The sequence below is a fragment of the Chryseobacterium sp. UF-290 genome (genome assembly GCF_058245615.1).
The window spans coordinates 1-57,671 of sequence record NZ_JBSICB010000017.1 but is presented as its reverse complement, the minus strand read 5'-3'; the positions used below and the strand labels follow the sequence as shown (position 1 = coordinate 57,671).

Annotated in this window: 53 protein-coding genes (1 of these 53 running past the window's edge); 17 read left to right on the top strand and 36 right to left on the bottom strand. The window is 37.4% G+C overall.

Annotation, left to right across the window (positions count from 1 at the left end):
• The 9 genes from AC4IF5_RS17120 to AC4IF5_RS17080 all read left to right on the top strand — a co-directional run.
• Nucleotides 1–360, top strand: the final stretch of a protein-coding gene (locus AC4IF5_RS17120) for a sensor histidine kinase (protein ID WP_490736621.1). Its footprint begins 1,041 nt before the window's first position; the window shows 360 of its 1,401 coding nt (coding positions 1,042–1,401); its start codon lies off the left edge, out of view; the stop codon is at nt 358–360.
• A gap of 220 nt (nt 361–580) precedes the next feature.
• Entirely contained in the window at nt 581–1,075 is a 495-nt protein-coding gene (locus AC4IF5_RS17115) for a hypothetical protein (protein WP_490736619.1), read from the top strand.
• 31 nt (nt 1,076–1,106) lie between these two features.
• Complete coding sequence (locus AC4IF5_RS17110; protein ID WP_490736617.1) at nt 1,107–1,934, top strand: YoaK family protein; 828 nt, start codon at nt 1,107–1,109, stop codon at nt 1,932–1,934.
• 324 nt (nt 1,935–2,258) lie between these two features.
• Nucleotides 2,259–4,049 (top strand): DNA mismatch repair endonuclease MutL, encoded by a 1,791-nt coding sequence (mutL, locus tag AC4IF5_RS17105; protein ID WP_490736615.1) that lies wholly within the window; start codon nt 2,259–2,261, stop codon nt 4,047–4,049.
• A 5-nt stretch (nt 4,050–4,054) separates the two neighbouring features.
• Nucleotides 4,055–4,810, top strand: coding sequence for a rhomboid family intramembrane serine protease (locus AC4IF5_RS17100; RefSeq protein WP_490736613.1), 756 nt, complete (start codon nt 4,055–4,057; stop codon nt 4,808–4,810).
• Nucleotides 4,811–4,819: 9 nt separating this feature from the next.
• Nucleotides 4,820–5,812 (top strand): endonuclease/exonuclease/phosphatase family protein, encoded by a 993-nt coding sequence (locus tag AC4IF5_RS17095; RefSeq protein ID WP_490736611.1) that lies wholly within the window; start codon nt 4,820–4,822, stop codon nt 5,810–5,812.
• A 73-nt stretch (nt 5,813–5,885) separates the two neighbouring features.
• Nucleotides 5,886–6,857, top strand: a complete 972-nt coding sequence (locus AC4IF5_RS17090; RefSeq protein WP_490736609.1) for an endonuclease/exonuclease/phosphatase family protein — start codon at nt 5,886–5,888, stop codon at nt 6,855–6,857.
• 4 nt (nt 6,858–6,861) lie between these two features.
• Nucleotides 6,862–7,224 carry a hypothetical protein gene (locus AC4IF5_RS17085; RefSeq protein WP_490736607.1) on the top strand — a complete coding sequence of 121 codons (363 nt, stop codon included), beginning with the start codon at nt 6,862–6,864 and terminating at the stop codon, nt 7,222–7,224.
• A 31-nt stretch (nt 7,225–7,255) separates the two neighbouring features.
• Nucleotides 7,256–7,702 (top strand): hypothetical protein, encoded by a 447-nt coding sequence (locus AC4IF5_RS17080; protein WP_490736605.1) that lies wholly within the window; start codon nt 7,256–7,258, stop codon nt 7,700–7,702.
• A gap of 123 nt (nt 7,703–7,825) precedes the next feature.
• Here AC4IF5_RS17080 and AC4IF5_RS17075 read toward each other — a convergent pair whose 3' ends face one another.
• The 17 genes from AC4IF5_RS17075 to mraZ all read right to left on the bottom strand — a co-directional run bounded on the left by AC4IF5_RS17075 (nt 7,826) and on the right by mraZ (nt 27,663).
• The gene (locus tag AC4IF5_RS17075; RefSeq protein WP_490736603.1) at nt 7,826–9,340 is read right to left on the bottom strand and encodes a GH3 auxin-responsive promoter family protein; all 1,515 of its coding nucleotides are present in this window, start codon (nt 9,338–9,340) and stop codon (nt 7,826–7,828) included.
• A gap of 105 nt (nt 9,341–9,445) precedes the next feature.
• Nucleotides 9,446–9,856, bottom strand: a complete 411-nt coding sequence (locus tag AC4IF5_RS17070; RefSeq protein WP_490736601.1) for a BrxA/BrxB family bacilliredoxin — start codon at nt 9,854–9,856, stop codon at nt 9,446–9,448.
• A 452-nt stretch (nt 9,857–10,308) separates the two neighbouring features.
• Nucleotides 10,309–10,755, bottom strand: a complete 447-nt coding sequence (locus AC4IF5_RS17065; protein WP_490736599.1) for a GatB/YqeY domain-containing protein — start codon at nt 10,753–10,755, stop codon at nt 10,309–10,311.
• Nucleotides 10,756–10,836: 81 nt separating this feature from the next.
• Complete coding sequence (gene ftsZ / locus AC4IF5_RS17060) at nt 10,837–12,747, bottom strand: cell division protein FtsZ (RefSeq protein ID WP_490736597.1); 1,911 nt, start codon at nt 12,745–12,747, stop codon at nt 10,837–10,839.
• 91 nt (nt 12,748–12,838) lie between these two features.
• A complete protein-coding gene (ftsA, locus tag AC4IF5_RS17055) occupies nt 12,839–14,221 on the bottom strand; it encodes a cell division protein FtsA (protein WP_490736595.1) in 1,383 nt (460 codons plus the stop codon).
• Between the two features lie 81 nt (nt 14,222–14,302).
• The gene (locus AC4IF5_RS17050; protein WP_490736594.1) at nt 14,303–15,283 is read right to left on the bottom strand and encodes a cell division protein FtsQ/DivIB; all 981 of its coding nucleotides are present in this window, start codon (nt 15,281–15,283) and stop codon (nt 14,303–14,305) included.
• A gap of 65 nt (nt 15,284–15,348) precedes the next feature.
• A complete protein-coding gene (gene murC / locus AC4IF5_RS17045; RefSeq protein ID WP_490736592.1) occupies nt 15,349–16,707 on the bottom strand; it encodes a UDP-N-acetylmuramate--L-alanine ligase in 1,359 nt (452 codons plus the stop codon).
• Nucleotides 16,708–16,784: 77 nt separating this feature from the next.
• Nucleotides 16,785–17,882, bottom strand: a complete 1,098-nt coding sequence (murG, locus tag AC4IF5_RS17040) for an undecaprenyldiphospho-muramoylpentapeptide beta-N-acetylglucosaminyltransferase (protein WP_490736590.1) — start codon at nt 17,880–17,882, stop codon at nt 16,785–16,787.
• A 51-nt stretch (nt 17,883–17,933) separates the two neighbouring features.
• A complete protein-coding gene (locus tag AC4IF5_RS17035) occupies nt 17,934–19,172 on the bottom strand; it encodes an FtsW/RodA/SpoVE family cell cycle protein (protein ID WP_490736588.1) in 1,239 nt (412 codons plus the stop codon).
• 85 nt (nt 19,173–19,257) lie between these two features.
• The gene (murD, locus tag AC4IF5_RS17030) at nt 19,258–20,583 is read right to left on the bottom strand and encodes a UDP-N-acetylmuramoyl-L-alanine--D-glutamate ligase (RefSeq protein ID WP_490736586.1); all 1,326 of its coding nucleotides are present in this window, start codon (nt 20,581–20,583) and stop codon (nt 19,258–19,260) included.
• Nucleotides 20,584–20,663: 80 nt separating this feature from the next.
• A complete protein-coding gene (mraY, locus tag AC4IF5_RS17025) occupies nt 20,664–21,905 on the bottom strand; it encodes a phospho-N-acetylmuramoyl-pentapeptide-transferase (protein ID WP_490736584.1) in 1,242 nt (413 codons plus the stop codon).
• A 40-nt stretch (nt 21,906–21,945) separates the two neighbouring features.
• Nucleotides 21,946–22,323, bottom strand: a complete 378-nt coding sequence (locus tag AC4IF5_RS17020) for a four helix bundle protein (protein WP_490736582.1) — start codon at nt 22,321–22,323, stop codon at nt 21,946–21,948.
• A gap of 41 nt (nt 22,324–22,364) precedes the next feature.
• Nucleotides 22,365–23,825 carry a UDP-N-acetylmuramoyl-L-alanyl-D-glutamate--2,6-diaminopimelate ligase gene (locus tag AC4IF5_RS17015; RefSeq protein WP_490736580.1) on the bottom strand — a complete coding sequence of 487 codons (1,461 nt, stop codon included), beginning with the start codon at nt 23,823–23,825 and terminating at the stop codon, nt 22,365–22,367.
• A gap of 59 nt (nt 23,826–23,884) precedes the next feature.
• The gene (locus AC4IF5_RS17010) at nt 23,885–25,876 is read right to left on the bottom strand and encodes a penicillin-binding transpeptidase domain-containing protein (RefSeq protein WP_490736578.1); all 1,992 of its coding nucleotides are present in this window, start codon (nt 25,874–25,876) and stop codon (nt 23,885–23,887) included.
• Nucleotides 25,860–26,225, bottom strand: coding sequence for an FtsL-like putative cell division protein (locus tag AC4IF5_RS17005; RefSeq protein WP_053327577.1), 366 nt, complete (start codon nt 26,223–26,225; stop codon nt 25,860–25,862). The genes AC4IF5_RS17010 and AC4IF5_RS17005 overlap by 17 nt, the downstream gene beginning before the upstream one ends.
• A 37-nt stretch (nt 26,226–26,262) precedes the next feature.
• Nucleotides 26,263–27,156, bottom strand: coding sequence for a 16S rRNA (cytosine(1402)-N(4))-methyltransferase RsmH (rsmH, locus tag AC4IF5_RS17000; protein WP_490736576.1), 894 nt, complete (start codon nt 27,154–27,156; stop codon nt 26,263–26,265).
• A gap of 48 nt (nt 27,157–27,204) precedes the next feature.
• On the bottom strand, nt 27,205–27,663 hold the full coding sequence (gene mraZ / locus AC4IF5_RS16995; protein ID WP_490736574.1) for a division/cell wall cluster transcriptional repressor MraZ: 459 nt from the start codon (nt 27,661–27,663) through the stop codon (nt 27,205–27,207).
• Nucleotides 27,664–27,935: 272 nt separating this feature from the next.
• On the opposite strand from mraZ, the gene AC4IF5_RS16990 reads away from it, so the two are divergent.
• The 3 genes from AC4IF5_RS16990 to AC4IF5_RS16980 all read left to right on the top strand — a co-directional run bounded on the left by AC4IF5_RS16990 (nt 27,936) and on the right by AC4IF5_RS16980 (nt 29,826).
• Complete coding sequence (locus AC4IF5_RS16990) at nt 27,936–28,697, top strand: alpha/beta fold hydrolase (protein ID WP_490736572.1); 762 nt, start codon at nt 27,936–27,938, stop codon at nt 28,695–28,697.
• A gap of 63 nt (nt 28,698–28,760) precedes the next feature.
• Nucleotides 28,761–29,384 carry a ribosome biogenesis GTP-binding protein YihA/YsxC gene (gene yihA, locus AC4IF5_RS16985; RefSeq protein ID WP_490736571.1) on the top strand — a complete coding sequence of 208 codons (624 nt, stop codon included), beginning with the start codon at nt 28,761–28,763 and terminating at the stop codon, nt 29,382–29,384.
• A gap of 1 nt (nt 29,385) precedes the next feature.
• Entirely contained in the window at nt 29,386–29,826 is a 441-nt protein-coding gene (locus tag AC4IF5_RS16980) for a GNAT family N-acetyltransferase (protein WP_490736569.1), read from the top strand.
• A 275-nt stretch (nt 29,827–30,101) separates the two neighbouring features.
• On the opposite strand, the gene AC4IF5_RS16975 is transcribed toward AC4IF5_RS16980, so the two are convergent.
• The 9 genes from AC4IF5_RS16975 to AC4IF5_RS16935 all read right to left on the bottom strand — a co-directional run bounded on the left by AC4IF5_RS16975 (nt 30,102) and on the right by AC4IF5_RS16935 (nt 36,621).
• A complete protein-coding gene (locus AC4IF5_RS16975; RefSeq protein WP_490736567.1) occupies nt 30,102–30,995 on the bottom strand; it encodes a hypothetical protein in 894 nt (297 codons plus the stop codon).
• A gap of 9 nt (nt 30,996–31,004) precedes the next feature.
• Nucleotides 31,005–32,345 carry an ABC-2 transporter permease gene (locus AC4IF5_RS16970; protein ID WP_490736565.1) on the bottom strand — a complete coding sequence of 447 codons (1,341 nt, stop codon included), beginning with the start codon at nt 32,343–32,345 and terminating at the stop codon, nt 31,005–31,007.
• Nucleotides 32,346–32,351: 6 nt separating this feature from the next.
• Nucleotides 32,352–32,759, bottom strand: a complete 408-nt coding sequence (locus AC4IF5_RS16965; RefSeq protein ID WP_490736563.1) for a hypothetical protein — start codon at nt 32,757–32,759, stop codon at nt 32,352–32,354.
• A 5-nt stretch (nt 32,760–32,764) separates the two neighbouring features.
• Nucleotides 32,765–33,166 (bottom strand): DUF6804 family protein, encoded by a 402-nt coding sequence (locus tag AC4IF5_RS16960; protein WP_490736561.1) that lies wholly within the window; start codon nt 33,164–33,166, stop codon nt 32,765–32,767.
• An 8-nt stretch (nt 33,167–33,174) separates the two neighbouring features.
• The gene (locus tag AC4IF5_RS16955) at nt 33,175–33,702 is read right to left on the bottom strand and encodes an SH3 domain-containing protein (RefSeq protein WP_490736559.1); all 528 of its coding nucleotides are present in this window, start codon (nt 33,700–33,702) and stop codon (nt 33,175–33,177) included.
• 86 nt (nt 33,703–33,788) lie between these two features.
• Complete coding sequence (locus tag AC4IF5_RS16950) at nt 33,789–33,959, bottom strand: hypothetical protein (RefSeq protein ID WP_490736557.1); 171 nt, start codon at nt 33,957–33,959, stop codon at nt 33,789–33,791.
• Nucleotides 33,960–34,101: 142 nt separating this feature from the next.
• Complete coding sequence (locus tag AC4IF5_RS16945) at nt 34,102–34,767, bottom strand: response regulator (RefSeq protein WP_490736555.1); 666 nt, start codon at nt 34,765–34,767, stop codon at nt 34,102–34,104.
• 11 nt (nt 34,768–34,778) lie between these two features.
• The gene (locus AC4IF5_RS16940) at nt 34,779–36,416 is read right to left on the bottom strand and encodes a tetratricopeptide repeat-containing sensor histidine kinase (RefSeq protein ID WP_490736553.1); all 1,638 of its coding nucleotides are present in this window, start codon (nt 36,414–36,416) and stop codon (nt 34,779–34,781) included.
• Nucleotides 36,417–36,438: 22 nt separating this feature from the next.
• Entirely contained in the window at nt 36,439–36,621 is a 183-nt protein-coding gene (locus AC4IF5_RS16935) for a hypothetical protein (protein WP_490736551.1), read from the bottom strand.
• A gap of 371 nt (nt 36,622–36,992) precedes the next feature.
• Here AC4IF5_RS16935 and AC4IF5_RS16930 point away from each other — a divergent pair, with 371 nt between their 5' ends.
• Complete coding sequence (locus tag AC4IF5_RS16930; RefSeq protein WP_490736549.1) at nt 36,993–37,796, top strand: hypothetical protein; 804 nt, start codon at nt 36,993–36,995, stop codon at nt 37,794–37,796.
• Between the two features lie 74 nt (nt 37,797–37,870).
• On the opposite strand, the gene msrA is transcribed toward AC4IF5_RS16930, so the two are convergent.
• The 9 genes from msrA to AC4IF5_RS16885 all read right to left on the bottom strand — a co-directional run bounded on the left by msrA (nt 37,871) and on the right by AC4IF5_RS16885 (nt 51,432).
• The gene (msrA, locus tag AC4IF5_RS16925) at nt 37,871–38,512 is read right to left on the bottom strand and encodes a peptide-methionine (S)-S-oxide reductase MsrA (protein WP_490736548.1); all 642 of its coding nucleotides are present in this window, start codon (nt 38,510–38,512) and stop codon (nt 37,871–37,873) included.
• Between the two features lie 359 nt (nt 38,513–38,871).
• Nucleotides 38,872–39,840: an ROK family protein gene (locus AC4IF5_RS16920; RefSeq protein ID WP_490736546.1), complete on the bottom strand. Its 969-nt coding sequence runs from the start codon at nt 39,838–39,840 to the stop codon at nt 38,872–38,874.
• 78 nt (nt 39,841–39,918) lie between these two features.
• Complete coding sequence (locus AC4IF5_RS16915) at nt 39,919–41,130, bottom strand: PepSY-associated TM helix domain-containing protein (protein ID WP_490736544.1); 1,212 nt, start codon at nt 41,128–41,130, stop codon at nt 39,919–39,921.
• A gap of 51 nt (nt 41,131–41,181) precedes the next feature.
• Nucleotides 41,182–43,293, bottom strand: coding sequence for a TonB-dependent receptor (locus tag AC4IF5_RS16910; protein ID WP_490736542.1), 2,112 nt, complete (start codon nt 43,291–43,293; stop codon nt 41,182–41,184).
• On the bottom strand, nt 43,293–44,495 hold the full coding sequence (locus AC4IF5_RS16905; RefSeq protein WP_490736540.1) for a PepSY-associated TM helix domain-containing protein: 1,203 nt from the start codon (nt 44,493–44,495) through the stop codon (nt 43,293–43,295). Before AC4IF5_RS16905 ends, AC4IF5_RS16910 begins: the two co-directional genes overlap by 1 nt.
• 43 nt (nt 44,496–44,538) lie before the next feature.
• The gene (locus AC4IF5_RS16900) at nt 44,539–46,695 is read right to left on the bottom strand and encodes a TonB-dependent siderophore receptor (RefSeq protein ID WP_490736538.1); all 2,157 of its coding nucleotides are present in this window, start codon (nt 46,693–46,695) and stop codon (nt 44,539–44,541) included.
• A gap of 150 nt (nt 46,696–46,845) precedes the next feature.
• The gene (gene secA / locus AC4IF5_RS16895) at nt 46,846–49,920 is read right to left on the bottom strand and encodes a preprotein translocase subunit SecA (RefSeq protein ID WP_490736536.1); all 3,075 of its coding nucleotides are present in this window, start codon (nt 49,918–49,920) and stop codon (nt 46,846–46,848) included.
• Nucleotides 49,921–50,045: 125 nt separating this feature from the next.
• On the bottom strand, nt 50,046–50,267 hold the full coding sequence (locus AC4IF5_RS16890) for a DUF2795 domain-containing protein (RefSeq protein WP_002662059.1): 222 nt from the start codon (nt 50,265–50,267) through the stop codon (nt 50,046–50,048).
• Between the two features lie 136 nt (nt 50,268–50,403).
• Nucleotides 50,404–51,432, bottom strand: coding sequence for a GDP-mannose 4,6-dehydratase (locus AC4IF5_RS16885; protein ID WP_490736526.1), 1,029 nt, complete (start codon nt 51,430–51,432; stop codon nt 50,404–50,406).
• 90 nt (nt 51,433–51,522) lie between these two features.
• On the opposite strand from AC4IF5_RS16885, the gene AC4IF5_RS16880 reads away from it, so the two are divergent.
• On the top strand, nt 51,523–52,320 hold the full coding sequence (locus AC4IF5_RS16880) for a DUF2797 domain-containing protein (RefSeq protein ID WP_490736524.1): 798 nt from the start codon (nt 51,523–51,525) through the stop codon (nt 52,318–52,320).
• Nucleotides 52,321–52,357: 37 nt separating this feature from the next.
• Entirely contained in the window at nt 52,358–55,006 is a 2,649-nt protein-coding gene (locus tag AC4IF5_RS16875) for an AsmA family protein (RefSeq protein WP_490736522.1), read from the top strand.
• Between the two features lie 120 nt (nt 55,007–55,126).
• Here AC4IF5_RS16875 and AC4IF5_RS16870 read toward each other — a convergent pair whose 3' ends face one another.
• Nucleotides 55,127–55,477 (bottom strand): hypothetical protein, encoded by a 351-nt coding sequence (locus AC4IF5_RS16870; protein WP_490736520.1) that lies wholly within the window; start codon nt 55,475–55,477, stop codon nt 55,127–55,129.
• 174 nt (nt 55,478–55,651) lie between these two features.
• Between AC4IF5_RS16870 and AC4IF5_RS16865 the strand changes: the two genes are divergently transcribed.
• The gene (locus AC4IF5_RS16865; RefSeq protein WP_047379954.1) at nt 55,652–55,846 is read left to right on the top strand and encodes a hypothetical protein; all 195 of its coding nucleotides are present in this window, start codon (nt 55,652–55,654) and stop codon (nt 55,844–55,846) included.
• Between the two features lie 120 nt (nt 55,847–55,966).
• Nucleotides 55,967–57,013: a PA0069 family radical SAM protein gene (locus tag AC4IF5_RS16860; RefSeq protein WP_490736518.1), complete on the top strand. Its 1,047-nt coding sequence runs from the start codon at nt 55,967–55,969 to the stop codon at nt 57,011–57,013.
• The last annotated feature ends 658 nt before the right edge of the window (nt 57,014–57,671 follow it).

Sequence of the window (57,671 nt, the reverse complement as noted above, 5' to 3'; positions counted from 1 at the left end):
AAAGTACAGGGTAATGAGCAGCTGCTGCATCTTGCGGTAGCCAATATCATCAGCAATGGCTGTAAATATTCCAATTTCCAGCAGGTAAAAGTTTCTCTCGGAGCTACAGATACAGATGTCTATATTATTGTAAAAGATACGGGCATCGGAATTCCGGAAGTGGAAATGAATAAAATCTACGATCCGTTCTTCAGAGCTTCCAATACCAACAATTATGAAGGCTATGGAATAGGACTTCCGCTGGCAAGAAACATCGTAAGAATGCATCATGGCGAATTGATCGTAAGCTCACATGAGAACCAGGGAACGACAGTACAGATGCGGTTCCCGAACTTTTATAGTATGCAGAAGGAAGGGTAATCAGATTTTCTCATTTACATCTTTATTTTCTTCGCTTTCTTTGCCTTTTTACCCTATTACAATTTCACTTTTTCACCAATATTAATTCCCCTTAACAATTTTCTAATCTCATTTTAATCTCTTTAATCACATTTTAATTCCGTTCCAAAGATCTTCTAATCTGGTCGTTCTAGTTTTGTATCATCAAAAAAGATAAACAAAATACAAAATAATAAAGAACATGGCTAAAACAATTTTAATTGCTACAGATTATTCTCTTGAGTCATTGAACATATTGAAAAAAGTACTTAAGGAGAAAGATGCATCAGAAGATCAGAACCAGTATAATATTCTTCTTACTTCAGGATATGATTCCGGAGATTCTATCAGAGATCTTTTATTCAACACCAAAACAACTGTTTTCAACAAGATCAGGCCGAAGGAGTTCTGCGACGCCTATGGAATCATTAAGAATAAATATCCTCATCTGATTAATAAAATCGTCTGTGACATTTTTACAGGAAGTTTTCAGAGAACATTCAATCAGTATGTGAAAGCGGAAAATATTGAAGAGGCTTATTATTCTTCATCCATCAAAAGTAATGGAAAAGGGAAGTTTGATCTTATTCCTTACATCAAAAAATGCAAAGAGCTTCAGTCCCGTGAAATTGCCCTTGAGGCGAGAGAATGGCTTCCTGAAAGAGGAAGACTGGCGGAGATCTTTGTAGAGGTCTGAAAAAGAAACACAATTTAAAAAAAGATAAAGAATGTTAAGAAATTATAGTAACAGCAGGACACTGGGGGACAATATCAGATTGGGGACGCTGACTGCATTTACAGCAGGTACTATAAATATTGCATCCCTATTGATATTCCTCTCTTTTACATCGAATGTAACCGGGCATTACGCTATTCTGGCGGCAGAAATCAGTAAAGGAAACTGGACACAGGTGGCAGTGGTAGGAGGATGGATCTTTTTATTCTTCTTCGGAAGCTTTCTATCCAACTTTATTGTGATCAATTTTAATAAAAAAAGTAAATATTTTGCCCATTCAATGCCTATTGTGCTGGAGATCATATGTCTCCTGTTCGTAGGGGTATACGGTCAGCTTTATTATCAGAAAACCCTTGAAGAAACAGAATATCTGGTGGCCCTTATGCTTTTTGCGACAGGACTGCAGAACGGATTGACAGCGAGTATCTCTAATTTTTCCGTAAAGACGACCCACCTTACCGGAACAACGACCGACCTGGGAATCCTGGTCTCTATGTTTACCCAAAAGAAATACAGAAGAAATGGAGAGCTGATCGGGAGGGCAAAACTGCTTATGAGCATTATGATCGCGTATGTTTTAGGGGCGGTATTCTCCGGACTGACGTACTATTATCTGGAATTCAGAGTGTTTTATATCATCAGTGTATGTCTTTTGATCGTCATCGGATATGATGCGTATAAAATTCATGTACGACATTTTAACACAAAATACAGATATAGCAGAATTTATAAAAAGCCTAATCTCTTTGCTTATTTGTATGAGAAGATCCATGGGATCCCTAAAAGAGAGAAAAAAGGCAAACTTGTTTTTGAAGAGTAATTGGAAAAGTGTAAATATCACTATTAATTTTTTGTATAAACTAGCTGTAAACACCCTTATTTTATGATGAAATAAGGGTGTTTTTTTGAAAAATCAATCTCCGGATCTATAAACCGGGCTGTTATTCTGCCTTATTTTTTATGGGACGAAAATGATAACTTTCAAATTAATTACAGAGGGTTGCTAAAGCCCATTATTACAAACATTAAAAAAAACGGCTGGGGATAAATAGGGCAAAAATGTTGATAATTAAATATTAAATCCCGTTTTTAGTATTTTAATTCCCGTTTTCATTGACTATTTTTGTAAGTTGATTTACGTTTTATGTCAGATATTATTCAGCTTTTACCGGATCATGTAGCCAACCAAATTGCAGCGGGAGAGGTGGTGCAGAGACCTGCGTCCATCGTGAAGGAACTTTTGGAAAACGCTATAGATGCAGAGGCAACGAAAATTGAATTGATCGTCAGGGATGCCGGGAAAAACCTCATACAGGTGGTGGATGACGGAAAGGGAATGTCCGAAACAGATGCCCGGATGGCATTTGAAAGACATGCCACATCCAAGATCAGAGGAACGGAAGATATCTTTAGGATCTCTACAAAAGGCTTCCGGGGTGAGGCATTGGCATCTATTGCTGCTGTTTCCCAGGTTGAGCTGAGAACCAAACAGAAAGATTCCTCCATCGGTACCAGTATTTATATCGAAGGCGGGGTATTTCAGTTTCAGGAACCGGCTCAGACAGCCGAAGGATCAAATTTTTTGGTGAAGAATCTTTTCTATAATGTTCCTGCCAGAAGAAAATTCCTGAAAAATAATAATATCGAATTCAGACATGTAATCGATGAATTCCAGCGTGTTGCACTGGCGCATGAAGGATTGGAGTTTTCTTTGTTCCACGATGATGAAGCTGTTTTCAGATTAAGGAAAGGAAGCCAGATGCAGCGCATCGTCGATGTTTTCGGACGAAAATTGCAGCCGCTTTTGATTCCTATCAAAGAAGATATTATCTGGTGTAAGCTTCATGGATTTGTTGCAAAGCCTGAAGGAGCTAAAAAATCCAGGGGTGAGCAGTTCCTTTTCGTCAACGGAAGGTATTTCAAAAGTCCGTATTTCAATAAAGCGGTACAGGAAGCGTTTGAAGGATTGCTTCAGCCGGGATATGTGCCTTCCTTTTTCCTTTTCCTGGAACTTGATCCGGAGAAAATAGATGTGAATATCCATCCGCAGAAAACGGAAATAAAGTTTGAGGATGAGCATCTTATTTTTGCTTTGCTTCGTTCAACGATCAAAAGATCTTTAGGCATTTATAACGTGTCTCCAAGCCTTGATTTTGACAGGGACCCGGAGCTGGATGAAATGATGAACAAACCGATTCCGAGCAAAAGCAACAGTGGTGGTGGAACCGGTGTCATCAAAATGCCTGAAATCATTGTAGATAAAGATTACAATCCGTTTTTGGAAGAAAGAAATGTACACCCTGAAGAGATCCAGAACCTTACGGAAATGTACCACCAGAACATAACGGCGGAACCTTCAAAGATCAATTTATTTGAAGATGAAGATTTCGATGAAGATCTGATGAGGCTCCCTAACGGATACTGGCTTTTCAATAAAGGTGATGTGACATTGATGCTGGATCTTGGAAGAATGCACAGACTATTGGTGTCAGAAAACAATAAATCTACAAGAAAATCAAGTACCAACAGCCATGCGCTCCTTTTTTCTCTGGAGTATCATATGAACGAGATCGAAAAAAATAAATACAATTCGATCAAAAAATATCTTCCGGAATTAGGATTTGACATGAAAATTGCTCATGAAAGCGTACTTCGTATAGATTCCCTTCCTGAAGGCCTGAAAGAAACACAGGCAATGAAGTTCCTGGAAAACCTTTTTGAGATCCTGGATTATAAAACAGAAGAAGAGTTTTTGCAGTATTATCATAACCAGTGGAATAAAATGCAGTCGAAGTCAAGATTCGACTTTATCTATAAAAAAGATGCTGAACAGCTTATCAAAGACTTTACAGCACTAGGTTTCCCGGAATTTTTACCGGATGGGAAAAGATGCTTCTATGAAGTTCCCTTTAATGACTTTAAAAATAAATTTTAAAAAACATGTTTAACAATATACCGCCGATTACAAAGAACATCATTATTATAAATATTATAGTGTACCTGGTGTCCAATTTCCTTTTTGAGGGATTATATGGTTCTTTGGTAGGTTATTATCCTTTTTCACCCAACTTTAAATCTTGGCAGGTTATTACACATATGTTTATGCATGCTCCACTTAAGGAACCTGGAGGATTAATGCATATTTTATTCAATATGTTTACATTATTTAGCTTTGGACCAATTTTAGAACAGTCAGTGGGAGAAAAAAGATATTTATTATTGTATTTTGCAAGTGGATTAGGCTCGTTTTTTTTATTCAACCTTTGGAATTTTGTTGAGGCTCAACAAATTATTTCTGGTTTGCAAAGTTTAGGATTAAGTGCTTCTGAAATCTATCCTAAAGCAGCGATAGATTATGTGGGAGATATGAAGATCAGTGCTACAACACCCGAAGGACTAAAACTATCAAGTCAATATTATGCATTGTTAAAATCTCCTATGCTGGGAGCTTCCGGAGCTATTTTTGGTGTTGTAGCTGCATTTGCAACACTCTATCCAGATTCAAAAATAGGAATCATGTTTATTCCGGTTCCTATAAAAGTAAAATACCTTCTTCCAATCGTTATTGTGGTGTCCGTATATCTGGGAATTTCCGGAAACGGAGGAGGAATTGCTCACCTTGCCCACGTTGGAGGAGCTCTGGTGGGGTGGCTGTTGGCACGAAATTGGAAAAAGCATTTGTACAGATTCAATTAAAATAATTTTGTGAAGGTTATTCGACTCATACTCCTGATTCTCCATCTTGGAATTTTATTTCTGCTGCTGGGCACCTTGTTGAATGCCTATATTCCGCCTAAGATTTTCCCTTGGTTCAATTTGCTTTCTTTAGGGTTCCCGATACTGATTACGTTATATATTATACTGACGGTATTTTGGGTTTTCAGCTGGAAAAAGAGAGCTTTTATATTCATGTTTGCGGGTTTGGCATTTATCAATCCTATAAAACGATGGGTAAATTATTCTTCCACTAAAGAAGAAGGCTCTGAGATAAAAGTGGTTTCTTTTAATACGAGAGCAGGAGGTAGAGGAAGGGAGGAGATTGGAACCTATCTTGAATCTCAGAATGCAGATGTTATCCTTTTACAGGAAGACGCAGGTATAGTATATAAATTTGAAGGATATCAAAAAGTAAATTCACATGGTGTTTTTACGGTTCTGACCAAGCACAAAATTATCAGTGAGAAGATTATAAGGCCCAATGATGAAGACCAGAGAGTACCAGGCGTACAGGTCGATATCGAAATAAAAGGGAAAGTTTACAGATTCATTGATGTATATCTTCACCCGTTCCGGTTTGAAAAGGAGATGGTGAAACCCGGCACAGATGCTGATACTAATGAGAGGAAAGTAATAGATGTGGTAAAAAAACTTATTCCTACCTTCAAAAAACATCAGGAACAGGTGGCGCTGATCCGTGAAGCAATTGACAGCTCGCCTTATCCGGTAATATTAGCTGGCGACTTCAATTCTGTTCCTAATTCTTATGAATATTACCACCTGGCAGAAGGGCTTGAAGATGTATTTTTAAAGGCAGGAAAGGGAAGCGCGACCAGCTTTCATGATTATAAATTTCCGATCAGGATTGATTATGTTTTTTCTTCGAAATCATTGAAGCCGGTTTCCTATGAAGTCGATCGTTCTGTCAGAATTTCAGACCATTATCCTGTGATTGTAAAATTTTCAATTGAGAATAAATAATCATAAAAAAGTTAACATTTAATAATTTGGTAAGATTTTTGCTAAATAATATAAGTACCAAGACCGTTTTTTCATGAAGTCAAACCAGATATTACTATTTATACATATCGCTATTGCCGTTTTGCTGTTGTGCACATTGGGAAATGCGTGGATTTCGCCTAATCTTCTGGGCAATCTTAACCTGCTTTCTCTGTTGTTCCCCTATCTTATAGCGGCGCATGTACTTCTTACTCTGGTCTGGATCTTCAAAAAAAAAAAAATCGCTGTTGCTTTCGCCTTGGGTACTCTTATTTTTTACAATCCAATCAGAAGATGGGTCAATTACTCTCCCAAAACAGAAAATATAAAAACAATCCGTGATATAAAAGTTTTAACCTTTAATGTAAAATATGGGGAATATGGATGGGATAAGGTGAAAAATTACATTAAAGAGCAGAATGCGGATATCATTCTGGTTCAGGAAAAAGATACGAACCGTGCCCTGAAACAGGATCTGGTAAAATACCCTTCCGTTATCCTCAAAACAAAACATAAAATTGTAAGACAGGCCGAGCTGATCGATGAGAATGCCCGCGGAAATTCTTTCTATGCGGATGTAGACATCAATGGAAAGATTATCAGAATCGTGAATGTATATCTGGAACCTTTCAGGCTTAATAAAACAATGTTTACGAAACTGGATGCTTTGGGAATAGGAAACGTATCTAATCTTCTTTCTCATATGATTCCTACTTTTCAGGCCCATGAAAATCAGGTGAAAAGGATCAGAAAAATAGTGGATATGTCCCCTTATCCTGTAATTTTAGCCGGAGACTTCAATTCTGTACCCAATTCTTATGAATACTACAATCTTGGAAAAGACCTTCAGGATGCTTTTTTAGTTGCCGGAAAGGGGAGCGCGAGCAGTTTTCACGATTATAAAGTACCGTTGAGGATTGATTACATCTTCACTTCAAAATCGATTATCCCTTTAAGCTATAAAGTAGATCAGTCTATAAAATTATCGGATCATTATCCTGTAATTGCAGAATTTCTGCTAAATTAGTTCCATGAAAAATTTACTGTCTGCGGGTTTTGTTCTTACAATTCTGCTTACTGCCTGCTCCAAGAAGGAGTCGTCAGGCTTTGGTGCTGAGCAGGAGCTTAAGATCCACTATGATACAACAGCTGTTGACTCATTCTCGACAGGAGCTGTTTCAGTAGATATTGCCCGCAAGATAAGAATGTCATCACCACAATACCAGGACTCTGTAAAAAAAGCTAAAAAGCTTGAAGAAGAAGAGAGAAAGCTTAAAGCGGAGCTTGAAAAAGAGAACAAGGCCAAACTGGAGGAAGAAAAGAAAAAAGCTGAAGCTGAAAAGAAGCAAAAAATTTCAGATACGCCAGCCACAAAAGAACCCAAAACAGAATAGATCAAACAAAATATACCTAAAGATATAAAATATGAAAAAGCAAATCCTGGCAGCGCTGGTGATCTCAGTATTCACTGTTGCCTGCACAAAATCGACTACAAAAACAGAACAGGTAGAAAATGCGGATGGTTCAGTAACCACGACCACAACTACGGAGACAGAAACCCCTTCTGATGTTGTTGATACTTCCAAAATTAATAAAGCGAAAGAAGATGTTGAGGCAAAAGTAGATGCGGCCGGAAACAAAATTGACGATGCTGCTCAGAAAGCGAAAGATAAAATTGATGCAACGGCGGATAAGACAAAAGAAGACCTTAACAAAGCCGGAAAGGATATCAAAACAGAGGCCGCCAAAGTGGGAAAAGATATTAAAAGCGGAGCTCAGGAAGTTGGTAAAGATGCAAAAGATGCAGCCAGAAAAGGCGCTTCAAAAGTAGAGGAAGCTGCTAAAAAAGTAAAAGAAGACTTAAGTAAATAAAAAAATAAACCGCAGTTAATCTGCGGTTTATTTTTTCTAGGCTTATAATGTAAAAGATTGAAAGTCGGAATTTGTTTTCCTGAAGAATCCTTTCATTTTTTAGGATATAGGCTTGTCTCCTTTTTATTTATTGAGCTCCAGCAGGGGATCTATGTACTCTCTGTCATTGCTCAGTCTGGGAACCTTATTCTGGCCACCAAGCTTTCCTTTAGATTCCATCCAGTGATAGAACAGATTATGTTTGGCAATGTGTACAATAGGCCTTTTAAGGGTCATATTGTTGTATCTTTTTGCTTCGTAATCGGAATTGATGGTTTTTAAATGCTGATCAAAACAATCAATAAAAGTTTCCAGATCATTCGGATACTGGCTGAATTCAAAGATCCACTCGTGGGCGCCGCCTTCGTTTTCTTTCATAAAGACCGGAGCCCCGGTAAAATCCGTAATTTGAGCGCCAGTTGCTTCGCACGCCTTCGAAAGGGCAGATTCTACATTCGTGATCATCAATTCTTCTCCGAAAGCATTGATATAATGTTTTGTTCTTCCCGTTATTTTTATTCTGAACGGATTGGTTGATGTAAATACAACCGTATCGCCAATAAGGTATCTCCATAAGCCGCCATTGGTAGTGATGACCATGGCGTAATTTTTTCCGGTCTCAACGTCCTCCAGGCTTACCACCTTCGGATTGGAAAAGTGGAACTGATCCATTGGAATAAACTCATAGAAGATCCCGTAATCCAGCATCAGAAGCATCTCATCACTGTTGGATCTGTCCTGTATCCCGAAGAACCCTTCGGATGCGTTGTAAATTTCGTAGTAATTGATGTTTTTTCCGATGATCTGCTTGTATTGCTCCCTGTAGGGTTTAAAACTGATTCCACCGTGGAAAAACACCTCCAGATTAGGCCATAGCTCAGAAATGCTGTTTACATGGGTTTCCTTTAAAACCCTTTGTAAAAGAACCATCATCCAGCTTGGAACTCCAAGGATGCTTCCCACATCCTCATTTTTTACTTCGGAAGTGATCGCTTTCAGCTTACTTTCCCATTCAGACATCAGAGAAACCTTTTTGCTTGGGGTAGTGGTAATTTCTACCCAGAAAGGAAGGTTATCGATTAAAATGGCAGAAAGATCTCCAAATTTAGTGTTAAAATCTGCATAAAGTTCAGAACTTCCTCCCAGGCGAAGGTTCTTATTGGTAAAAAGCTGGTTTTCGGGATGATTGTTGGCATAAATGGAGACCATATCCTTTCCTGCTTTCATATGGCAGTACTCAAGACTTTCAGTTGAGATAGGGATGAACTTGCTTTTTGCGTTGGTAGTCCCCGAAGATTTGGCAAAATGCTTAATAAGTCCCGGCCAGCTTACATCCTTATGTCCCTGTCTTGCCTTTTCGATATAAGGCTCAAAATCCTCATAGGTTACGATCGGAACCTTATTTTTAAAATCCTGATAGCTTGAAATGGAATTGAATCCGTACAGTTTACCATATTCCGTATCTTCTGCATGAAACAGCTGGGAAAATAAAATGCCTTTCTGTGTTTCAATGGGATGGTCCATGAAATTCTGAATCTGGTCTATCCTTTGGCGGATGAACCAGTTGACTACGGTATTGAAAAGTGCTTTGGTTGCCATTCCAACAAATATAATGATATTTGAATTTTCTGAGAATTTTTTCTGTGATTAAATAAAAAAACCGTTACAAAATATGTAACGGTTTGGTATTTAGAATATTATTTCTTAGCAGTACTCGTCGTAGGCAGCCTGAAGGTTAGCTGCAATGGCACCTGCAGGGTTTCCTTCGATGTGATGTCTTTCCAGCATGTGAACCAATTCACCATCTTTGAAAAGGGCTACACATGGAGAGCTTGGTGGGAATGGAGCAAGGTGTTTTCTTGCTTCAACCACTGCTTCAGTATCAAATCCTGCAAAAACAGTTGTTAAATGGTCAGGCTTCTTATCTCCTGTCAGAGAATATACTACTCCCGGTCTTGCAGCTCCTGCAGCACATCCACATACTGAGTTGATGACCAATAATGTAGTACCAGGCTGTTTTAGAGCTTCTTCTACCTGAGAAGGTGTCGTTAAATCCTGGAAACCTTTATCTGTAAGCTCAGCCTTCATAGGCATTACTAAATCTGTTGGATACATATATTTTGTTTTTTTATCAGTACAAAGTTAAACAATTCTTTACGTTTGATCAATATATAATAACTATCAATGGATTAGTCATATAAAATTAACTAAATATTAATATTGTAATAATATATGCAAAAACATGAATTGAAATTAGGAATAATTAATTTTTTTTATTAAATTTGAAATGATTCTGAAAAACAGATGACCATGAAAAAAACATTTACAGCTTTCCCTCAAGCAATCAACCTCTTCAATACTATCTGCTTATGATAGTAGCTCAACTCTTTTTTCAGCTTTTCATTAAGTTGAATAACAAACTTTAATATCCAAAAAACGAAGTCCGGGACTGAACAGTCCCGGACTTCTAATCAAATCGATATGCAAAGGTTGTATATCCTTAGTTATGGTTGAGATCCGTGTTGACAGGCTTTGGGAATCAACCTGAACACGCATTACGTACCTCTTTATGAAAGGAGCTTTTTAGCCATTTCAGAGATACTTTTCCCATCTGATTTTCCGGCTAATGCTTTTGAGGCTGCTCCCATTACCTTCCCTAAATCTTTGATAGATTCAGCTCCGGTTTCGGAAATAATATTTTTAATTTCAGTCTCTAATTCTTCTGCAGAAAGCTGCTTTGGTAAAAACTGTTCAATTACTTTCATCTGAGCCTCCTCCACTTCTGCAAGGTCCTGTCTCCCCTGTGCGGCAAACTGTTCAAAAGAGTCTTTACGTTGTTTGATCATTCTCTGCAGAATAGCAATTTCCTGCTCCGCAGAAACTTCAGCCCCTTTGGCTTCAGTTTTTAAAAGAAGGATTTGAGATTTTACAGCACGAAGAGAATCCAAAGCAACTCTGTCTTTTTCTCTCATCGCCGTTTTTATAGCTTCACTTATAGTATTTTCTAAACTCATATTTTTATGCTTTTGGCTTCTTGCGGCTGGCTGCTAGCTTGGCTAAGAAAGCCATTAGCCAATAGCCAGCTGCCAGAAGCATTAGTCTACATCTTTATTTAAAAATCTGTTTTCTTTGATCTGCATAGAACCATTGTTGTCAGACAGATAGGTATTGATATTCTGGTCTGAGGCATTGGTTCCGTCGATCGAAATATTTTTTCTTTTGAAAGCAGGAATAGATTCGAATTCACTTGTGCTGTCAAAGCTTTGATAGCGGGAATTGAACTCTTTTAATTTATTTCTTCTTTCAATAACTCTTTCCTGATCGATCGTTTTATTCACGAAGGTGAATTCTGACTCTTCAGTTTTTGGAGCGTCAATTTCTGTTTTAGCTTCAAAAGTTGATTGGGTCTCAGCTTTTGGCTCCTCTTGCTTCTGGATGAACGTTTCGATCTTTTGCGCAGGCTCTACTACAGCACTTGGCGGCGCATTGAATTCTGCCTTAGGCTGTCCGAAATCTGTTTTAGGCTCATTTTTAGCCGGCTCGTTTACAAAGAAGCTGAATTCAATAGGTTTTTCCTCTGAAAAAGAATTATTGAATGTGTTTCCGGACTGAGGCTCATCTTTCTTGTTCTCAAAATCAAATGAGAAAGACTGGATCTCCAGGTCGTTCGGGTCTTCACTTTCTTCGTCAATAGCAAATAAACTGTATTCCTGCTCGCCCTCTTCTTCATTTCTCCAGCCCTGTTCAGGAGTGTTTACCGTATCTTCCTCTTTATCAAAGAATTTTATTTCTGTTCGGGGCTGCTCTTCCTCAATAATCATTTTTTTTTCAGAAGATGTTACATTGAACGGGGTATCATGATCTTCGTCATCAAGTCTGAAAAGGTTTTTCCCTCCGAAATCATGTGTCGTTTCAGGAGCTGACTCTCTTTCCTCTCTTGTTTTAAAAGGAGAGTTTTTTGGAGCTTCAAAGCTGTCGTTAAGACTGATTCTGATCTTCTCTGTAGGTCCTGCAAATTTCTTATTGTCATTGGAGAAACCTGTAGCGATCACAAGAACGCTTACTGCATCCCCAAGTTCTTCATCTGCACCCACCCCGAAAATGATATCCGCGGTATTTCCTGCTTCTTTCTGGATGTGGTCCATGATCACACCGATCTCATCCATAGTCACTTCTTCAGCACCACTTCTGATCAACAGAAGAACGTTTTTCGCTCCGGTGATCTTATTGTCATTCAATAACGGAGAATCCAATGCCTTTCTTACCGCTTCTTCCGCCTTGTTTTCCCCTGAAGCGATACCTGTAGACATCAGGGCTGTACCAGAGTTCTGAAGTACAGATTTAGCATCTCTAAAGTCAATGTTTACATCAAAGTAACCTGTAATCACCTCTGCCATACCTTTTGCGGCATTGGTCAAAACTTCATCGGCTTTTGAAAACCCCTGCTTGAATCCAAGGTTTCCGAACTGCTGTCTTAGTTTATCATTGTTGATGACAATAAGTGAGTCAACATTGTTTCTTAATTTGTCCAGACCGTTTTCAGCCTGCTCCAATCTTCTTTTTCCTTCGAAGCTGAAAGGAACAGTAACGATACCTACTGTTAAGATACCCATATCCTTTGCTACTTTAGCAATGACAGGAGCAGCTCCGGTACCTGTACCACCACCCATTCCGGCAGTGATGAACACCATTTTGGTATTCTGGCCCATTGCAGCCTTGATATCTTCAATGCTTTCGATCGCTGATTTTTCTCCAACCTCAGGATCAGCACCGGCTCCCAGACCTTCCGTAATGGAAGTTCCCAACTGAACTTTATTGGCAACAGGGTTATTATCTAAAGTCTGAGCATCTGTATTACAGATCACGAAATCTACCCCGTGAATCCCTTTTTCGTACATGTGCTTCAAAGCGTTGTTTCCACCGCCTCCTACACCGATTACTTTTATAATGGATGAATTTCCTTTTGGCAAATCAAATGAAAATCCTTGTGTACCTATATTTTCCATAACTATACTTTTAATAATTATAATTGATCATTGATTAATGATAATTGATAAGGAAAAAACCATTTATCGCTTATCATTCATCATTTATAATTTACTCTACTTCTTCAAAGAATTTTTTTACTTTTTCCATAAGCGACTGCCCGAAAGTCAGCTTCGCCTTTCTGTTCTCCTGCTGCACATTCTCTACAGGCTGTTCCTGAACAGGAGCTGTCTGCTGAGCCTGTTGAGACGTTTCTGCCTGCATAGCAGCTACTTCTGGTTTCGATTGTTCAGCGACCGTTTCGACTGCTTCGTCAGCATTCTGTTTTTTGTCTCTGATCTTCAAGCTTTCCATCAGCAACCCAATAGACGTAGCAAATTCAGGGCCTTTCAGGTACTGATTTTTATCGTTGGCGATATATTCATTCGCAAAACCGATTCTGCTGTCAAAACCTGTAGTATAATTGGCCAGCTGACGAAGGTGCTTCAGGTTTGAACCACCACCTGTCAGAACGATTCCGGCAATCAGCTTTTTCTTTTGTTCAAAAGCGCCGTATGCTTTCAGCTCTGTATTGACCATTTCCAGCACTTCTTCTACTCTTGCATTAATGATCTGTGCCAGAGTTTTCAAAGAAATTTCTTTGTCCGGTCTTCCATGAAGCCCCGGAATAGTGACAAAAGTACTGTCTTTTTCCAATTCGGGAACAGCCGAACCGAATTTTACTTTCAATTGTTCTGCATGTTTCTCAATAATGGAGCAGCCTTCTTTGATATCTTCCGTAATAATACCGCCTCCGTATGGAATGACACAAGTGTGACGGATGATATTATCTTTAAAGATCGCAATATCCGTTGTACCGCCACCGATATCAACAATAGCTACGCCTGCTTCTTTTTCTTCTTTGGTAAGAACAGCTTCTGAAGACGCTAAAGGTTCCAAAGTAAGGGCTTCCATCTCTAATCCTGCTTCACGGACGCATCTTGCAATATTCCGGATGCTTCCCATCTGCCCCACTACAACATGGAAGTTGGCTTCTAAACGTTTTCCGTGCATTCCGACAGGTTCCTGAATTTCCCCTTCGGAATCCACTTTATATTCTTGAGGAAGTACGTGGATAATTTCTTCTCCAGGAAGCATGACCAGCTTTTTTACCTGATCCTTTAATGCCTCAATGTCATCGTCTGTAATAAATTTATCAGGATGTTCACGCATAATATAATCGGAATGCTGCAGAGAACGGATGTGTTTTCCTGCAATACCTACCGTTACCTTGCGGATAGGAACTCCGGCACTGGATTGTGCTTCGGTTACTGCAGCCTTGATTGAATTAATAGTCTGTGAAATATTATTCACAATACCTTTATGAACACCAAGACTTTTAGCTTTTCCTACACCGAGAACTTCTATTTTCCCGTGTGCATTCCTTCTTCCGACAATCGCGACTATCTTTGTTGTCCCGATGTCCAGACCTACTGAATACTCTTGATTTTCCATTTTTATATCGATTTGATTTTTTCTGCTTTTTCTTTGATCAGGACCGTGTCCTTCTTTGTGTTATATTCTCTTTGGGATTTTTTATTCTATTTTCACCTTGGGTTTCGGCTTTGGCTTGGATTGTACCGGGGCCGTTGTTTTTTTCTCTGGTTTTTTTGTTTCCTTTTGCTGTGTTTTTGGTTTTGTATTCTCTTTCGGTTTTACTGGTTTTGGGTTAGTTTTTTTAACTTCTGCAGCCTTGGGTTTTGTGTCCGTCTTCTTAAGAGTAGCAGTAGCTGGTGAGGGAACTTTTGCCAGCTCCAGCTTTCCGGCCTTTAAAATACTGTCATTTTCTTTAAAGTAAGGGTTCAGAGTGGTTACAATCTGGTTCTGGTATTTTACAGAGACCATGTTGTATTTTTGAGGATCCTGATATACCAGGTATTTCTCCACAAAAGTTTTGAATCCTTTTACCTTAAAATCAATATTTTCAAGATCTCCAATCTCCACCTTGTAATTTCCTTCACTTGTAAGAAGACTGTAGCTGTCTTTATTTTTTGAGATTCCAATAAAGAATTTTTTACTGAAATCATCTTTATCGATCTTTTCAACCAGCTCTGCCAGCTTTTGATATTCTTCTGGCTTCACATTTCCTGTTACCAGCATGCATGGGTGAGAATAGGTCCTTGAAATCGGAAATTCAATTCCTTTTTCATCCACATAAAAGTCTTTCCCTTCTTTGTTGAGCCTGAAAACGGGAACTCTCTGCCTGATATCCAGATTGAGCTTTCCGTTTAAGTTCAGATAGACATTGGCGCTGTCAACTGCCGGAAGAGCGTTGATCTTTTTTTCTAAAGAAGGGATATTTAGGTTACCTACCTTCCCAGAAGGGTTTTCTTTTTTTACGATCTCCCGGATATCTTTTTCATCTACAAAATAAACCGGAGTCTTCTCATTCATTTTTACAGAAATCTTATTGTCAGTAATCTGCTGGCTGCTGAATTTCTTCAATGAGAAACTCAGTAACAATCCCAGGATGATTACCGTAACAACAATTTTTAATATTCTGTATTTATTTTTCATATTTTTTTGTATTCATGTATTGATGTAAAATGTATTCATGAATACGTTAATACATTACTACATTTTTACAATTTGCTTATCCATTCACAGATAGGGTCGTACAGGGTGTCTATATTTCCTGCGCCTACTGTAAGAAGGATATCAAAATCTTTTTCTTTTATTTTTTCAAAAGCATCGGATAAAGCCGATACCTCTTTTTTATCTAATGTTACTTTTTCCAGCAGCCAGCTTGAGGTGATTCCTTCAAAATTTTCCTGAAGCTCTCTTGCAGGGTAGATGTCTAGCAGAATCAGTTGATCTGCTTTGCTCAGGCTTTCTGCAAATCCATCGGCAAAATCTCTTGTTCTGCTGAACAGGTGAGGCTGGAAGGCTACCAGTAGCTTTTTATCAGGGTAAAATGTTTTGATTGAGCCCATTACAGCGTTGATTTCTGTAGGGTGGTGGGCATAATCGTCGATATAAATTTTACCGTTTGGATAAATGTGTTTGGTATATCTTCTTTTAATTCCTTTAAAATTGGCAATCGCTTTTTTCAGCGTATCAAAATCTGCGCCCAAATTGTGTAAAATAGCCAATGCTACCGTAGCATTTTCCACATTATGGATTCCCGGGATCTCCCAGACAAAATCTTTTATCGTTTCTGTTGGGGTATGGAAGTCAAAATAAATTTTATCATGATCCATACGCAGGTTATCCGAATAATAGTCCGCAGGTTCATTTACCGCATAGGTCTGATGTTCTCTTCCGATTTCAACGCCTTTTCTTACAAATAGCTGCTTATCTTCAGGAACCAGAGAAGCGAACTGTCTGAAACCTTCTTCAATATGGCTTTTATCACCATAAATATCCAGGTGATCAGCATCTGTAGAGGTCACTACCGCCCAGTCAGGCGAAAGGTTTAGGAAGCTTCTGTCATATTCATCAGCTTCTACTACAGAGTAAGTGGAACCATTATAGAGAAAGTTGGATTTAAAATTTTCAGAAATACCACCCAAAAAACATGAGAAAGGAAGATCTGCTTCTTTGCATAAGTGGGCCACCAGGGTAGAGGTAGTTGTCTTTCCATGGGTTCCTGCTATGGCGATACAGTCTGTATTTTCTGTGATCAATCCTAAAACCTTGGCACGCTTCAGCACTTCAAACCGGTTTTGATTGAAATAATCTAAAATTCCAAGCGTTTTGATTGCAGGGGTATAGATCACCAGCGTATCTTCTTTCTGAAGGGATGTGATCCTTTCATCAATATGGTCTTCAAAAACAATATCAATACCTTCATTCATCAGATTCTGAGTAAGCTTAGTATTGGTTTTGTCATAGCCCAATACTTTTTTGCCGGATGCATGAAAGTAGCGTGCTAATGCGCTCATTCCGATGCCTCCGATTCCAACGAAGTAAAAAGTCTGATATGTTTGTAACTTGTTCATTTCTTTCTTGTATTGCTGCATGTATGTAAAATGTACTGATGAATATTTCTGTTATTCATACTTTCTACATTGTACTTTTACAGTTTATTAAATATTTCGTCTACAATCTCTTTTGCCGCGTTTGGCTTGGCAAAGTATTTCAGATTGTCAGACATTTCTTTTCTTACGCCTTCATTTTCGCAGATTTCTGATAATGTATTCCAGAATTTTTCCTGCATTTCAGAGTCTTTCACCATTCTGGCTGCATTTTTTTCAACCAGATTCATGGCATTTTTGGTCTGATGGTCTTCCGCTGCAAAAGGGAAAGGGACCAATAATACCGGCTTCTGTGCTACGGCCAGCTCTGAAATGGCAATAGCTCCGGCTCTCGAAACAATGATATCTGCTGCAGAATAAGCCAGCTCCATATCTTTGATAAATTCAAGGATCTGAATATTTCTGGTATCCATATCTTTTGTTTCTTCCAAAATATCTTTATAATCAAGCTTTCCTGTCTGCCAGATCAGCTGATAATCTTTGTCTGTTATTTCTTTTAAATGAGATTTCCAGGCATTGTTCAATGTTCTGGAACCTAAAGAGCCCCCTACTGATAAAATGGTAAGTTTGTCTTTATTCAATCCCATTTTTTCTTTTGCCTGAGCGGTTTCCTGCATTCCTGAAATAATGTTTTCGCGAATCGGATTGCCTAGGAACTTTATTTTTTCTGCCGGAAAGCCTTCTACCTTTGGATATGCAGTAAATACAGCTTTTGCTTTCTTGCTAAGGATCTTATTGGTTACTCCGGCATGAGCATTCTGTTCCTGGATGAAGATTGGTATACCCAATTTGCTGGCTTCATACAGTGCAGGGCCGCTTGCAAAGCCTCCTGTTCCCACAGCAAAATCCGGAGCGAAGTTTTTGATGATCTTCTTTGACCTGGCTAAGCTTTTCAGAATCTTGAAAGGTAATCCTAAGTTGGATAATAAGTTCCCTCTGTCGATCCCGGCGATATCAATTCCCTCTATTTTGTAGCCCGCCTGAGGAACTTTTTCCATTTCCATTTTTCCATTGGCTCCAATGAACAAAAATTCTGCATCAGGAAATCTTTTCCTGATCTCATCAGCAATGGCGATGGCAGGGAAGATGTGTCCTCCTGTTCCTCCGCCTGATAGTATTATTTTTAGTTTTTTGTTCATTTTAATAGACTGCGTCCGATTTTTTGTTAAAACGTCCTTTCGGGACTTGGTTTATGCGATATCGTTTATTTCTGCTATGCTTTGTTTCTTGCCCATTCCTTCTTCATCGTAAATCTGGATTCTTGAGCTTATATTTAAAATAATTCCCAGCTGTAAATAGGTGACCAACATGGAGGTTCCTCCGTAACTGATTAATGGCAGCGGCTGTCCTGTTACCGGAATCAGATTGATTGCTACAGCAATATTGACCGAAAGCTGGATAAAAATCATCACTCCGAGGCTGAGCACCAGTAAGGATCCGAAGAATGCCGGCATTTTACTGGCGATCATGACAATCCGTATCATCATAATCAGATAGAGACTAATCAGAAATGCGGCACCGATGACTCCGTATTCTTCTACAATGACAGCGAAGATAAAGTCGGAAGCAGACTGTGGAAGCATTTGTTTCAATGCGCTTTTTCCCGGTCCCATTCCCGTAATTCCGCCGTGTACGATGGCTGCCTTGGCCTGCATTACCTGGTAATTTTTGGCTTTCACGCTTTCATCATCTACGTCAGCTGATTTGGCTTTACTTGAGGTAAATGTCTCTACACGGCTCATCCATGTGTGAACACGATTTCCGCCGATCATATTCGTATTCAGGGCTATTAATAAAAATAATACAATGGCCACAAATGAAGCGGAAATGAATCCTGCAATATATTTCCAGTGAAGTTGCCCTATAATCAGAACAATCACGGAAACCATTAAAATCATCAATGCTGTAGAACCGTTATCTTTTGCTACCAATACAAAAACAAGAAGGATCGGCCCGAAAATATACATGATATTTTCTATCGGAAGCCTTTCTCTTGTAATCTTTTTGGTCAGATACCTGCACAAATAAATGATCAGCATCAGGAATGCAAATGATGACGGCTGGAATGAGATCGGGGTTCCCGGAATTTTCAGCCATCTGGAAGCACTGGCCCCGTCAATGGTCTGTCCGGTAAACATGGTCACTACCAGTAAGACAATCATTAGTCCCAGCAATATGCTGCTGAGCTTTCCAATGTATTCGTACTTTACGGTTCCTGCGAGTCTCATGATTCCTAAGCCTAAGACCACAAAGAACATATGTTTGATAACGTGACCTGTAGTGGTTCCGTTATTAACAATATATTCCAGATTTGAACTTGCAGAGTAAACAGGGAAAATAGAGAAAATGGAGATCACAAGAATGACCATCCAAAGTACTTTATCGCCCTTTAGAAACTCAAATCTGCTTTCTGTGTTCTGTTCGTCCATATTTATTGTATTCATGTACTGATGTAAAATGTATTCATGAATGTTTTAGTCATTAATACGTTAATACATTAATACTTTTTACATTTTATTTTAATACCTGCTCTTTAAACTGACGTCCTCTGTCTTCATAGCTTTTGAATAAATCAAAGCTTGCACAACAAGGGGAGAGCAGAACAGTATCACCTTTTTTAGCCAGTGATTTTGAAATTCTCACCGCTTCTTCCATGCTTGAAGTATCATAAATAAATTCTTTCTTGTCTTTAAAGAAATCTATGATCTTCTTGTTGTCGATTCCCAGGCAAACAATTGCCTTTACTTTTCTTTTGACTAAATCTTCGATTTCGGTATAGTCGTTTCCTTTATCCAGTCCTCCAACGATCCATACGGTTGGAGTTTTCATACTTTCTAAGGCATAATATGTTGCGTTGACATTGGTTGCTTTACTGTCATTGATGTATTTTACATTGTCAATTTCAGTGACAAACTCAAGCCTGTGCTCCACTGCCTGGAAGGTCATCAATGAATGTCTGATGCTTTCATTATTGATCTTTAATATCTTACCGGCTATAGAAGCTGCCAGGCTGTTGGCAACATTATGGTTTCCGAGAAGAGATAATTCATCAACTTTCATCGTGAACTCATCTTTCATTTTTACCACAATCTGGTCATCATTCACAAATCCCCCTTCAGATAACTTTTCTTTTGTGGAGAAAGGAATCATTTTAGCCTTTATTTCCAGTTTTTCAAGAAGGTTTTTGCTCATTTCATCATCTTTGTTGTAGATGAAGAAATTGTCATTTTCCTGATTTTCAGCTATTCTGAACTTTGCCAGCGCATATTCCTCATAATTATAGTTGTACTGATCCAGGTGATCCTGAGATAAGTTCAGCAGTAAAGAAATATAAGGTCTGAAATTCTGAATATCATCCAGCTGGAAAGAGCTTACCTCCAGTACATAATATTCATGGCTTTCATCTGCAACCTGCTTTGCAAAGCTGTATCCGATATTTCCTCCCAGACCTACGTTTAATCCGTCATTTTTAAGGATGTAGTAGATCAGTGATGTTGTTGTTGTTTTTCCGTTGCTTCCGGTGATCGCAATAATCTTTGCATCTGTAAATTCAGAAGCAAATTCAATTTCAGAGGAAAGTCTGATGCCTTTCTCATGAATTTTGTGGATGATCTCCGCCTTTTTGGGAATTCCCGGGCTTTTTACGATCCAGTCAGCATTTAAAATTCTTTCTTCATCATGGTTTCCTTCTTCAAATTCAATTTCATTATCGGTAAGAAACTGCTTATAGTTATCCTTAATGGCTCCTTTATCTGAAAGAAATACTTCCAGACCCTTCTTTTTAGCCAAATAAGCAGCTCCGCATCCGCTTTCTCCTCCTCCTAAAACAACTATTTTCATATTATTTTGATTTAATGATTAAAAGATTTAATGATTAAAAAATTATTCAATGTTTAAATCTTTCAATTTTTAAATTGACGTTACCTCATCTTTAAGGTGATCAGACATACAATAGCCAGTATTACACCGATAATGATCATTCGGTTCACGATTTTGCTTTCGTGGAAGCCTTCTTTCTGATAATGATGGTGTAATGGTGACATCTTGAATAGTCTATTGTTCTGAGCGTATTCCAGCCCGTATTTTCTTTTTCTGTATTTGAAAACGATGACCTGAAGCATTACAGACAGGTTTTCGATCAAAAAGATTCCGCATAATACGGGAATCAGCAATTCTTTTCTTAAGATAATGGCCAGAACGGCAATCACTCCTCCCAGCATTAAGCTCCCTGTATCTCCCATGAAGACCTGTGCAGGGTAGGTATTATACCAGAAGAATCCGATTACTGCACCTACCATGGCTACTGCAAAAATGGTAGTTTCCCCCATATTCGGAAGGAACATGATATTGAGATAATCTGCAAAGATGATGTTCCCGGACAGGTAGGCGAAAAGAGCCAGTGTAAGCAGTATTATGGCGCTTGTTCCTGCTGCGAGACCATCAATTCCGTCGGTGATATTCGCTCCGTTTGAAACGGCGGTCACAATGAAGATTACAATAGGAATAAAGACAATCCATGCCCACTCATGGGCATCTTTATCATTCATCCAAAACAAAATTCCGCTGTAGTCGAACTCATTGTTCTTTGCAAATGGAACGGTGGAAACGGTAATTTTTTCCGTAGGCATAAAGTTCTGCTCTACATTATTTCTGTTCACGACCTTGGCATCTGCGTATTTTCTTTTAACAGTGATGTCGGGGTGGAAATACATTGTAATTCCGACAATTAGCCCTAATCCAACCTGACCTACGATCTTAAATTTACCGCTTAGTCCGTCTTTGTTTTTCTTAATCTTCTTTAAGTAATCATCAAGGAAACCGATTGCTCCCATCCAAAACATTGAAACCAGCAAGAGAACAATATATACATTGGTAATTCTTGTAAACAGCAATACCGGGATGATGGTTGCCAGAATGATGATCAGCCCTCCCATAGTAGGAGTTCCTTCTTTCTGCTTTTGACCATCCAGTCCAAGATCACGCACCAATTCTCCCATTTGTTTTGTTCTCAGGTAATTGATCACTCTTTTTCCGTAGATAAGAGCAATGATAAGAGAGAACAGTACAGCCATTCCGGCACGGAAGGAGATGTATTTCAACATTCCTAATCCCGGAACATGGATTCCATGGTTGGTTAGATATTCGTATAGATAGTATAGCATGTTTCTTTTTTTAATTTAAAAATTTAATTTATTTAAAGATTTAAAGATTGGGTCTCTCAATATTTTCACTTAAATACTTAATAAAGTTGGAGATATTAGAAGAAATTTCTCTTGAAAGATTAATTACTTCTTCTGCGATATTTTCGTAACCAAGCTCTAATCTTTTACTTACAATCATCATACTTCTTACTTCAGCACAACTCCCTTTAGCAATTTTTAAATATTTAATAAATTGTCTGTTATTATTATACTCTGAGCCTTCTGCAATATTGTTACTAATTGAAAAACTGGCTCTTTTTATCTGGTTATTAAATTCAAATTCTTTTTCAAAACTTTGACTTTGAAGGAATTGATAGACCTTTTCAATCAGATCCAAGCTTTTGATATATACAGGAAAGTTTTCAAAATTCTTTGTCATTATCAAATTTTTAAATTTTTAAATGAATTCAATCTTTCAATCTATTTTGACATTAATTTCCAAAGCTCATTAATTACTTCTTTGTCATCAAAATGATGTTTTACACCATTGATCTCCTGATAGGTTTCGTGGCCTTTTCCGGCTACGAGAACAATATCTTTGGGTTCTGCAAATTTTATCGCCATTTTGATGGCTTCTTTTCTGTCCGGAATTGAAGTGTATTTGCTGAAGTTCTGAGGTTCAACGCCTGCTTCAATTTCTTTTATAATCTGTCCCGGATCTTCTGTCCTCGGGTTATCTGAAGTGATGATTGCCAATGTTGATTTTTTGGTGGCAATATTTCCCATTTCAGGTCTTTTAGAGTGATCTCTGTCACCTCCGCAACCGAAAACCGTGATCAGTCTTTCATTCTTTGTTCTGATATCGTTAATGCTGTCCAGGATGTTTTCCAGTGCATCCGGAGTGTGTGCATAATCTACGATGAAGAAAATTCCGCCATCTGACCTGAAGGTTTCAAACCTTCCGGAAACTCTTTTCAGCTTGCTGATGGCCTGAAGGATTTCATCCTGCTCAAAGCCAAGTTCTGTAGCAATTCCAAATACAAGCAATAAGTTGTACACATTGAATTTTCCTGTCAGTGTAGTCCAGAATTCTTTTCCGTTGAAGTTCAGCAGCATTCCGTTGAAATCAACTTCTAAAAGCTTTCCATGGAAGTCTGCCATTGTTTTCAGAGCGTAAGACTTCTTTTGAGCCCGGGTGTTCTGAAGCATGACATTGCCGTTCCTGTCGTCAATATTAGTGATGGCAACAGCAGTGTCTTCAAGTTCATCAAAGAATCTTTTTTTGGTTTTTAAATATTCTTCGAATGTTTTATGATAATCCAGATGATCGTGGGTAAGATTGGTGAAACCTGCTACTTTGAAGTGCAGACCTTCAATTCTGTTCTGAGCGATTCCGTGGGAGCTCACTTCCATGAAAGCAAATTCACATCCTTTTTCCACAGCTTCGGCTAAAATTCTGTTGATGGTAATCACATCCGGAGTTGTATGAGTGGCTGGGATAATTTCTTCTCCAATTCTGATCTCAACAGTTGACAGTAAAGCAGATTCGTACCCCAGGTTTTTGAAAACATCAAAAAGCAGTGTAGAAACAGAGGTTTTGCCGTTAGTTCCCGTCACTCCTATCAGTTTCAGCTTCTGAGAAGGATTTCCATAGAAGTTGGAAGCAAGATGGCCCAGAGCCTTGGCAGAATCTTTAACCTTTACATAGGTTACGTTTTCTGACAACGTTTCAGGAAGCTCTTCACAAACGATTGCTGCTGCTCCTTTTTCAATAGCTGATACAATGAATGAATGTCCATCCGCAACTGTACCTCTTATGGCTATATAAAGAGAGCCTTCCGTAACTTTTCTGCTGTCGATCACCAATTCGGTAACTTCACGGCTGCTGTCACCGTGAACTTCTACTACTGGGATTCTGTTTACTAATTCTGTTATTATCATCTTTATCAACAGGACTTTGTCCTATTCTGGTTTAAATTGCCCCTTCGGGACTTTGTTTCTTAATTTTGCAGAGATAAATATATTCTCTGGTTCTTACTGATCGTTGTGCCTTCCAGCGGGAATTGCTCTTTGATCCTTCCCACTCCTTTGTAATCGACACGATAGCCTAGGTTTTCCAGCTGCGGGATTACATTTTTCCCGATTAATCCTACTACGTTAGGCATTTGTTTATCATTTACCGCTACCTTTACGTTAGGTTCAACCATTTTACTGAGGTTGACCTTTTTGTCTACAAGCATTTCCTTTTCAATATTCTGAGGGGTTTTCAGGAATGTTTTTCCTGCAATCTCTTTGAACACCGGTGCCGCTACAGGTCCTCCATAAAATCCGATTGCCGTATTCGGCTCGCTCACCATGACATAACATGTATATTTGGGAGCATCTGCGGGATAGAAGCCTGCGAATGACGCTCTGTACTTCATAGGGCCGGGAAGCCAGTATTCAAACCTCGCGGTTCCGGTTTTTCCTGCCATTTTCAGGTTAGGAGTGAAGATGCTTCGTCCTGTACCTTTTTCCACGGCTTTGGTCAAGGCGCTGGTCATCATTTTAATCGCTTTTTCTGAAGCCATTTTATTAACCATTACTTCAGGTTTTGCCTTATACATTACCTGTCCGTCTTTCATGATCTTATCAATGAAAAGAGGTTTGAGCATTTTACCGCCATTGGCAACCCCGTTATAGAATGTTGTCAGTTGCAGCAGGTTAATATTTGAAGAGTATCCATAGGAGATGGAAGCAAGTGTTGCGGCATTCCATCTTTTATTTTGTGGGGTTAAGATCTTTGGTTTTGTGATTCCCGGAAGCTCGATATCCATTTTGTCGAACAGTTTCCAACGCTTTAAATGATCAAGGAAGATCTGGGGTTTTTCCGCATAATATTTTGTGATCAGCTTAGCTGTTCCCACGTTACTGGATTTAGCCAAAACATCACTGATATCATAGGTTCCGCCACCATGGCCGTCTGAAATTCTCTGTTTTGCGTAGGTCCAGACACCATTTCCTACATTTACCGTAGTGTTTTCGTCAATAAATCCATCATCCATTGCTGCTAAGAGTGAAATGGTCTTAAAAGTAGAGCCTGGTTCGATATTGTCTTTTAACGCATAGTTATAAGAATCTTCGTATTCTCCTGATTCTGTTCTTCTTAAGTTGACCAGAGCACGTACCTTTCCGGTTTCAACCTCCATGACAATTACGGTTCCGTGTTTTGCTTCATAATTGATCAGCTGCTTTTCCAGTGCGGAGTGTGCAATGTCTTGAATTCTAAGATCTAAGGTGGTGTAAACATCTTCTCCATCCACGGGTTCCTGAACCTTCCAGAAGTCAATTGGTTTCCATTGGGAAGAATTGATCCTTTGTTCAAGTCTTTTACCGTCAGTTCCTGTTAAATATTTTGAGAAGGCCCCTTCAAGTCCGGATTTAAGCTCTCCGTTATCCATACCGATGGTACCGGCTCCGATCTCTGAAGTCGCTAATTCTCTTTTATAATTTCTGTCAACGATGAAACCTCCTTTATTTTTCCCTCTTGTGAAGATCGGGAATTTTCTGATCCTGTCATACTGGTCAAAGTCTAGACCTTTTACCAAAGTATAATATTGGTTTTTCTTTTTCCTCTGCTCGTCGAATTTCTGTCTGAATTCACTTCTTGGCTTTCCGAACATTTTGCTTAAAGAATCCGTCAGCGCTCCGATATTATTGGTATACACCGTATCTTTCATTGTTTTAAAATCCAGATAGATGTCATACCGCATCACCGTTGTTGCGAGAATAGAGCCGTCAGAAGCAAACAGGTTACCCCGGGCGGCCTTTAACGTGGCTTCCCGGTAATTTTTATTAATGTAATCATCTTTTATTTCCTGAACATTGGTATTCTGAAGGATTACGATCCTTGCCAAGAACATTACAAACACGCACAAAGCTACCACTGCAAAGAGGTAGCCCCATCGTAACGTTTTTTTACGTTTATTGTCGTATTCATTTTGCTTTTGCATCTGTACTGTCCAGTTTTATTAGCAATTTATGAGGATGGTTTTCCAGGGTCATCAATGAGTCCCGGGCGACCTCTTTCCCCAACTCTGATTCCATCTTTACTTTGATCAGCTTACTTTGGGCGTAAGCATTTCTCGATTTATATTCTTCTGTTTCTTCTTTTAAAGCGTTTACAATTTTAATTTTTTTGTTGACGAGATGATTGCTGTAAATCATGGCCATCATCAACACGAACAACAGAAGAAAATACTTGTAATGTATTTTGATCTCATCACGGTTCAGAAAGTTCCCTTTTATAATGTCTATAAAAGTGAGTCTTTTCTGGGGGCGATTTGTCGTTCTTTTTGCCAATTTATAATGTCAATTTGCTTTGCAGTGAATATTACTTTTATACTTTTATTCCTGTTCTCATTTTGGCGCTTCTCGCTCTTGAGTTTTCTTCAATCTCCTTATCATCAGGAATGATCGCTTTGCTCTTCAGCAATTCAAATGCCTTTTTATAGTTTCCGTAGATATCTCTTTCCGGTTCTCCTTCGAACATTCCGTTTTTCAGGAATCTTTTTACCAGTCTGTCTTCTAAAGAATGGTAAGAAATAACTACTAATCTTCCTTCCGGTTTTAAAACATTGTAAGCCTGAACCAGCATTTCTTTTAATACTTCAAGTTCCTGGTTTACTTCAATTCTTATTGCCTGAAAAAGCTGCGCATAGAATTTATTGACCTTATGAGGAGGGATATAGCTGAAAAGCTTTTTCAGATCCTCGGTAGTCTCTATACTTTTTGTTTTTCTGTGATGTACAATCTCTCTAGCCAGCTTTCTTGCTTCTCTCAATTCTCCGTAATGGTAGAAAAGATCAGCAAGTTCTTCTTCTCCGTATTCATTGATCACTCTTTTGGCATCCAGATTCTGCATGACATTCATCCTCATATCCAAAGGAGCGTTGCTTCTTGTAGAAAAACCTCTGTCTGCTTCATCAAACTGATGAGAAGAAACTCCTAAATCGGCCAAAACACCATCAATCTGAGAAATCCCATACATCAGTAATGAATTTTCCAGAAATCTGAAATTCTGATTGACCAATGTAAACTGGGGGTCATCAATTGTATTTTTAAGCGCATCCAGATCCTGGTCAAAGCTGAACAGTTTTCCTTTGTCAGAAAGTCTGCTCAAAATCTCCCTCGAGTGGCCACCTCCTCCAAAGGTACAGTCCACGTATATTCCGTCAGGATTTGTCACCAAATCATCAACACTCTGCTTCAACAAAACGGGGTTATGATACATGCTTAATTGTGTTTTTTATTTAATATAATCTATTAATAACCGATGCAGTTATTCTTCATCGAAAGAGCCCATTACATCTTCGGCAAGGCTGGCAAAATCAGTTTCGTTGGTAGAAATCACCTTTTCATAGGCGTCTTTATCCCAGATTTCGAAGAGTTCTCCTGCGCTAGTGATCACAATATCTTTCTGAAGACTTGCGAAATTCGTAAGGTCTTTGGAAATTTGTAATCTTCCCGCGTTATCCAACTCTACTGTTTTTACTCCTGCCGTAAACATTCGTATGAAATCAGCATTCTTTTTTATGAACCTGTTCAGTTTATTAATTTTGCCCATCAGCTTATCCCATGCATTCATAGGGTAGACTTCCAGACAAGGCTGGAACACAGATCTTTTGACTACAAACGCCTTATCGTCGAAGTTTTCCATCTGTTTGATCAAAGATGAAGGAACTTTTAAGCGGCCTTTGTCGTCAATTTTACACTCATATGTCCCAATGAAACTTTTCATTTGGGACAAATTTATATAATAATTTCCAAAATTTCCCACTTTTTCCCACTTTTTGACTCAATGTTAATAAGTTTTATTAAAGATTGAGTTTCAGGAATGTAATTTATTGATATGGAGACACTTGTTAAAACTGTTATTTAAGCCATAATAAAGCTGTTTTTAAAAAAAAAGTTAAAAAGGGGAATATTGTATTATTTTTATCTTAAATTAGGATAATCAAAATATTTTTGAGGTTTAATTTGTATTTTTGCAGGGCTTTATTAAGGCGTTTTATGATATTTAGTACAAAAAAAGAAAAGAAATATTCCTATATAGAGGCGGGGGAAGGACATCCATTGGTGCTGTTGCACGGGTTAATGGGTGGTTTAAGCAATTTCGATAAAATGGTAGATTTTTTTTCGGACAGAGGCTTCAAAGTATATGTTCCTCAGCTGCCCATTTATGATCTGCCGGTACTCAATACGAATCTTACCACTCTTGCAAAATATATTATCAAGTTTATAGAGAGTCATATTTCAGAGCCTGTCACGATCGTAGGGAACTCTATGGGGGGGCATGTGGGGCTGATTCTGACGTTGGCGAGACCGGACCTGGTAAAAAATCTTGTTCTGACAGGTAGTTCCGGATTGTATGAAAGAACTTTCGGTGACAGCTTCCCAAGAAAGAATGACAGGTCTTATATCAGAAAGAAAACTGAAGAGGTCTTTTATGATCCTAAAGTGGCGACTGAAGATCTTGTAGATGAAGTTTTTGCCGTGGTGAACGACAGAATGAAAGGAATAAAAACAGTAATGCTGGCAAGAAGTGCCATTAAACATAATATGTTGAATGACCTTCCCAAGATTCTGACACCTACGTGTCTGATCTGGGGAAAGCAGGATAATGTGACTCCTCCGGAAGTAGCGGAAGATATGCACAAGTTTATCCCCAATTCAGATCTGTTCTGGATAGAACACTGCGGACATGCTGCCATGATGGAAAAGCCGGATGAGTTCAACGAAATTCTGTACAACTGGATAAAAGATAAAGTTTAAATACATAACAAATAACCATTAAGAGCTTTTCTTAATGGTTTATTTTTCTAAAATATATTCAAAATGATTATTAAGACAGCAACGTTTGTAAAAAGTAGTGGAAAATGGCAGGAATGTCCTGAGCCCAATATTCCTGAATATGCTTTTATCGGAAGGTCTAATGTAGGAAAGTCTTCGTTGATCAATGCCATGATGAATCATAAGGATTTGGCCAAAACGTCACAGACTCCGGGAAAGACTCAGCTGATCAATCATTTTCTGGTGAATGAAAACTGGTACCTTACGGATTTACCGGGATACGGTTATGCCAAAGTATCGAAAGTTCAGCGAAAAGATTTTGAAAAGCTGATCACGAATTATATTCTGAACAGAAGAAATCTGGTGAATCTTTTTGTGCTGGTGGATGTGAGGCATAGTCCTCAGAAGATTGACCTGGAATTCATCCAGTGGTGCGGGGAAAGCGGTGTTCCGTTTTCAATTGTTTTTACCAAAGCAGATAAGTTAAAGCCGAATGCTGTCATTAAAAATGTTGAAGATTATAAAGCGGAACTTCATAAAACATGGGAAGATCTTCCTGAGCTGTATGTTACTTCTGCAGAAAAGAAAATGGGAGGTGATGAAATTTTGAATTTTATAGAAAAGACGAATGATTTTTTAACGCTTAATAATGTAAGCTTTGAGGAATAATATGATCTGGAAGATTAAAACTTTTGATGAATTTACCGTTCCGGAACTGTATGCGGTATTGAAAGCCCGTATTGACGTTTTTATTATCGAACAGAACTGCCCTTACCCTGATCTTGATAATTATGATCAGAAAGCGGTACATATCTGGGCTGAAGAAAACGGAGAGGTTCTGGCTTATTGCCGTGTTTTTGATAAAGGGATAAAGTATGATGAAACTTCTATCGGAAGGGTTCTGACCACAGAGCAGGCAAGGGGAAAGAGCTTGGGAAAATTGCTGATACAATATGCTGTGGAGACGATCGAAAACCGTTTTCATACTTCTGAAATCAGAATCTCTGCGCAGGATTATCTGTTGAAATTTTATAGAGGCTTCGGTTTTGAGGATACCGGTAAGAAATATCTGGAAGATGATATTCCGCATACGGAAATGATAAGAAAATAAAAGCGAGGAAAGTTATTCTTCGCTTTTTTGATAATTAAGACACTGTTTAAAATTCTTAGGTTATTTTTCTTATGCTGCTTATTCGGCAGATATGTTTCACGCAGATTTTTCAGATGGCGCAGATAAGTAAAATCTGAAAAATCTCCCGGATCTGCGAGAGAAAAACATAAGAAATATGTTTCAAAATACTAAAATATAATTGAAATAATCTGATAATCAATTATATGAAGATAGCTGAATAAATTTAAGCAGGCTCTAAATATATTGGAGTGTTTTTATTTTTCTGAAATAGCTTTTAAAATAACCGGCTCCAGATTGGAGGGAAGATCGGCGGATTTGATCTGATAATTTTTGATTTTCATTTCTTTGAACCAGTTTTCCCAGTATTCTTTAATAACAGCTTCTTCAAAAGGGTTTCCTTTTTCAGGATTGATTCCCAAAACGATGACCTGAAGATTGCTCAGATTTTCATTAGCTTTTACAAAGCCGTAGCCATTTTTTTCAATGATATTTTTAAAATCAGAGCTTGTCAGATTATTGGCCTTTATGAGCTTGGTTGTTAGATAGGAAGTCCTGGATGAGCTTTCCTTTTTTTCTTCAAACCTGGTGTTTTCATGATACATATATCCGTCTGTCAAAATGAACAGAATATTTCTTTTATCTTTTTTTAAACAGTAATCGTCGACTTTGTTTTTAAAGAATTCCCAGATATCTGAGCCGACATATTTTCCGTCTTTTATCGCTGACTGATAAATACGTAAGGGCAATTCGGAATATTTTTTCTCTACAGCATCAAAATAGCTTCTCGGAGTATCTTTATTGAAAGAGACCTTCAGCTCTTTTGTGAATTCGTTCATTTTCGGATCGGAAGGCTCGGGATTGAAGAAAACCTGCATCTGATCGTCATAAGTAATGATTTTTTTTGATTTGATATGATTTAAAAATCCTTTTTCAATGGCTTTGATGTATTCCGTATCCCGTTGGAAATATTCCATTGTAGGATTCGGATGGGTTGCGGGATCAATCCTGTCTGACAGATCAATTAAAATGCTGACATTGATATTATTTGAGTTGACTTCTGCTGGACAGTTTGTGCAGGGTGTTTCCGGAGCTTTTTCACCACAGGAAGCCAAAGAAATAATCATTAATAAATAGAATATCTTTTTCATAATTTACAATTATAAAGATGATAAATACACTAAATTCTGATTGTCGGAATTTGCCCCTACAGTTTCCAGATTGGTGTTGTATGTTGCAATACAGTCATCGATCATCGTTTGTTTTTCCGTTCGTGATACTGCAATTTTTTCTCCGATAAAAGTTATCCAGCCCTGAACATATTCTGAAGCATACAGTTTGTAATCTTTGGTGGGGATGATCACTCCATCAATAATATTCTGTAATTCTTCAATCCTTCCCCGTGTTTTGATAATGGATTCTTTTATACTTCCGATGCCGGCAAGAATTTCTTCTATTTCCTTCTTCAAAGCATTGATCTTTTCATGAAAGAATTCAACTTTTTTCTGTCTGATTTCCTGCTCGTTTCTGATCTTGTCTTTTTCCCGATGCTCTTTCATCACAAAATCGAAAACCAGTCCCCAAATAATATACACAATAAATCCGGCGAAAATGATTCCCCAAAACTGTATTTTGGTAAAGGCTATTTTAAGATCGAAAGGCGGAGAATCAAAAGTTTTGTTTAATTCATATAATTTGGATTCAATTTCATAGGCTAAAATGGAGTCGAAAATAAAAGTTACAATGAATAATAGCCCCAATTTAATGTAATTGGCTCTCGTTTTATTTTCACCAAACATGTGAATCAAAAAGCCCAGTCCGAGAAATACAAACGGAATCAATGTAACAAATGCTCCTTCAATAACTCCTTCGTTCCATGCTTTGCTGAATGCCTGTGCATCCAAAACACTTTGGATTACGGTACTTTTTGCATCAAAGCTCTTAAAGAATGCTGAATAAGAAGTTGATATATAAAATGTTGCTAAATATAAAGTGATGGGAATAAGAAGAATAGCGCCTATCCAGAATTTTGCAGATGCCCCTCTTGATGCTTTCACATTATATTTTTCGGGATTTCTTGGAAGATCGAGGATTTCAGCTTTTAAAGTTTCAATAGTATGCTGGTGATTTTCAATTTCTGTATTCTTGTTTTTTAATTGTTCTTCTTTGGTCTCCTGTGAAACAGTTAAAGCTTTGATCTCGGTTTCCCGGTTTTTCTGTTCGTTGACGTAAGATTCTTTTAATTTTTGCTGTTTCTCAACCATTTCCTTTTCTTCATTCTGAAATTTTGAATAAACGGCATCGAGGCAGATGGATAGGGTAGAATGGTTTCCGTTGGTTCGTGAGCTGTCTCTGTATCCGGATTCGTGATAGGTTCTTTTTCGGGTTTCTTCGAGAGATTCGTCGTTCGGACCGGCTTCGTTTTTGGGGAGCTGTTCCTGTTGGGATTCTATCGGAACGGATTTTAGCTTAAATAAATTTTTTATACTGGAGGTATCCATGATGAGTTAGTTTTTTAATTCATATAAAATTTCACTTTTGTTCTTTCCGGTTTTTACGGATTCTATGAGATAATCTACAATCGCTGTTACATTTTCTTCTAAAAAACCAAACATCAGAACGTATTTTTGCATCGCAGCATATTCGTTCGGAGAAACAATTCCGTCTGCCCAGATCATTACTGTGAGATCATAGAGATAATCTACTTTTTCCTCAATAGTTTGCGGAACCAATGATTTTAAATTGATCGGGTGTAAGAGGATTTCGTCTAAATTTTTTGATGAAATTCCTCTTTCTTCCGCGCATTTGTAGAGCATCTTTAATTCTAATGCGCTGAAATCGTCATCACAGATGGCCATTTGATACAACCTTAAAAAATGAGCTTTTAGGTTTTCCGTTATTTGATTGTTTTCCATGATGGTTATTCTTCTTTTGGTTTTTTAGGGTTAATGATTCTGTCTCTTGAAACAGTTCTTTGATGTATTGATTTTGAACGTTCTGAGGATTCTTCGGTAAATTCTTCTTCCTTTTTCTGCTCCTTTTTTCCTGTGAAACTGATCAGCAGAAATAAAATCCCGGTTAGGATATCAATCGGAATCCATAAGCTTTTCCGATATAAATAAACAGGAAAAACGGGATTGAAAAGAATGAGAATGACCAGAAAAATTATACTGAAATAATGTTGTTTAAAGCTTAAAGAATTGTATAAAACCAATAAAGCTCCAATGGAAACAAGAATTCTGAGGAAAGTATAATATTCTATGGGAAGTCTGAAAATACCAACGAAACAGCATAGCGCACAGAAGGTAAGAAATGGTTTCATTTTTTTGATTATTTTACATCTTTATAATATACATATCCCTTTTTTCCACTTGATTTAATCATTACCCTGTACCATGAGCCTTCTTTTGAAAGCCGGGTCAGTTTGGTGTTTTTAGAGACCGTTGCTATTACTTTAGATTTCAGTGACGGTTTTTCGTAAATATTTGTTGCTTCAATTCCCGCGATGTAGCTGTTGTTGGGGGTAATGTTGACATTAACATCATCAATAAAAACTTTTGGAGGTTTGCTGGATTTGATTTTTGAAGAATTATAAGAATCTGAAGACTTGTATTTTTTAGATTTGCTTTTTTGGGTAGAGCCTCCCGAATATGAGCTTCTTCCGGAGGAGCCGCCGCCACAAACGCCACAAGTTCCGCCGCCGCTGCAATGCCCGCATCTTGAGCAATTGGAACAGGCTGTACAATAGGCGGAACCCGTACATCTTCCGTCGTGGCCTACGCTATCGTTGGCTTTAAAACAAGAATTTAAAAGAAATAAACTGAGGATAAGTATGATGAAGGGTATTAGTTTTTTCATGACGAGTATTAAATTTTTTTTGAAAAATCGTTTTTTTACTGGCTAAAATCCAGTGATTATTTTAATAATCACTGGAAAAATAGAATTTAAGCGTATTGAATTAATTCCCAAATAACCGCTTTTCCATCATACGGAGGCATTCTATTGTCCTTTGAGATTGGAGCTGTTGTGGATGGATTTCCAATAACTTTCCAAACTCCAGATTCAGGACAATTTTCACCAGTTTTTGCTTTTGTTCCTAATGGTTTTTTAGCCATAATAAATAATTTTTGTTGGTTAACATTCCAAAAGTACCATACTTTAAAATCCAATCCTTACGGGAACCCGTAAAACGAAACAACCTTTCAAATTTTTGAAAGGTTTGTATAGTAATATTTATAATAAATTGGGAGTGAGGGATTAAATAATTCCCAAATCTTTACAAAAAGCAATAAGCTGTTCGTTGCTTGTGATCTGAAGATCTTCTTTCAGGCTGTTCAGCCTCTTTTCTACACTGCTTAAGCTATTGGGCTTAATATCATTGTTTTGAAGATAGATGGGAATATTTTTTTGAAGGACTCCTTGTGATAGGAGAGAAACCAATGTAATGTCATAATCGGAAAATTCATAACTATTCAGCTTCTTTACTTCCTGTTTAAGGTCAAGTGACAGATAATTTTCATTGACGTAGACAGAAGCTATTGCTTTTTTTAAATCTTTGGAATCATGTCTGGCTTTACGAACAAAGCCATTGATTCCATATTCTGTAAAAAGAGAATCAATCACACCTGATTTGTGTTGTGCTGAAAAGACAATTGTCTTCAGTGAAGGATGCAGCTCTTTAGCAGCCCTGATCAGGTCCTGGCCATTCTTAATATTTTGTTCACGATGATCTTCTTCAAAAGAAAGATCAGTAATTAATAAATCATAATGATCATTCTCCCGAATAGATTTTTGAATTTTAGCTAATGCATCATCACAATAATAAACATAATCAGCTTGGGGAATATTGAGGTCTTCTAATGTTTTTTGTACAGAAATACTGCTGCTTTCGTGATCCTCGGCTATTAAAATTTTTTTGAACATTTTTTTCTTTTTTAAGATGCTGGGAATGAAATATAAACTTTCAAGCCCTTTTCGGTTTGGGTATCAAAAGTAATTTCTCCGTGAATTGTTTCAATACGGGAAACCGTATTACTCAGACCATTGTTATAGTAAATGTCCCCTTGAATGCCGATTCCATTGTCCTTATATTGAATTTGTATCAGGTTGTTATTTCTTTCAAATTTAAAAGTAACATTTGTAGCATAGCTATGTTTTTTCATATTCACCAGAAGTTCGCGGATCACCTGATACACTTCGTCCTGAACAGAATCATTTACTCCGTTCCAGATATTCTGGCTATTCCCCGCAAGATAAGTTTTTACACTATCGTTATTGAAAGAGCCGATAAGACCGGATATCTTTTTATCAAATTCTATGATCTCTTTAAGATCGGGCTTTTCGTATGAAATATCTCTGGATTTTTCATACACAAATTCCAATTCATCGAGGGCTTTTTCCTTATCAAAATTTTCCTGATTTTCAATTTTGGTCATCACCTGATAGATGCCGTTGGCTACTACATCGTGGACTTTTTTGGAGAGTTTGAGCTTATTTTCCTTTATTCTTAGTTCATTTTCTTGTTTAAGCCTTGTTTGTCTTTTTCTATATTCAATAGTACCGATAACAATAATTAAGATTAAAAGGCCAAGAAAGAAATATTGTCTTTGGATTTCATTTTTAGAGGATAAAACTTCTGCTCTGCTTTGTTCAGCATCATAAATGACAGATGTAAACTGGCTTTTAGAATTATTGATTGTGTTTTGTATACTATCATTTAAGTTTTGATATTCTTCAAAAAGAGGTTTTAGGTTAGTGTTTTCAACTCGAATAATTTTCTTTAATGCAATTAGTTGGTCTTCCGGGCTACCCGTTTTTTTTGAGTTTTCATACATTGCTTTTGCATAATACAAAGACTTCTCTTGATCTTTTTTGCTGAAATAATCCGATAGGTGTGATAAGCTGGCATTTACACCTTGTAAATCTCCTCTTTTAAGTTTATTGGATAAGATTATGGTTAATTCACTCTCTGCATCATAATTATTATTTAATAAAAACTTTGAATAAGCATAATTATCTAAAATTTTATTTCCTAAATCAAGACTATCTTTTATTAATTTACTTTTAGAGGCTTTCTCGAAAATTTTTACCGCTTCATTATAATTCTTTAACTTTAAATTAAGGATCCCAATATTATTTTCTAACACCAGAATAGAATGTTCATCATTACTATACGGAGTGGCTTTATTATAAAAATATATTGCTTCTTTATAATTTTTCAATTCGTCATGATTCCTTCCAAATTGGTTATAAATTGAAGCAAAATTTTGATCTCCTTTATTCAAGAGTTTAGCGGCTTTAGCAGCACTTTCATTACTCCCAAGATAATCTCCTTTTTCATTTTGTATAATTGATAAAAATATCATTGCTTTAGCAGCATTGTCATTATCTTTATTATCAAGATACTCTTGGTGTGCTTTATAGAACTTTACAAAAGCGCTGTCGTACTTTTTCTCATAATATAATTCATAGCCTTGGTCATAAAGATGCTCACCTAAAACAGAAGTCCTATCTTTATTACAAGATGAAATGATTAAAAAAAATAAAAAAAAGAGGGAATGAATTTTTTTCATTCCCCTAAATTAAAAAATATTATTATTTCTTCGGAGGTATTGGATGAGTTTCACCCCCAGTGTCTCCGTCTGAACCTCCCGGATCTGCTGGACCGTTTTGCACCTGTACCATTCCTGGTGTCTGGTTGTTATTACATGTTGTTACTGTATTGGCATTATTATTTGAAAATGCTAAACCTAATAGCATTAGAATAAACTGGATCATTTCCTTAAAATTTTTGAAGTTGAAATTGTTTTCCTTCCTCCTGAGATCTGAATCTCAGGCTGTACACATTAAAATTTCGAAGCGCTTCTTAATTTTTTGGGAAGTGAACCTTCAAAAACGGAGGAGAAACATCTGCTTCCCAACCCGGAGTTTTCCTCCGTTTTATCTGGTGATTTTGAAATCAGTTTTGTAAATTTGTTTTTTGTAAAGTGTTGTATCTCACTGATCTCTGATGCAAATATGCAAAGGAAAAGAAGGCAAGGGTTAGAAAGTTTAGGGAAAGTTTTAGGAAAGTTTTGTCGGTGAGAGATACGGAAAACCGTAATGTTTTTGATTTAAAACTTCATAATTTTCAAAATAATAACCTGAATATGTCAAAATTTTTATCTGAAAGAAAAAAGCTATTAGAAGATGTATTTGAAAAAGCTTCAAAGGAGGCCACAGAAACATCATTTAGTGGAATTATTCTACATCTTGAACGGATTCTAAAAGATGAATATGAACCGCTTAGTTATAAGTCGTTTGAAAATTATTATAAGGCTATCGTTGAAAATGATGAGGACTATAATATAAAAAGATCAATTTTGGATAATTTAAGCAGGTATTTGGGATATGATAATTTTAAAAGTTATTGTTCGGAATGGAAAACAATTGAACATACAATACAACAGGCTATTTCAAAAATTGTCATAACTATTATTAATAAACCCTTACTTGTAATGCCTGATTTTATAAAACAAAATGGATTAGGTATTGCTGGAATACTTCTTATAGGGAGCGCTTTGATAGGCGGCTATAATTTGCCAGAAGGAAAGGATAGAAGAGAAAGTGTTGCGTTAGGTTTTTTAGGTGCTCCTGCGGAAGATAAGAATTGCATGTTTTGGGATAAAAGTGAATATAAGTTGGCGGATTGTGAAGAAAAAAATCCCTTGCTTAATCTTATTCCTAAAGATATGATTCAATTGAAATATTTTAAAAAAATCACAAGAAAAGATACTTTGACCGTAGAAAATGCATTGGGAAGAACCTGGTATTCAAAGTTCAATGGTAATGTAGAGTTTTTTACCATGGATGGAATAGATCCTGATACTGGTAGAGAATTAAGGAGAGTGTCACCCCTTATTATTTATAAGTATGCAGGGAAGCAAAAGGATTCAATAGAGCTAGAGGAATAGTTTTATAGTTTGAGTTTGATCCTAATTTATTTTTCAAAAAAAAAAGCGAAGATCAGTAAGATCTCCGCTCTATATTATGATGCGTTCAGCATGTTCAATTCTCCAAAATGCGTTTTAAACTTCTGGATCTTGGGTCCTACTACGGCACTGCAGTAAGGTTGTGTTGGGTTCTCGTTATAATATCCCTGGTGGTATTGTTCTGCGGGCCAGAATTTATCGAATTTAGTTAATTCTGTCACATAAGTTCCGGCCCATCTTCCTGATTCCTGAGACACTTTGATGGCTTCTTCAGCTTTTGCTTTTTCAGCATCATCTTTATAATAAATAACAGAACGGTATTGGGTTCCGATGTCATTACCCTGTCTGTTTAATTGAGTAGGATCATGAAGGAAGAAAAATACATCCATCAGTTGTTCGTAGGAAATAACTGCCGGATCATAAGTGATCTGTACTACTTCTGCATGTCCCGTTTCGCCGGTGCATACTTCCTGATAGGTAGGATTGTCTTTATGCCCTCCTGAATATCCTGAGATTGCAGACTTAACGCCTTTCAGCATATTGAAGCAGCTTTCCACACACCAGAAGCATCCGCCTCCGAAAGTAATCTGTTCTAAATTATTGTTATCCATTTTTGGTAATACTATTGTTCTATTATCTTTTTTCCATGATCTGATGATCCGGAAAAGGCTAATCAAAAATAGGAAAAACTTTTTCATCTGAACATGATTTTAGCCTCTTAAACTCAAATTGCAATGATAGATGCAAGTGATTTTAAAGACAAATTCCACAAATATTTTCATGAATAAACATAAAACGTAGCCTTTAGGAGGGAAAGGTATGTCATACCAGCGTCAAAGCATTTAATAAACTTAAAGATCCGCTTTATCTGCAAAATCTGCGAGCGTTTTATAATGTAAAGATTTAAAAATTTAAGGTGTATTGTATAGATTTAGCTAACAGATTGATTAGAGAAGCTTATTGCGGGAGGTTTTCAAACTCGTCTGTAATCTGTGAAAACTTCAAAAAACAAAAAAAGCACCCTAAAAGGATGCTTCTGTATTTAAAATAGCTTCAGTTATTTTTCCCAAACCAAAGCGCTTGCTCCCAGGATGGCAGCATCTGCTTCGTCCAGCTCGCTGAATACCAGTTTTACTTTATTTCTGAAGATCGGAAGAAGGTTTCTTTCCATATGAAGTTTGGCCGGTTTCAGGATAAAGTCTCCTGCTTTGATCACTCCTCCAAATAAAAGAATAGCTTCCGGTGAAGAGAACATCACAAAATTAGCTAAGGCTTCACCCAGCTTTTGTCCGGTATATCTGAAAACTTCGATCGCAATAGGGTCTTCTTTTATAGCGCATTCATACACGGTCTTGGAATTGATTTCATCCTCCGGATATTGGTTGAGCATAGATTCGGGAAATTCTGCTCTCATTTTTTTGGCTGTGATCGTGATCCCCGTTGCTGAGGCATAAGCTTCAAGACTTCCTTCAGATCCTGTGCTCCAGTGTTTTCTTCCTCCTGGTTTTACGATCGTATGTCCCAGTTCTCCGGCAAAGCCGTCATGTCCATAGATTAAGTTTCCGTTGGCAATAATTCCACTGCCTACTCCGGTTCCCAAAGTGATCATGATAAAATCTTTCATTCCCCGTGCGGCTCCGAAAAGCATTTCTCCCAAGGCTGCAGCATTGGCATCGTTGGTAACGGTGCAGGGCAGATGGAACTTAGCCGTCATCAGTTCTGCAAAAGGGATAACGCCTTTCCAGGGCAGGTTAGGGGCAAGTTCTATGGTTCCTTTATAGTAGTTTGCGTTTGGCGCACCTACTCCGATTCCGTCGAAGTGCTTTTCAGTGCCATGCTTTTCCATCAAAGGATAAACATGATCATATAAAGCATCGATGAAATCTTCCACTTTGTCATAGGCATCAGTTTTCAGATTTCCTTTATCCAGAACTTCCCCACGATGGTTTACGATTCCGAATTTGGTATTGGTCCCGCCGATGTCAACTCCAAGGGCAACTTGTTTTGATAAATCTATTAATGACATTCTATTATTAAATTCTAAGGGCTAAAATTATAAAAAAGATTGTATTAATAGATTATTAACTGAATTTTATTTAAAGAATTAAGCTGTTTTTGCCGGTTTTTTCTTTTTTCTTCCCCACCAGATCATAAATCCGGTTACCGGAAGAGAAGCGCATATAAGACTTACAATAAAGGCAATAATTTTGGTTGGAAGCCCTAAAATAGCTCCCACATGGATGTCATAATTGGCGTTGACAACCTTTTCACCGAAGTTTTTGTCTTTGGGATCGCGGGTATGAAGCAGCTCCCCTGAATTTTCATCAAAGATAAGGCTGCTGCTTTTGTGATACGAATAGGAGAGATGCTTTACATATACCTCAAAATTGGGATGCTCATGGTCATCCATATGCTCGTGGCCAAGGTCTATCGCAAAACCATAGGAATCCGGATACTTTTCTTTAACGGTATTGATGATTTTGTCCAGTGTTCCTTCTGTTCTTAATTCAATAGGAGCCTTTGTTTTGATATGGGAGAAATCAGGATATTTTGTTTCTCCGCCGGAAAATAATACATAGATCATTGCCTGAACTACAAAGAACGCATAAAACAATCCGGTAATAGAGAAGATCAAAGCGAAGATAGAGGCATAAAAACCTAATACATTGTGAAGGTCATAATTTTTTCTTTTCCAGCTTTTGATATTTTTCCATTTGAATCCGAAGCGCTGTTTTCTTGCCGCTTTATTCTTAGGCCACCATAAAACAATCCCGGTAATCAGCATAATGACAAAGATAATTACAGGTATTCCCACTACATAAGTTCCCCAATCCTGCTTCAGAAGGAAGCTCCAGTGGATCATTTTTACAATATTGAAGAATCCGTTTTTCTCATCATATACTCTCAGGACCTTTCCTGTATAGGGATTTACATAAGCCTGTTTATAAATTGGATATTCATCAAAATAATTCCAGGCATCCGTATTATGCTCATACCAGAAGAACATGTATGACATCTTTTTGTCCATAGGAATGTTTACCCAATGGATAGGATATTTTTCCTTTACCTGTTCTGCAACGGCCTTTTCCATTGCTCTGATAGGAAGGATCTGCTTGTGATCGATATTTTGCTCATTATGATAAATGACATCTTTACGGGTAATGCTTTCCACTTCATCCTTAAAAACATATAAGGCTCCTGTGATAGATATAATAAAGATCAGAAATCCGATTCCCAGCCCGAACCACAGATGCAGTTTGGCAGACCATTTTTTAAAGAAACCTGGCTTGTTCTTATGATGATGCTTTTTCTTCATATCAAAATTAAAAGTTGAACAAAGATATGTTTTACTTCTTATTTAGTTTAATTAAAATTTGTATTCGATCATGAAAGTTCCTCTCAGCCCCGGAGCGTTGGTAAAGTCACTGTCTCTTGCCGCCCACCAGGCAATAGAAGGCTGATACATTCTGTTGAAAAGGTTTTCAATACCTAAAGATACTTTCCAGTTGCTGTTGACCTCATAGCTGGATTTAAAGTTGAAAACAGTATATTCAGGTACGAAGCCTTCTCCATAGGTATACAGCCCTTTAGCATTCGGAGAGAATCTGTCCTGCTGGAATGAATGTAGCATATCAAGCCCAATGGATAATGCCGGAATTGGTTTCCCTTGAATATAAGCAAGTACTTTAGGGGCAGAAATTCTGCTGTTGTTGATCTTGGAAGAATAATCGCCATCATCCTTTGGAGAGGTAATTCCTTCCATCCAGCTGTAGCTTCCCCCGAACTGAACCCATTTTACAGGGGTAAAGTGCAGAAATCCTTCTACACCATATACAATTTCCGGGGACCTTTGGATCATCAATGCCCTATCTGCACTTTGAACGAATGTTGCCCCCAGTTTGGATGTACTTACGTATGAAGTTAACTCATAATTGAGCCATCTTGAAAGCTGTCCAGTAGCTCCCAGTTCATAATTGTTGACAATGATAGGTTTTGTTTCCAGACTCTTAATCGTCTCAGAAGTTGAGGTTCTTAAGATCCTTCCCAGTTCGTTGATAGAGTAAGCTTGTGAGAAACTTGCGAAAAGATTGATATAAGGCTCGATATTGTAACGGATACCGATGTTCCCCACCAGAGCATTATAGTTTAGTTTTCCACCTTCTACAGGAATACTGTTCGTAAATGTTCCGTCATTTTTAATTACAGAAAGGGTATTGAAATCATCAACCTTTACTTTTATATTTTCATAACGAAGTCCTCCTTTAATGGTTAATTTGTTGAACAAATCAATTTTTGCCAATACAAAAGGAGCGATATTGGTCATATTCATATTGGGAGTCCAGAACCGGCCATCTTCCAGCTTCTGTACGGTTTGATCGTTCAGAATATCGGCTCCGTAGATGATCTCTCCCTGTGAGTTGGAAGAATTCCATAATTGGGTGTCAAAATTGAATCGTGCCCCTGCCTTTTTTGAAAGAACATTCGATTGTCCGCCATTGAAAAAGGTATCACTGTATCCATAAACCGTTTTAAAATCCTGATAATAAAGGTTGATATTTAAAGATGTTCCGGCAAATAGATTTTTATTGTCGTAGCTTACCCTGATGTTGTGATTTTTTGGAGTTCCCTGAGGAGTGGTTTCCTGTCCTTTTCCCTCGCCGGCGCCAATCGTAGGCTTTATACCATATTGCCCGGTTTCCAATCCTACATTCAGATCTGATCTTGAAGAATAACCGATATAAGAAGCTTCAATCCTTTGGTTTTCGTTAATATCATACCCCAGCTTCAGCATTCCATTGTAGTTATCCATCTTTGCGGTACTATACGTAGGGCTTAGCAGAACACCGTCCGCATCCTTCATATAGCCGGTTCTTTCATAAGCCAATGAAAGCGTATAATCGAATTTTTTTAATTTTCCGGATAAGAGCTGGCTTGCTCTTACTCCTAAAGTTCCGCCATAAGGCTGCCCGGTAAGCCCAATCTGTGAGATCCCGGAAATATTTTTATCGGTTTTATTTCTTTTTGTAATATAATTGATAATACCACCGTCTGCACCATTTCCATAGATAGCAGAAGCTCCTTTTATCACTTCAATTCTTTCTATCGCGGAAGGATCAATTACCCTTAGGTCTCTCGCCCCGTTACGAAGAGGAGTAGACTGTGGAATCCCGTCGATCAGCACCAAAACCTGACGTCCTCTTAAAGTCTGGCCGGTATTGGAGGTCTGCCCGGAACTGGTTCCTAAACTGGGAACAGTATATTGCAGGATGCTTGTGATATCTGAATTGACCGTCAGTTGAGACTGGATCTGCTTTTCAGCTACGATCGTTATGGAGCTTGGTACCTCTTTTATATTTTCCTTTTTTCTTGAAGCTGTCATCACGACCTCTTCAACGTTTTTGATTTGTAAAGTATCTTTTACCTGGGCAAAAACAGTAGTAGTTCCTAAACAGGCAGCTGATAAAAACGCTTTTTTCATTATATTTTCTTTCCTTGTTTCTTTCTTTTTCCCCACCAGACCAAAAATCCGGTTACAGGGAGTGATGTGCAGATAAGGCCGGCAATAAACCAGATGATCTTTCCAAACAGACCAAAATAAGATCCGGTGTGAATATCATAATTGGCATTGGCATATTTTTCGGCGGTATTCAGTTTGTGATGAGGTTTATTGGTCAGTAGCTTTCCGGAATATTTATCAAAGGTCAGAAGATTTCTTTCACTAAACCTTCCTTCTTTTCCGTAAACAGTTATCGGTAGGTTTTTAAGCTCTTTTCCTTTTTTATTTTTACCGTTCAGAGAGATTCTGAAGCTGGATGATTCTGCATAGAGATTTTCTGCTTGTGATGCGGCAAGATCGAAAACAGCATCATTCTTTGCCATTAAAGAATCAGGGGACTTTATTTCCTTTTCTTTGGGAAGGTCAAATTTTCCTGATAAAGCAAAATTGAAAGTATTCTTTACATAGGGAAAAGCAAAATAAATTCCTGTAATGCTCATCAATAGAGCAATAAATGAAGCATAAAATCCTAATACATTGTGAAGATCATAGTTTTTACGTTTCCAGTTCTTCACATTTTTCCAGTTGAACCAGAAACGGCCTTTTCTGGCATTTTTATTTTTGGGCCACCACAGAATAATCCCGGTGATCAGCATCATGATAAAAAAGACCGTAGAAGTTCCGATTATATACGGACCCCATTCAGAATTGAGAAGGAGACTCCAGTGAATGTATTTCAGTATGGTAAAGAAATCATACTTCTCATCATATACTGCCAGAATTTGTCCTGTGTACTGATCCACATAGACCTGCTTGCTGATGAGAACCTGTTCAAAGTAATTCCATGCCTTTTTATTTTTTTCATAATAGAAAAAACGGTAGGATTTATCATTGTCCAACGGAATTTCAACAGCACTTATCGGATATTTTTCATTAAGCTCCAGTGCTATTTTCTCCCGAAGAAGGCTGATGGATAGCGGATTTCTTTCAGTCCCTTCATTTTTTACATAAATAGCATTCTTACGCAGGTAATTTTGTATCTCATCCTTAAAGACATACAGAGTCCCTGACAGAGAGACGATAAAAAAAATAATACCAATGGATAAGCCAAACCACAAGTGCAGTTTGGCAGACCATTTCTTTGTTGGAGAAACTTTCTTTTTATGCTGATGTTTCTTTTTCATAGAAAAAAGATAGCCCATGAAGGGCTAACTTTTATTTTTTATATTAGAATTTGTATCCAATTGATAGTCTCCAGTTCCTTGGAGCATTATAGATCCATGCATATGAGCCATCATCCGATCTGTATCCGCTGTATAATTTTCTGTTTAAAGTATTATTTAAAATTACATTAACATCGAACTTTTTAGTTACATAAGAAATCCCAAAATTAGTGTCAAAATAATCTTCTAAACGCTGATCATATTTTGCTGTTGTCCCAAACCAGGATTGTCTTCCTCCCTGATATTGATATCCTGCTGAAATACCAAATCCTTTTAGTGTACCGTTTTCAAATCTATAGCTTACCCAGGTATTTTGTACGTTCTTAGCATTCCCGGGAGATTGTACCCCTATTCTTGTAGGCTCTGCATCTTTTACGGTTTTAGCGTCCGTATATGCATAATTGATAACTATATTTAAGCCTTTTACAATTTCTCCTTTGATATCGGTTTCAAAACCTCTTGCTCTCTGTTCACCGGTTGCCACCTGGAATGCTACCCCATTATTTTCATTAATATTTCCGGCTATAAGTATATTTTTTCTTCTGATTTCGTATACCGCAAATGTTGAATTCCATTTTCCGTTAAACCAATCCTTTTTCAAACCCAACTCTATATTTTGACCTTTGAAAGGGTCAGTAATGGAGACATTATTTTTTCCAATTCCAGATTGAGGAGCAAAAGTTTTATCAAAAACCCCATATACAGAGAAATCATCTTTTATTGAATAGCTAATACCCACTCTTGGTGTAAATTCATCGGCCTTGTCTCTTTTTACTATATTATTCTCTGAATAATAAGGATACCCCGCATACGTAGTTCCATTTGTGTATCTTCCGGCTAATGTAATACGTAATTTATTATTAAACATTTCTATTTGATCCTGTACATAATATGAGGTATATTTTACCCCTTGATCATTATAAAAAGGAGCAGAGGTATTTAATGTATAAAAATTATCAGAAGGTAATGTAGACGGATCTACACCATATTGAGGATTGTAAATATTGATAGGATAGACCCCGCTGGCATAACCTGAAAAATCTGCATTATATTTTCTATCTCCATAGTCAAAACCTGCAATTACTTTGTGGACTGCATTTCCTGTTTTTAGGCTACCTCTTACATAAGTTTGAAAAATGTGATTTTTCCCGACTGCCTGCCAGTTGCTTAATGTTCTGTTAAATATGTTGCTGTTGTTTGTATCGAATGACCCCCACCAGGAACCTCCGTCATAGTTCATATCCATATAAGCATATTGTGTACTCCAGATCCAGTCTTTCAATAATTTTTGATCTAATGTTAAGAATAAACTTTGATCTTTTACTTCTGTTTCCTTAAAGTTTTTGTCGTTGAAGTTTGTATGAACATTTAATGAGGCATAACCGTCTTTAGACATTAAATATGCTCCTGGTTGAGAGAATTTAAGGAACTGATAATTATATTGGGCTGTTAAAGTTGTTGTTTTTGTTGGTCTGAAGGTTAATGATGGAGCAACAATTATTTTTTTTGTTTTATCATTTTCTACCCAAGATCCATTGGTACTTCCCATTAAGTTTAAACGGTAATCCAAAATTCCGTCTTTTACAATCACTCCGTCTAAATCTGCTTCACCCCTGAAAAGATTATAACTTCCTGTAGTAAATCTTACAGAATTCTGAAATTTGCCTGTGGGCTTTTTGGTAACAACATTATAGAAACCTGCTGGATCTCCCATTGAGCCCATAAAACCCGCCGGTCCTTTTACGAATTCAATTCTATCAATAATAGACGCATCAGGATTGATAGGTCCCCACGTTGAGGTAACATTCATGCCATTCATGTAAGTTGCAATACTTGCACCTCTCATGAACACATTTGAATATACATTATCCCAATGCTCTACCTTTCTGGCACCACTTACATTTCTTACAATTCCTTCAGACATGTTTAATGTGATCTGATCTGCTAAGATTCCTGCGCTTATTGATTGTATATTTTGAGGAAGTTCAATGATTGGGGCCTGTAATCTCAAAGATCCAGAGACGTCATTCAGTTTATATTTTTGATAGTATTTCCCGTTTACAATTACTTCTTCAATATCATTTGATTTAATAGAATCTTTTTCCTGAGCAAGAGTTAACATAGAACCTAACAATGAGGCACAGATCAGTACATTTTTCATGAAAGTCAAATTTTTTGCAAATATATTATTTTTAAGTGTTCTAAATAAATAATATATTTGATATTTATCATGAAATCATTATATACTGAATAATAAAAAACCGCTTTAGCTAATGCCAGAGCGGTTTTTTAATGATATTGTTAATTTTCCTTATGCCGGAATTTCTCCTTTGTATAAGAAAGAAATAATCTCTTTATTCAATTTATCGATCATTTCACTGAATAGGTGGAAAGATTCCTGCTTATAGATTACAAGCGGATCCTTCTGCTCGTAAACAGCTCCCTGAGAAGATCTTCTCAGGTCATCCATTTCACGAAGATGAAGTTTCCAGTTTTCATCGATGATTGATAGGGTGATGTTCTTTTCAAAGTCATTCACAAGGCTTTCACACTTCGTTTCGTAAGCTTCTTTTAAGTCTGCTACAATGGTCATCGTTTTGTGGCCGTCTGTGAAAGGAACCTGGATCATTTTGAACATTGAACCCTGGTTCTGGTAAACATTCTCAATAATCGGGAATGATTTCTCTTTCAATAGATTCAGCTTCATTCTGTAATCTTCCTGAGCTGCTTTGAATAGGATGTTTGTCAGATCCTGAACATTTTTGTTTCCGAAATCACTTTCAGAAACCGGAGATTCCATTGTGAAAGTCTTGATGATCTCGTATTCAAAGTCCTTATAACTTCCGGTTGCTTTTCCTTTTGTAACGATAGAATGGGCAACATCGAAAATCATATTGGTGATATCATACTTCAGGTGATCTCCGAATAAAGCGTTCTTTCTTCTCTTATAGATCACGTCACGCTGTTTATTCATTACATCATCATACTCAAGAAGTCTCTTTCTTGTTCCGAAGTTATTTTCTTCTACTTTTTTCTGAGCTCTCTCAATAGATTTGCTGATCATAGAGTGCTGAATGACTTCACCTTCTTTATGACCCATTCTGTCCATCATCTTAGCGATTCTTTCAGAACCGAATAAACGCATTAAGTTATCTTCAAGAGATACATAGAACTGTGAGCTTCCCGGATCTCCCTGACGCCCTGCTCTACCTCTAAGCTGTCTGTCAACACGTCTTGAATCGTGTCTTTCTGTACCGATGATCGCTAAACCTCCGGCTTCTTTTACTTCTTTAGAAAGTTTAATATCCGTACCACGACCCGCCATGTTGGTTGCAATTGTCACAACTCCTGGCTGTCCTGCTCCGGCAACGATTTCTGCTTCCTTCTTATGAAGCTTTGCATTCAGTACCTGATGCGGAATTTTTCTTAATTGAAGTGCCTTAGAAAGTAACTGAGAAATTTCAACTGAAGTTGTTCCTACAAGTACAGGTCTTTTTGCTGCTGTTAGCTTTTCAATTTCTTCAATGACAGCGTTATATTTTTCTCTGTTCGTTTTGAAAACTAAATCTTGTTTGTCATGTCTTAAAATAGGACGGTTGGTTGGAATTACCACAACATCTAATTTATAGATCTGCCAAAGCTCACCAGCCTCAGTTTCTGCAGTACCGGTCATTCCCGCAAGTTTATTGTACATACGGAAATAGTTCTGAAGTGTGATTGTTGCAAAAGTCTGAGTGGCTGCCTCGATTTTTACATTCTCTTTCGCTTCAATTGCCTGGTGAAGACCGTCTGAATAACGACGCCCCTCCATGATACGGCCTGTCTGCTCATCAACGATTTTTACCTCACCATCAATTACCACGTACTCATCATCTTTTTCAAACAATGTATACGCTTTCAATAGCTGGCTCATCGTGTGAACACGCTCTGATTTTTCAGCGAAATCTGAGAAAAGTCTTTCTTTAGCTTCAAACTCTTCTTCTTTAGATAGATTTTTGGCTTCTACTTCAGCAATTTCAGTTCCGATATCCGGAAGTACGAAGAAATTAGGATCGGAATTTCCTTGAGACATGTATTCAACACCTTTGTCTGTAAGATCAACCTGGTTGTTTTTCTCCTCGATCACGAAGTAAAGATCTTTATCTACGATCGGCATGTCACGGTTATTATCCTGCATGTATTGTGCCTCTACTTTCTGAAGCAATGCTCTGTTTCCGCTTTCCGATAAGAATTTGATCAACTGTCTGTTTTTAGGAAGACCTCTGTAGGCCTGAAGCAATTTGAATCCTCCTTCTTTAGTATTTCCTGCAGCGATTAATTTTTTCGCTTCGTTGAAGATCGTAGAAACTGTTTTTTTCTGAACTTCAACAATTCTGTCGATGGATGGTTTAAGAACATCGAATTCCTGTCTGTCTCCCTGAGGAACCGGTCCTGAAATAATTAACGGTGTTCTTGCATCGTCAACTAATACTGAATCCACCTCATCCACGATAGCAAAGTTTAATTCTCTCTGTACCAATTCTGAAGGTGAAGTTACCATGTTATCTCTCAGATAATCGAAACCGAATTCGTTGTTCGTTCCGTAAGTAATATCTGAGTTGTATGCCTTTCTTCTTCCGTCAGAGTTCGGCTGGTGGTTATCGATACAGTCGATAGACATTCCATGGAACTGATAAAGAGGTCCCATCCATGCCGAGTCCCTTTTGGCAAGGTAGTCGTTTACGGTTACAACGTGCACCCCTCTTTCAGGAAGAGAGTTTAAATAAATAGGCAATGTTCCTACCAGAGTTTTACCCTCACCGGTCGCCATCTCAGCAATTTTACCACTGTGAAGAATAACCCCTCCGATAAACTGAACATCATAATGGACCATATCCCAAACTACAGGAGTTCCGGCAGCGTCCCATGAGTTTTTCCAAACAGCTGTGTCTCCCTGAATTTCAACGAAATCTTTACCTGCCGCAGCTAATTCTCTGTCCCAGTCACTAGCCGTTACACGGATTTCCCCATTCTGAGCCCATCTTCTTGCCGTTTCTTTCACCAACGCAAAAGCTTCGGGAAGGATCTGAACCAGAACTTTCTCTTCAATTTCGTATGATTCTTTCTTTAAAGACTCAATTTTTGAGAAAAGAGCTTCTTTCTCGTCAACGTTGGTTGAATTTTTTATCTGCTCTTTTATCTGTTCTATCTGAGCTGTGATCTTGCTGGTTGCAGATTTTATATTCTCTTTAAACTCAGCCGTCTTTTGTCTTAGACCGTCATCCGACAATTGTTGGATGTTGGGTTCTACAGCTTTGATTTTTGTTACAACTTTTTTTACTTCTTTTAGGTCCTGCGCTTTTTTGTCTCCCAAAAACCCTTTAAGAACTTTGTTTAAAAAACTCATAAATTTTTTGCTTTATGCTTAATGCAAGATGCTTTAAGCGTTTTAAATGACACGCTTATCGTGTAAATTAATATATAAAAAGGGCAAAAAAGCTCTAAGCACACAGCCTAAAGCTTATCGCTTTATTAATATTCGTCCTCGTTCCAAAGGAAGTCTTCATCAGTAGGATAATCACTCCATACTTCCTCAATAGATTCATAAATTTCCCCTTCATCTTCTATTGCCTGAAGGTTTTCAACTACTTCCATAGGTGCACCAGTTCTGATTGCGTAGTCAATAAGCTCTGCTTTTGTCATTGGCCAAGGTGCGTCACTTAGATATGAAGCTAATTCTAATGTCCAGTACATAATTTTCTAATTTTTTGCAAAAGTATAAAAATAGGTTGTATAATAAACTTTTTTATACTTGATTTTCAATTCTTTTTATAATTTTTTCTTATAAATGACTGTCACCAACTGCATGTCAGCCATGTCAGCAATTTACTTATTGTCGTTTTCTCAAAAACCATTCCACAAATTTTTTTATGCCATTTTGGAAGTCTGTGTCTGGTTTATAACCTATTAAAACCTTTGCTTTTGTAATGTCAGCATTGGTTTTTGTGACATCTCCCGGCTGCATTGGCAGAATTTTTTTTGTGGCAGTTTTTCCCAGAGCTCCTTCTATAGTAGAAACCATTTCAGATAAAGTGATGACCTGGCTTTCACCCAGGTTAAGAATCTCATAAATTCCTGAATTGTTCTCCAGATAAAGGATTGATTTCGTAATCCCATCAATGATGTCATCTATATAAGTATAATCTCTGGCCGTACTTCCATCACCGTAAAAAGGAATTTCAATACTTTCTGAAATAAGCTTTGTAAATTTGTGTATGGCAAGATCAGGGCGTTGTCTCGGGCCATAGACCGTAAAGAACCTAAGTTGAATCATATCTATATTATATAGATTATGATAAACGTGTCCCAGAATCTCACCACTTTTTTTAGTGGCTGCATAAGGTGAAATAGGATTGTCCACATTATCCGTTTCAGCAAAAGGAATCTTCTCGTTGTTTCCGTAAACGCTTGAAGAAGAGGCGCAAATGAATTTTTTAACATTAAAGTCTTTGCAGAGTTCCCAGAGGTTCATGGTTCCCCGGACATTGACTTCTTCATATTCTAAAGGTCGTTCAATAGAAGGGCGCACGCCGGCAAGGGCAGCCAGGTGGATAACCATATCGATGGCATGGCTTTTAAAGACATTTTCAAGACCTTTCTTGTCCCGAATGTCCTGATAATAAAGAGAATATTGATCAGACAGGGATAGGGAAATTAAATGCTGGATATCGGTCTCTTTGTCAGAGAATTCAAAATCCGAAATTTTGCCAATTGACTCTAAAGTATTTTTAATTTTTATCTGATAGCTGTAAAAATTATCAAAATTGTCAATGTTTATGACAGAATGTCCATTTCTTAATAATTGTTCAATTAAATGTGAACCAATGAACCCGCTGCCTCCTGTTACAAGGTAAGTCATCTGTGATTTTTTATTAGTGCAAAAATATAAATTTTACTTTTTTGAAAATATAATCATTAAATTTACTTAAAAAAGTAATATAAAATTAATATGCAGTTTCAAGGGCAAATTTTAAAGATGACAAGCTATGATGCAAAGCCGGTCCAGTATTATCTCAACCTTTCAGGGGATTTGATCCACATGAATGAGTTGTTTGGGAAAGAGTTAAGCATAAAGCACGTAGGGTTTCAATGTGTAAACTGCGGTGAAAATAAGCCAATATATAGAATGGGTTTTTGTAAGAACTGTTTTTTTGAAAGCCCTTATGCCAGTGATACCATTATCCGTCCGGAACTTTCTACGGCACATTTAGGCGTGGCAGAACGTGATCTGGATGTGGAAAAAGAAATACAGCTTCAGCCTCATACCGTTTATCTGGCTTATACCGGGGATGTGAAAGTGGGCGTAACGAGAAATACACAGATTCCTACCCGATGGATTGACCAGGGAGCCACTTTTGCGCTGCCTATTGCAAGAACCGAAAACCGTTATGAAGCCGGAATGATAGAAGTTGCTTTAAAAGAGCATCTTCCGGATAAGACCAACTGGAGGAAAATGTTACAGGATGATTTTGAAGGAGAAGTAGATCTTGCAGACTTCAGGCAGAAGATTAAAGAATATTTTCCTGACGATTTTCAAAAATTCTATAGTGACGGAGAAGAATTATGGATGTTTGATTATCCTTTTGAAAAACCTGAAAAAGTAGCCTCATTCACTTTAGATAAAAAACCTGAATTTACCGGAAGGCTTACAGGGATCAAAGGGCAGTATCTTGGATTTGAGGGTGGAAATTTCATTAATGTCAGAGGACATGAAGGGTATGTCATTGAGTTGGATGTGAAAAATTAGATTTCACTATAAAAATACAATAAACCAAGTCACAAATATGAAAAAATGGGTAAAAAGGCTATTGATAAGTTTGGGAATTCTGGCGGGAATCCTTCTGGCTGTGAATTTCGGACTGAATATATGGCTTAAGACCCAGCTTCCTGAGTACATCAAAAACAATACAGATTATAAAGTTTCCTATAAAACACTGGATGTGGATCTGGGAACAGGAAACATTTTGTCTACAGGTATTTCTGTGAACACTAAAGATCCCCAAAACATGGATGTTATCGGATTACAGGGAACGATTGACACCCTAAAGATCAGCCGTTTTGGTATTTATGATGCGCTTTTTAATAAAAGAATAAGCTCCTCTGACCTGTTGCTGTCAAAACCGGCTTTGAATATTATTCTTGCAAAGCCTGTCGATCGTAAAACCGGAAAAAAGAAGAGCCCGTTTTTATTTGAAAATATCAGGATTAATGACGGATCCATTGCCGTTTTCAGATATACCAGGCAAAAACTTCTGTCTGTACATCAGTTAGAGCTCTTTGTAGAAAATCTGCAGATGACAGAAGAATCTGTAGAAAAAAAATTGCCTGTAGTTTTTGACCGGTATAGCATTAAAGGGAAAAATTTCTTTTTCCGGCCGGATGAAGCATATGCTGTTACTATCAATACTATTAATACGGCAGACGGACAAATGTCTGTTGATCATTTTAAACTGACCCCGCTTCTGTCTTTTGACCGGTTTAAAAAATTCTATCCCAAAAAAACTCAGTTATTTGAATTCACAATCCCTAGAATGGATTTTAAAGATGTGGTTTTAAATAAAAATAAAGTTTCGCTTGCCAATGCCACTTTTCAAAACCCTGTTCTGACAATTTACAATACAGGGGTAAAAGCCAACAAAGCGGAGAAAAAATCAAGTCTTGAAGTTGATTTAAAAAATATCAGGCTAAACAATGCTGCGGTTCAGATCAATAAACCCGATGGAGACAAGCTTTTATCTGCCGGAAACCTGAATTTGAACGTCAATCAGCTGCTTTTTAATAAAGAAACTGCAGAGCAGGTCATTCCTGTAGGATATCAGGATTTTACATTTTCCGGAAAAAATATTGAATATTCAGATCATCAGAATATATCTGTTGGAAGTATTGCTCTAAAGCCAACCAGTGGAGAAATCAGAAATATTATATTAGCACCCGGTACCTCTGCGATTGGTAAAACAACGATGGATGTAAAGACCGGTCATATTGCATTTAATATCAATAAATTAGAATTTGTTGAGAAAAAACTGAACCTAGATCTTAAAGATGCCCTTGTAGAAAACGTTAACGGTACGGTCAAAGCAGGAGAAAATAAAGTGGGTAAAAATCCCGGACCAGGAATTATAGGATCTGTTATTATACGGAAGATTTCTTTAAAAAATTCTAATATTACTTACGATAAAGGAAAAGAGCCATTGGCTTTTCATGATCTGAATGCCACAATAAACAATCTTGAAATAGCTCCTAAGTCCAATAATGAGGGCTTGTCTTTTAAAGTGAAAGATTATTTTCTGACTACCCGGAATTTTATTTATAAGACACAGTTCTATACTATGAGCCTCGGGCTTCTGAAACTGAATAAAAATAAGATACAGGTTAATAATTTTGCCATGAAGCCTCTGGTTTCGAGAGCTCAGTTTATCAAAATGATACCTGTTGAAAGAGATTTATACGACCTGAAAGCCGTACAGATAAGTGCAGAAGGTAACTGGGACCTGTTTTCCCATAATAAATATATCAATGCCTCGAATGTCACGGTGCAATCTGCGGACGCCAATATCTTCAGAAGTAAAATCCCGAAGGACGATCCCAAAATAAAGGCGCTTTATTCAGAAATGCTTCGCTCTATTAAAATTCCTATGAATATTAATAACCTGGATCTTAAAAATTCAGTTTTAGTATATGAGGAAGACACTCCTGAAAGTATGGGGCCGGGAAAACTGACATTCGGAAATTTTAATATGAATGTCAGTAATCTGAATTCAGCTAAAGCAAAAGGAAGATCAACAAAGGTAGACATTAAGATCAACTGCTCATTTATGAATCTGTCGCCACTTTCTGTGAACTGGAACTTTGATGTGGCAGATCAGCACGACAACTTTGCCATTTCGGGAAAGACATCTAATCTTCCTGCAAGTGGGATTAACCCCTTTATCAGACCTTATCTTCATGTGACGGCTACCGCCGGGACTATCCAGGAAATGCTTTTTAACTTCAAAGGAAATCCGGCAGGTTTGCATGGAACGTTCAGTCTTAAGCATAAGGATCTGAAAATAGCGGTTCTAAACAAGAATAACCATGAGAAAAAAGGTCTTCTGACGGCTGTTGCGAATGTTTTTCTAAAATCAGATTCCGGAAGCTTCCCTGAATCGGTAGCCGTAGAGAATGTGGAGCGGGATCCTACAAAATCGTTTTTTAATCTCTTCTGGAAAGGTATTGAGCAGGGATTAAAGAAAACATTGATCGGTAAAAACGTAGAGAAGACAGAGAAAAAAGTAAAAAATGCTGTTTCTTCTGTGAAAGACATGAAAGAATCTGTAAAAGAAATAAAACAGGAGATCAAAAACAAAAAATCAGATCCACAGCCACAGGAAAGGGAAAAGAAAGGGTTCCTGAATAAGATCTCTAAAAAGAAAGAAAATTCTGAAGAAAAATAACCTTTTAAACCATTGAGAAGCTATAAGAACGAAGGGATATCATACCAATGGATATGAGAAAAGTTTACTTATTAAAATAATCTCAATGGTTTAAAAAATTAAATATCTGATCCTTTGGGATTAAAAATTGAATTCGTCGCTTTCCTGTATAGGAATATTTCTTAAAAACTCATCAAACTTTTCACCGGGATAATTGCTGTCTGCCCCATATGAGTCTATAATCATACCGCGATTTCCTGCGCTGTCTTTTAAAACATAGAGGACAGCACTGTCATCCGGATTGCTGTCTCCTTCAAAACGATAGGTTTTCAGAATCATCAAATCGGAAGGCTGGTAAATTTTATCTGAATTTTCAAACTTCATTTCACAGTTTTCATTCATTCTGAACTCTCTGTGTATTCCTCTTTCAGAAAGCGTTTTCATGACCTGGCTTAAGGTGGTCATTCTGTCGATGTTTTCTGGATTTTCCATAATAATATTTTTCTTGTTAAGTACAATAATTAAACCATTGCATTTCTAAATATAAGAAAAATAACCCATTATAATTTTCTTAAAAATAGAGTTTAATGTTAACAAAATTTATAATTAGAAAAAATAAAATAGGTACACTTTTTGCAATGCATATAATAATAAATCAAAGAAAATATGAAAAAAGAAGTTGGAGTTTTACTGGCAGGGGGAGTTGGTCTTTTGGCAGTATTAAGTTTAATAAGCATTAAAAAAATTTTGACTAAAAAAGACAAAAAATATAGTGATTCCTATTCGGATTATCACAGACACTTTGATGAAAAAAATCAAGAAGATGAAACTCATGGAGTGGAGTTTTACGCGCTGAAGTAGTAAAAAAATATATTAATTATGTTTAATCCAACGCTTTTTAAGGGTTGGATTTTTTTTGTGGAAAACTTTAGTGTTAAAACTCATTATTTTATAAAAATTCCATTCTAATTTTACACCGGAATGCAAAACGAAAATTTCATAAAAGGTCAGGGCGCTCAGCGAAACGTTATCAATCGTTTCGACAGGTATACCTATGAACCTGAAGATGAGGATTTCGAAACGGTAAAGACCTCTTTTACTGAAGTTTTTCCCAAAACAATTGTCAATCAGGTTAAAAGTGAGGACCTCCCGATGGAATATTCCATGAATCCTTATCAGGGATGTGAACATGGATGTGCTTATTGTTTTGCGAGACCTACACATGAATATTGGGGATATAGTGCCGGAATTGATTTCGAAAGAAAGATCATGGTAAAAAAGAATGCCCCCGAACTTCTGGAAAAATTTTTTCAGAAAAGAGGATATAAAGCCGCTCCGATTTTGCTGTCAGGAAATACAGATTGCTATCAGCCTGCCGAGAAACGATTTGAAATTACCAGAAAACTGTTGCAGGTCTGTCTTGATTACCGGCACCCTGTCAATGTTTTGACAAAAAATGCCCTCGTATTGAGAGATATTGATATTTTAAAACCGATGGCAGAACAGAATCTGGTTTCCGTATCATTAAGTATTCCTACGATCAACGAGGAACTCAGAAGAAAAATGGAACCCAGAACGAGTTCTGCGAAGAATAAGCTGAAAGCAATAGAAATTCTAACTGAAAATAAAATTCCTGTACATGTCATGGTGGCACCGATTATTCCGGGGCTGAACAGTGATGAACCTTTAAATATTCTAAAGTCTATCTCTGATGCGGGAGCTTTGAGTTTCGGATATACTCTGGTACGGCTAAATGATACGGTTGAACCGGTCTTTGTTAATTGGATCGAAGCACATTTTCCGGACAGGGCACAGAAAGTATTGAACCTGATCCGTTCTATGCGGGGAGGAAAGCTTGGAGATAAAAGATATTTTGAAAGACAGAGAGGAGAAGGAAATGTTGCGGAAATGATCCATACTACTTTTAAAATAGGGAGGAAGAAATTTTTTGACGGAAAAGAATTTACTAAACTTTCAACTGCAAACTTTACAGGAACCAGAGATCAGCAACTGAGGTTGTTCGATTGATGATAGCTTTCTGTAGTTGTTCCGGATAGTTATACATTATATATTATATAGTATATAGTAACCTTTTTTTCAAAATAACTGCTAAAAGTAATTTCTCAAATATTGTTTACATATAATTATAATATAGAATGCAGAAGTAGGCTTTTCTATTGTGAATGCTTGGTTATAAAAAACTGCTGCCTTAATTCTTTTTCTTTTATCTTCCTGAGGAATTTTGAAAGAGAGAAAAAGTAAAGTAAAAGGTTTTATCTTTCATTTTTTTCAGTTTTCAACGTTTAGGACGTTTTGATTGGCTTCCTTCAAACATTTGTTTAAAATTTTTCATATTGTATCCCAGTGTATTAGGGTTAAAATGTTATTGGGATGTAAACTTTATGTTAAGTAAACTTGTTTTGTGTGTTAATAAGTGATTATCTTTGCCCCACTGAAAACAGAGAGTATATCAGTTAAGCGCAGAAGAGCTTTTAGCTAAGCATAAACATTTATTGTACCGAAGAAACAGACGAAAAGACTTTTACTTTTTTTCATTAAAAAAAGGTTGTGAGTTAAAATAAAGTTTGTATCTTTGCGGTCCCAATTATAGGGAGCGCAGGAGTAGTAGATTGAATTGTAAGAAAGGATTTGGGTTACGAAAAAAACTTTAAATTTTTCTTTCAAA

Bases quoted from the DNA above. Each gene is read 5' to 3' on its own strand.
- AC4IF5_RS17115 (WP_490736619.1), top strand. From the start codon at position 581: ATGGCTAAAACAATTTTAATTGCTACAGATTATTCTCTTGAGTCATTG.
- AC4IF5_RS17110 (WP_490736617.1), top strand. From the start codon at position 1,107: ATGTTAAGAAATTATAGTAACAGCAGGACACTGGGGGACAATATCAGA.
- mutL (WP_490736615.1), top strand. From the start codon at position 2,259: ATGTCAGATATTATTCAGCTTTTACCGGATCATGTAGCCAACCAAATT.
- AC4IF5_RS17100 (WP_490736613.1), top strand. From the start codon at position 4,055: ATGTTTAACAATATACCGCCGATTACAAAGAACATCATTATTATAAAT.
- AC4IF5_RS17090 (WP_490736609.1), top strand. From the start codon at position 5,886: ATGAAGTCAAACCAGATATTACTATTTATACATATCGCTATTGCCGTT.
- AC4IF5_RS17085 (WP_490736607.1), top strand. From the start codon at position 6,862: ATGAAAAATTTACTGTCTGCGGGTTTTGTTCTTACAATTCTGCTTACT.
- AC4IF5_RS17080 (WP_490736605.1), top strand. From the start codon at position 7,256: ATGAAAAAGCAAATCCTGGCAGCGCTGGTGATCTCAGTATTCACTGTT.
- AC4IF5_RS17075 (WP_490736603.1), bottom strand. From the start codon at position 9,340: ATGGCAACCAAAGCACTTTTCAATACCGTAGTCAACTGGTTCATCCGC.
- AC4IF5_RS17070 (WP_490736601.1), bottom strand. From the start codon at position 9,856: ATGTATCCAACAGATTTAGTAATGCCTATGAAGGCTGAGCTTACAGAT.
- AC4IF5_RS17065 (WP_490736599.1), bottom strand. From the start codon at position 10,755: ATGAGTTTAGAAAATACTATAAGTGAAGCTATAAAAACGGCGATGAGA.
- ftsZ (WP_490736597.1), bottom strand. From the start codon at position 12,747: ATGGAAAATATAGGTACACAAGGATTTTCATTTGATTTGCCAAAAGGA.
- ftsA (WP_490736595.1), bottom strand. From the start codon at position 14,221: ATGGAAAATCAAGAGTATTCAGTAGGTCTGGACATCGGGACAACAAAG.
- AC4IF5_RS17050 (WP_490736594.1), bottom strand. From the start codon at position 15,283: ATGAAAAATAAATACAGAATATTAAAAATTGTTGTTACGGTAATCATC.
- murC (WP_490736592.1), bottom strand. From the start codon at position 16,707: ATGAACAAGTTACAAACATATCAGACTTTTTACTTCGTTGGAATCGGA.
- murG (WP_490736590.1), bottom strand. From the start codon at position 17,882: ATGAACAAAAAACTAAAAATAATACTATCAGGCGGAGGAACAGGAGGA.
- AC4IF5_RS17035 (WP_490736588.1), bottom strand. From the start codon at position 19,172: ATGGACGAACAGAACACAGAAAGCAGATTTGAGTTTCTAAAGGGCGAT.
- murD (WP_490736586.1), bottom strand. From the start codon at position 20,583: ATGAAAATAGTTGTTTTAGGAGGAGGAGAAAGCGGATGCGGAGCTGCT.
- mraY (WP_490736584.1), bottom strand. From the start codon at position 21,905: ATGCTATACTATCTATACGAATATCTAACCAACCATGGAATCCATGTT.
- AC4IF5_RS17020 (WP_490736582.1), bottom strand. From the start codon at position 22,323: ATGACAAAGAATTTTGAAAACTTTCCTGTATATATCAAAAGCTTGGAT.
- AC4IF5_RS17015 (WP_490736580.1), bottom strand. From the start codon at position 23,825: ATGATAATAACAGAATTAGTAAACAGAATCCCAGTAGTAGAAGTTCAC.
- AC4IF5_RS17010 (WP_490736578.1), bottom strand. From the start codon at position 25,876: ATGCAAAAGCAAAATGAATACGACAATAAACGTAAAAAAACGTTACGA.
- rsmH (WP_490736576.1), bottom strand. From the start codon at position 27,156: ATGTATCATAACCCCGTTTTGTTGAAGCAGAGTGTTGATGATTTGGTG.
- mraZ (WP_490736574.1), bottom strand. From the start codon at position 27,663: ATGAAAAGTTTCATTGGGACATATGAGTGTAAAATTGACGACAAAGGC.
- AC4IF5_RS16990 (WP_490736572.1), top strand. From the start codon at position 27,936: ATGATATTTAGTACAAAAAAAGAAAAGAAATATTCCTATATAGAGGCG.
- yihA (WP_490736571.1), top strand. From the start codon at position 28,761: ATGATTATTAAGACAGCAACGTTTGTAAAAAGTAGTGGAAAATGGCAG.
- AC4IF5_RS16980 (WP_490736569.1), top strand. From the start codon at position 29,386: ATGATCTGGAAGATTAAAACTTTTGATGAATTTACCGTTCCGGAACTG.
- AC4IF5_RS16975 (WP_490736567.1), bottom strand. From the start codon at position 30,995: ATGAAAAAGATATTCTATTTATTAATGATTATTTCTTTGGCTTCCTGT.
- AC4IF5_RS16970 (WP_490736565.1), bottom strand. From the start codon at position 32,345: ATGGATACCTCCAGTATAAAAAATTTATTTAAGCTAAAATCCGTTCCG.
- AC4IF5_RS16965 (WP_490736563.1), bottom strand. From the start codon at position 32,759: ATGGAAAACAATCAAATAACGGAAAACCTAAAAGCTCATTTTTTAAGG.
- AC4IF5_RS16960 (WP_490736561.1), bottom strand. From the start codon at position 33,166: ATGAAACCATTTCTTACCTTCTGTGCGCTATGCTGTTTCGTTGGTATT.
- AC4IF5_RS16955 (WP_490736559.1), bottom strand. From the start codon at position 33,702: ATGAAAAAACTAATACCCTTCATCATACTTATCCTCAGTTTATTTCTT.
- AC4IF5_RS16950 (WP_490736557.1), bottom strand. From the start codon at position 33,959: ATGGCTAAAAAACCATTAGGAACAAAAGCAAAAACTGGTGAAAATTGT.
- AC4IF5_RS16945 (WP_490736555.1), bottom strand. From the start codon at position 34,767: ATGTTCAAAAAAATTTTAATAGCCGAGGATCACGAAAGCAGCAGTATT.
- AC4IF5_RS16940 (WP_490736553.1), bottom strand. From the start codon at position 36,416: ATGAAAAAAATTCATTCCCTCTTTTTTTTATTTTTTTTAATCATTTCA.
- AC4IF5_RS16935 (WP_490736551.1), bottom strand. From the start codon at position 36,621: ATGATCCAGTTTATTCTAATGCTATTAGGTTTAGCATTTTCAAATAAT.
- AC4IF5_RS16930 (WP_490736549.1), top strand. From the start codon at position 36,993: ATGTCAAAATTTTTATCTGAAAGAAAAAAGCTATTAGAAGATGTATTT.
- msrA (WP_490736548.1), bottom strand. From the start codon at position 38,512: ATGAAAAAGTTTTTCCTATTTTTGATTAGCCTTTTCCGGATCATCAGA.
- AC4IF5_RS16920 (WP_490736546.1), bottom strand. From the start codon at position 39,840: ATGTCATTAATAGATTTATCAAAACAAGTTGCCCTTGGAGTTGACATC.
- AC4IF5_RS16915 (WP_490736544.1), bottom strand. From the start codon at position 41,130: ATGAAGAAAAAGCATCATCATAAGAACAAGCCAGGTTTCTTTAAAAAA.
- AC4IF5_RS16910 (WP_490736542.1), bottom strand. From the start codon at position 43,293: ATGAAAAAAGCGTTTTTATCAGCTGCCTGTTTAGGAACTACTACTGTT.
- AC4IF5_RS16905 (WP_490736540.1), bottom strand. From the start codon at position 44,495: ATGAAAAAGAAACATCAGCATAAAAAGAAAGTTTCTCCAACAAAGAAA.
- AC4IF5_RS16900 (WP_490736538.1), bottom strand. From the start codon at position 46,695: ATGAAAAATGTACTGATCTGTGCCTCATTGTTAGGTTCTATGTTAACT.
- secA (WP_490736536.1), bottom strand. From the start codon at position 49,920: ATGAGTTTTTTAAACAAAGTTCTTAAAGGGTTTTTGGGAGACAAAAAA.
- AC4IF5_RS16890 (WP_002662059.1), bottom strand. From the start codon at position 50,267: ATGTACTGGACATTAGAATTAGCTTCATATCTAAGTGACGCACCTTGG.
- AC4IF5_RS16885 (WP_490736526.1), bottom strand. From the start codon at position 51,432: ATGACTTACCTTGTAACAGGAGGCAGCGGGTTCATTGGTTCACATTTA.
- AC4IF5_RS16880 (WP_490736524.1), top strand. From the start codon at position 51,523: ATGCAGTTTCAAGGGCAAATTTTAAAGATGACAAGCTATGATGCAAAG.
- AC4IF5_RS16875 (WP_490736522.1), top strand. From the start codon at position 52,358: ATGAAAAAATGGGTAAAAAGGCTATTGATAAGTTTGGGAATTCTGGCG.
- AC4IF5_RS16870 (WP_490736520.1), bottom strand. From the start codon at position 55,477: ATGGAAAATCCAGAAAACATCGACAGAATGACCACCTTAAGCCAGGTC.
- AC4IF5_RS16865 (WP_047379954.1), top strand. From the start codon at position 55,652: ATGAAAAAAGAAGTTGGAGTTTTACTGGCAGGGGGAGTTGGTCTTTTG.
- AC4IF5_RS16860 (WP_490736518.1), top strand. From the start codon at position 55,967: ATGCAAAACGAAAATTTCATAAAAGGTCAGGGCGCTCAGCGAAACGTT.